Consider the following 57108-nt stretch of genomic DNA (forward strand, 5'->3'; position numbering starts at 1 on the left):
CTGGCGTTGTAGAAAAACTGCTTGAGGAGAAACAGTCGATCAAAATGCCTTAAGCGCACGCTGTCCGGCGGGAAGATCGCTTCCCGCCACACCCGCCCTACGCAGTCTGTTTCGGTAGTCACAAATATTATAACCAGCTGAATCCGCGCCCCGTCGTGAGGTTCTCGCCTGCAAGCCCTCTGGAGAAAATGTGATGAATGACGCCCTTTCGAATCAGGATGCAATCAATCAGCAGATTGAACGTAATCCCCTTTTTCATGAATTAGTCCATAAACGCCAGGCGTTCGCGACGCTGCTGTCGCTGATCATGCTGGTGCTCTATGTCGGCTTTATCCTGCTGATTGCCTTTGCACCCGGCTGGCTCGGCACGCCGCTGCATGCCGGTACTAACGTGACGCGCGGCATCCCGATTGGTGTCGGGCTGATTGTGATGTCGTTTGTGCTGACCGGCGTCTATGTCTGGCGCGCCAACGGTGAGTTTGACCGTTTAACGAAAGCGATCCTCCGCGAGGTGAAATCATGACCCGTCTCACCTTATGGCTGCTGGCCTTAATGTTGCCGTTTTCAGCGCTGGCCGCCGATGCCATCACCGGTGCGGTTCAGCGCCAGCCGACCAACTATCAGGCGATTATCATGTTTACGATTTTCGTCGGTGCCACACTGGGGATTACTTACTGGGCGTCAAAGCGGACCCGTTCGCGTAACGATTACTACACGGCGGGCGGTAATATCACCGGTTTCCAGAATGGCCTGGCGATGGCGGGTGACTTTATGTCAGCGGCCTCGTTCCTGGGCATTTCGGCGCTGGTTTACACCTCCGGCTATGACGGGCTGATCTACTCGCTCGGCTTCCTGGTCGGCTGGCCGATGATTCTGTTTTTAATCGCCGAGCGGCTGCGTAACCTGGGTCGTTACACCTTTGCCGACGTCGCCTCGTATCGTCTGAAGCAGATGCCGATCCGCACCCTGTCAGCCTGCGGCTCGCTGGTGGTGGTGGCGCTCTACCTGATCGCACAGATGGTCGGCGCCGGTAAGCTCATCCAGCTGCTGTTCGGCCTTAATTACCATGTGGCGGTGATTCTGGTCGGCATTCTGATGGTGATGTATGTGCTGTTTGGCGGCATGCTGGCCACCACCTGGGTGCAGATCATCAAAGCGGTGCTGCTGCTGTTTGGTGCCACTTTTATGGCGGTCATGGTCATGAAGGCGGCTAATTTCAGCTTTAATACCCTGTTCACCGAAGCAATGGCGGTCCATCCCAAAGGCATCGCAATTATGCAGCCAGGCGGGCTGGTCAAAGATCCTATCTCGGCGCTGTCGCTGGGGCTGGGCTTAATGTTCGGCACGGCCGGATTGCCACATATTCTGATGCGCTTCTTCACCGTCGCGGATGCCAAAGAGGCGCGTAAAAGCGTCTTCTGGGCCACCGGCTTTATGGGCTACTTCTACTTCCTCACCTTTATTATCGGCTTCGGCGCCATTCTGCTGGTGGGTGCGAACCCGGCCTTTAAAGATGCCAGCGGCGCGCTGATTGGCGGTACCAATATGGCGGCGGTGCATCTGGCGGATGCCGTGGGCGGTAGCACCTTCCTGGGCTTTATCTCTGCGGTGGCCTTCGCCACGATTCTGGCGGTGGTCGCGGGCTTAACCCTGGCGGGCGCGTCGGCGGTGTCGCACGACCTCTATGCCAGCGTTTATCGCAAAGGTCAGGCGAGCGAGAAAGATGAGCTGAGGGTTTCTAAAATCACTGTGCTGGCGCTGGGCGTGGTGGCAATCGGGCTGGGTATTCTGTTTGAGAAGCAGAACATCGCCTTTATGGTCGGGCTGGCCTTCTCGATTGCGGCCAGCTGTAACTTCCCGATCATCCTGCTGTCGATGTACTGGTCAAAACTCACCACGCGTGGTGCGATGGTGGGCGGCTGGCTGGGCCTGCTGACCGCGGTTATTCTGATGATCCTCGGCCCGACCGTGTGGGTTCAGGTGCTGGGCAACGCGAAGCCGATTTTCCCGTATGAGTATCCGGCGCTGTTCTCCATGGTGGTGGCTTTTGTCGGCATCTGGCTCTTCTCCATTACCGACCATTCGCAGCAGGGCGCAGAGGAACGTTCCCGCTTCCGCGCGCAGTTTATTCGCTCGCAGACTGGCACCGGCATTGAGCAGGGCAAAGCGCACTAATCGCCGCTTACCGTTCATAACGCTCAGGCAATAAAAAAGGGCGACTACCTGGGTAGTCGCCCTTTTCTTTCACGCAACAGAATCAGAAGCGCAGCGATGCACCCACGTACGGGCCATCGACCAGTACGTTATCTTTGCGTCCATCTTTGTTGTTCAGTTCGATGTACTGATAACCCACACGCAGGTTAAGCAGTGAAACCGGCGTGAAGCTCAGGCCGCCAGCGGCTTCCTGATAGCTGTCGAGGTGATCGGTGAACGACTCTGGCGCGTAATAATATTCGCCAAACAGGCCCCACATGCTGTTGATGCTGTAGTGTGCTGCACCACCCAGCGCCACCGCAAATCCATCTTTTCCATCTTCAGGATGGGTGAAGATCGCTTTTGCGGTCGGTGCCAGACGCAGCGGCCCGAAATCAACGTTGTAACCCAGACCGGCACCATAGGTGCTGCCGTCATGGTCGCTACGCAGCCAGTTACCTTTCAGAAACAGACCGGGGGATGTGGTGCCCAGGCCCAGGTTCAGGTTGGTGTTGTGTTCGCCGACATCAACACTGCCTTCAATCGCCTGAGCAGCACCGCTCAGTAAAACCAGCCCGAGGGCGCTCCCGGTAACAAGTTGCTTAAACATGATTCCACTCCATGACAATTAATTCGGCCGCAAGGTTAACAGCCTGAAATGGGGAGACAACAAAATCCGGAAAACTTTACGTAAAAATACGTGTCTCTCACAGGGAGGTCTGCCGTCCGCAACGCAGTGTAGACTATATTGTCCACATCAGGTGCCCAATCAGCGGAGCCAGTACCACGGTCACAACGCCCGAGAGCATCATCACCAGGCTGGCGACCACGCCCTCCTGCTGGCCAAGCTGATAAGCGCGGGCCGTTCCGGCACCGTGTGACGCCGCCCCAAACCCGGCCCCTTTCGCCACACCCTGCTTAATCGCGATGCGCAGAAACAACACATCACCTACCGCCATGCCAAACACGCCGGTGATCACCACAAACAGCGCCACCAGATCGGGCTGACCGCCAATCGGTCCGGCTGCGGCCAGCGCAAACGGCGTAGTAATGGAGCGCACGGCCAGACTGCGCTGGATTGACTCTGGCAGGGTTAACAGCCGCGCCAGCCAGACCGAACTGCAGACGGCGACCAGCGTGGCGGTCAGAACGCCCGCGCTCAGCGACAGCCAGTGGCGCTTGATAATCTCCACGTTCTCATAAACCGGCACTGCAAACGCCAGCGTCGCCGGTCCCAGCAGCCAGAGCAGCCAGTGGTTTTCGGCGATGTAATCCTGCCAGCTGATGTGCGTCAGCAGCAACAGCGTCACCAGCACCAGCGGCGTCATAACCAGCGGCATCAGCAGCAGCGTGCGCCAGCGACGATAGAGCCGTTTATTCAGCCCATAAACCAGCAGCGTAACCGCTACACAAAGCAGGCTCAGCAGAAAATCACGCATGGGGATCCTGCTTACGCGCGGCGCGCGCGACTTCATACTGATAGAGCCGGTCCACGACCCAGGCGGTAGAGGCCAGCACCAGCATCGTGCTGACGCCAATCACTACGCAGATGCGCCAGCCCTCGACCCGCAGCAGATCGCCATAGTTCACTACCGCCACGACGGCCGGAATGAAGAACAGCAGCATCTCAGCCAGCAGCCAGCGTGAACCGGCTTTTACCCAGTTCAGTGGCACAATCCGCGTCACGATTAATGCCAGCAGCAACAACATCCCGACAATATTGGCGGGCAGCGGCAGGTGCAGCCAGCTCACCAGCCGGTCGCAGGCGACAAACAGGCCGATATAAAAACCCAGCTGCAGCGGCAGGCTGAGCCATTGCACTGCACGGTTGCTGCGTAAAGTGAGCGCCAGCGCCATCACGTTGTCTCCCCGATTAAATGGATGTCATCAGTATAAAACGCCCGCATAAGGTGAAAAAAATGAATTAAAATTATCCAAATCATGCCTGAAAGGAATAGTTATGGACGTGCGCGCCCTGCGTTACTTTACTGAGGTGGTCCGGCAGCAGAGCTTTACCCGTGCGGCGCAAAAGCTGTTTGTGACGCAGCCGACCATCAGCAAAATGCTGCGTCAGCTGGAGGAGGAGCTGGGTTGCACGCTGATCCTGCGCGATGGCCGTCGTCTTCACCTTACCGACAGCGGCCAGGCGGTCTATCAGCGTGGCCTGACGATCCTGCAGGAGTTTCATCAGCTGGAAGCCGAGATTGGTGACATCAACCAGCTCAAAACCGGCGAGCTGCGGCTCGGTATTCCGCCGATGGTCGGTATGCAGATAGCCGGATCGATTTCCGCCTTTCGCCGCCGCTATCCCGGCGTGAAGCTGAAAATATCTGAGTTCGGCGGTCTGACCGTTCAGCAGGCGGTGCTGGCGGGCAGTCTGGATATCGCCCTGACCGCCCTGCCGGTTGATCCGGAGCTTCCACTGAACACCCTGCCGCTGATGAATCATCCGCTCTGTGTACTGCTGCCGCGTCGCCCGGAGTGGCTCAGCCGCCAGCAGATTGGGCTGGCTGAGCTGGCTGAACATCCGCTACTGATTTTCAATGAGGAGTTCTCGCTGAATCGTCAGCTGATGCAGGCGTTCCAGCGACTCAGCCTGACGCCAACGGTAGCGGTGCGGAGTGGCCAGTGGGATTTTCTGGCGGCGATGGTGCAGGCCGAGATGGGGCTGGCGATTCTGCCGGAGCCGATCTGTCAGCGGCTGGATAAGCAGTCGTTACTGTGGCTGCCGCTGGAATCGGAGTTGCAGTGGAGTCTGGGATTGATCTGGCGGGAAGGGAGTTATCTGTCGCGCAGTGCGCAGGCGTGGATAAACTGTTGTCGCGAGCACTGGCCGGATGAGCCGCCGCGCCTGTCGGTGTGAAAAGCTGGCACGCCCGCATGAATGCGCAGGCGTGCCAGTCAGGGCTTACTCTTCTTTTTCGATCAGCAGCGCTTCCAGCAGATCCAGATCGTGCAGTAACTTCTGCATCGTCTCATTGGATATCTGCTGAGTGGCGCGCAGATGATAGAGCTCGGCGCGTTCGGCACGCAGTCCGGTCAGACGGAAGCGACGCTCAAGGTTTTCAGCAAACAGCGCGTGTTCGAGATCGTTCTTCCCTTCGGCGCGACGACGTAAGTTGCCAATCACGCGCAGACTGACCTCTTTGAGCAGTTCCGGATCGATATTCTCTTCCGACTCGTTTTCCAGCCGCTCTTCCATCTTATGCAGGCTCTCAATTGCGGCACCCGCCATCACCGCACGGGCATTCTGCAGCTCGCGACGATGCGCACCTTTGTCGATGCTATCAATACCGCGCAGCAGAATCGGCAGCAGCACGACGCCCACCAGCAGCGAGAACAGAATGACCCCGGTGGCGATAAACACCAGCTCATAACGCGCCGGGAAAGGCTCGCCGTTGGTCAGGAACAGGGGAATCGACAGCACACCAGCCAGCGTAATCGCCCCGCGCACACCCGCAAAAGAGGCGATCAGCAGTTCACGCAGCGAGTAGTTTGAGAACTCCATTGGCTTCTTCTTCAGCAGACGTTTGCTGAAACGCTGCATAATCCACAGCCAGCCAAAGCGCACGATCATCAGCGCGGCATAGACCAGTCCGACATCGGCAAACAGCACCCACAGTTCGACGTTAGGATCGGCCTGTGCCTGGTCGATCGAGGTCTGCAGGATGTCCGGCAACTGCAGGCCCAGCATCAGGAAGACCATGCCGTTGAACACGAACTCCAGCATCTGCCAGACGCTGTTTGCACGCAGGCGCATCGCCAGCGGAGCCTGACGGATAATGCCGGAACGGGTGATAGTCATACCGGCCGCCACGGCCGCCAGGATGCCCGAAACACCCAGATGTTCAGCAATCAGGTAAGAGGCGAACGGCAGCAGCAGCAGCAGCACGGTCTGGGTCGCCGGGTCGTCGCCGCTCCAGCGGCTGAGCAGGCGCAGGGATTTACCGTACAGCCAGCAGATCGCCACACCGGCAATCAGGCCGCCCACCGCGACCTTCAGGAACTCCACGCTGGCCCCGCCCCAGGTAAACACCATGGTGCCCATGGCAACGGCCACGGCAAACTTCAGTGAGACCAGGCCCGACGCGTCATTCATCAGGGCTTCACCCTGCACGATCGACATAATCTTCTTGGGAATACGGCCTTCACCGACAATGCCGGAGAGCGCCACGGCATCCGTTGGCGACAGCACCGCTGCCAGTGCAAAGGCGGGGATTAGCGGGATACCCGGCACCAGCCAGTAGATCAGATAGCCGATACCGATCACGGTAATCAGGACCAGCGCCAGCGCTAAGCCAATTATCTCGCGACCATGGTGCAGGAACTCACTGATCGGTGTTTTCCAGCCATCCGCGAACAGCAGCGGCGGAATGAACAGCACCAGAAACAGCTCCGGATCAAAGTCGACATGCAGACCAAATGTTGGCCAGGCCAGCATCGCACCCACGGCGATCTGAACCAGCGGCAACGGGATCTGAAAAGGGAGAATGCGGGCCGCGACGCCAGAGAGCGACACGACCAGCGTCATGATGAGAATAGTAAAAAAGATTTCCATGCTTTCCTTAGGCGTCGTTTCTTTCAGTCATTGGTTAAGCGCTAAAGTGTAAAACAAACGGCGGGGAAGATTGTCAGCTACGCGTGCGCCGGGCGGGAAAAAAGTGAAAAATCCCGGACGCACAGTCGCACGCCCGGTTATACAGTCAGATCGCCCAGCCACCGGCGTAAAACGCCACCAGCGCAACGGCAATAATCACGGTGCCGACGTTGAGCTTCCGCCATTCACCGGCGAAGAGACGCCCCACCACCAGGCTGGCGAAACCGATCATGATACCGGTCACGATGTTGCAGGTGAGCACGATGATCACCGCCGTTAACAGGCCCGACATCGCATCGACAAAATCACCGAAGTCGACTTTCGCCACGTTACTGAGCATCAGCAGACCGACATACATCAAGGCAGGCGCAGTCGCGTAAGCGGGCACCAGATAAGCCAGTGGCGACATAAACAGAATGGCGAGGAACAGCAGGCCGACCACAATCGCGGTCAGACCGGTTTTGCCGCCCGCCGCCGTTCCTGCTGCCGACTCGATATAGACCGCCGCCGGTGACGCGCCCACCAGACCGGCAAAAAGGCTGCTGACCGAGTCGCTGGTCAGCGCACGGCCACCATTAATAATCTGGCCCTGTTTATCCAGCAGATTTGCCTGACCCGCGACCGCGCGAATGGTGCCGGTGGCATCAAAGACCGCCGTCATCACCAGCGCCAGCACGCTGGGCAGCACCGCAGGTTTCATTGCCCCCATGATGTCGAGGCTGAACAGCAGCGACTGACCGCTGGCGTCACGCAGGCTCGGCAGCGCAAACAGCCCCTGATAGCTTACCGCCGGGTCAAAGATCAGGCCCAGCAGCGAAATGGCGATAATCGTCAGCAGGATGCCGCCCGGCACCCGGCGCTTCTCCAGTCCGATAATCGCAGCCAGTCCCAGCAGCGTCATCATCACCGGGAACGTGGTGAAGTGACCCAGCGCCACCGGCAGGCCCGGCGCCGGGTTTTTCACCACCAGCCCCACCCCGTCAGCGGCAATCAGCAGCAGAAACAGGCCAATCCCGACGCCGGTGCCGTGCGCCACGCCCATCGGCAGGTTACGCAAAATCCAGGCACGGATGCCGGTCACGGAGATCAGGGTAAACAGCAGGCCCATCAGGAACACCGCGCCCAGCGCGACCGGCACGCTGATGTGCTGCCCCAGCACCAGGCTGAAAGCGGTAAAGGCGGTTAAGGAGATGGCGCAGCCAATGGCCATCGGCAGATTGGCCCACAGCCCCATAAGGATGGAACCGAAGCTGGCGACCAGACAGGTGGCGACAAACACGGCGGAGGGGGAGAAACCGGCTTTGCCCAGCATTCCCGGCACCACGATGACGGAGTAGACCATCGCCAGGAAGGTGGTGAGTCCGGCCAGAATTTCCTGACGCACGCTGCTGCCGCGCGCCGGGATCGAGAACCAGGCGTCCAGTTTTCCACTGGCCGGGCGTGATTCAGTTGACATAGTTGAGCCTCAAAATTTTTGTTGTGTGGATCGCTCTGCGACCATCGCTGTCCCTGGAATAAGCGGGTAGACGGCGTCACTGTCGGGATAAACCCGCCAGGCAAACGTTTACCTTGCCGCAGATAGTTGGCCGTCAAAATCGGCCAGATAAAAAGGCAGGGGATTATCCGGCGTTTAGCGGCACATTTTCAACTGCCAGAAGGAGATTCTTCAGCATAAAGATCAGGATTAAGCCACAGGCAGGCGCGCGTCATCCGTCAGACTGGAACGCTGAGACCCTGAAGTTAAAGCGATTTTAGTGAGATGGGCACCGGCGCAGCCGTGATGAGTCAGGCCACGCCGGTCGGGAGAGGATTAACCTGGGAGTGAAAGCTCGCCGCCCTGCGCAATCGCACGTTGCCAGGCGGCACGCTGCTGCACAGTCTGCAGCCATTTCTCCGTAGCAGGCATCTGATCGAGTCCGGCACGTCGCGCCAGCGCCAGCAGCGGAAAGCTCATCTGGATATCCGCAATCGAGAAACGCTGACCGGCAAACCAGGGGTTAGCCGCCAGATGCTGTTCGATCATCTGCATGTGGGGCTTAAGCTGTTTATCCAGGAACGCCTTCTGCACCCCTTTACCGAAGGCCGCGCCGACCGGACGCATCAGCCACGGCACCGGCGCTTTGCCCATCTGTCCGAAAATCAGCTTCATCACCAGCAGCGGCATCAGCGACCCTTCGGCATAATGCAGCCAGTAGCGGCACTGTAGCCGTGACGCCTCATCGCTGACTTTCAGCCGGAACTCGTGATCATATTTCTCTTCGAGGTATTCGAGAATGGCCCCTGATTCTGCCACCACCTGGTTCCCGTCGGTAATGACCGGCGATTTCCCCAGCGGATGCACTTTTTTCAGCGCCTCCGGAGCCAGCATGGTCGGTTCGCGTTGATAGCGTTTTATCTGGTACGGCACTTCCAGCTCTTCCAGCAGCCACAGCACCCGATGCGAGCGCGATTTCTCAAGATGGTGAACGGTGATCATCATGATTCCCTGTGTTTTAACCTTCCCCAAGTATAGACGTCACTCCACATCCGGATGTTTATCATCCTGTTCCGGGTCGAGCAGCACCGCACCCGAGCCCTGCTGTCCCAGCCGGTCGCCGGGATTGCGCAGCGGGCAGTCGCGCATCGACAGGCAGCCGCAACCGATGCAGCCATCCAGGTCATTACGCAGGCGGGTCAGGGTTTCAATGCGCTTATCCAGCTCTTCGCGCCAGTGCTGAGTCAGCGCATCCCACTCGAGTGTCGACATACGCTTGTTCGCCGGAATGTGATCCAGACTGTCGCTGACCGTCGCCAGCGGAATGCCGATGCGCTGTGCAATCTTGATAATCGCGACGCGTCGCAGCACATCACGGCTGTATCGCCGCTGATTGCCGCTGTTACGCGTGCTGGAGATGAGCCCTTTGGTCTCATAGAAATGCAGCGCCGAGACCGCCACACCGCTGCGGCGCGCCACTTCACCCGGTGTTAAAACCGGTTTGGGATAGTTGCGTTCTTTTTTCATCAGGCTCTTTACCTCAAGTTAACTTGAGGAATTATACTCGCTCTCCATCGAAACCCCTAAACTCCCATTACCGCTTATTAAGCACCAGAAGGATGAGGCCATGATGCAAGAAGAGATCATTCATTCCCTGACGCACTGGATTGACCAGAACCTGGATAAAAGCCTGTCTATTGATGAAGTTGCAGCGAAATCGGGCTATTCGAAGTGGCATCTGCAGCGTATGTTCCGTTCCGTAACGAAACAGACGCTGGGTGGCTATATTCGTGAGCGCCGCCTGACGCTGGCAGCAGAAGCCCTGTCGCAGACACAGCGGCCGGTGTTTGATATTGCGATGCAGTATGGCTATGACTCGCAGCAGACCTTCTCACGGGTGTTTCGTCGTCAGTTTGCCCAGACGCCGACCGCGTACCGCCACACTATGCGCCGCCAGGCGATTCAGCGCCCTCGCCTGCTGAGTTTTGGCTGTAACGATCCGATTAACAGCTTTACCCAGCGCACCACCGGCGAGTGCTGCCCGGTTCGTTAATTCTCTGTTGCGCCCTCACCGGGCGCATCTGACTGATTTCCCCGCCGTTCTTCTGCTGCTGTTAACGCTTCCTTAGTCCCCCTGCCAGACCCGTGTAAATTTTGTTCAAAATTTAAAATCGAGTGATATAATGTGACCCAAGTCACACTTTGAACCTGGTTTGACGGTGAAAAAGTCTCCCCTGACACACTTTTTCGCCGCCGGTGATGTCCGCAGATTGTCAGGAATACTTACTGATATTGAGGTCCGGCCGATGGCTACGTTAACCGCCAGTTTTCTTGTTATGCGTTGGGAATTGCTGAGCGCAATCATGATGTTTTTTGCCAGCACCCTGAAAACCAAACTTCGTCAGGATAGCCGTCACGTGATGGCCTTTATGTGTGGCGGAATTGGTTTAGGCATGACCTGCTGGTTTGTTACCGGCCTGATGGGCATTACCCTGAGCATGGAAAACGTGAATAACTTCGTGGAAATCTCAAAGCATGCCTTTATCGATGTGATGAGCCAGGCGCCTGCTGACTGGCCGATGCCCTGATCGATTCCCTGAATTTTGCGCATAAAAAACCCCGCTAAGCGGGGTTTTTTATATTGCTGTGTGTGCTTAAATTTTCTTCAACATGGCAGGGATATTAACATCCTGCACTGTAACGCCCGGGCTCTGCGTTCCGCGGCGATCCTGAATCCACATATCTCCCATCATCTGATTTAAACCACGATCTAAGCCGGTGACCAGTCCTGCACCTGGGGTGAAGGTCAGTTCGCCAAAGTAGATGCGTTCGTCATGGATATACCAGTCCACACGCACGTAGTCGAAATCGCTAGCCAGCTTCTTGCTCAGTTCGAGCGCATGTTCCAGTGACGGCATAATCGGTGACACATCCAGACCGGTATCGCGAATCTTGTGATAGGCCTCATTGAGGTTATTCACGTAGAAGTTCATCGACAGCAGCGGCTGGCAGCGGTTGTAGATGACCTGCAGCACATATTCGAACTTGCCATCACGCTTGTTGAACATATGGAACTTGTAATCAATCGGCGCGCTTTTGCCATCACCAATGTACTTCTCAACCAGGATACGTGGCTTGATGTAGCGATAGTGAATCTCACGCGCTTCGTTGGCGAAGTCGGTCTTCAGCCAGCGATAGCAGTCATGAATGATCTGCTGCTTGCGCAGTGCGTCCGGCTCTTCCAGCAGAATCTCGACCATGTTGGAGGCGTGGTTCGGCTTAATCACCGTCCCCTTCCAGCAGGGTAAGCTGTTCAGCGTCGTCGGGTCAGTCGTTTCGTGTACCAGCGGAATCAGGTATTCATTACCGATTTTCTCAGCAATGAATTCGCGCACCGAGTACTTATCTGACAGACGACCGTAATTCTGGTAATCGCCGAAGATAAACTTACGGTACAACACCTTCTCGTTGAACACTTTTGGCTGACGCAGATTGGGCAGCTTTCTGAACTTATGGAAGTAGTAAATGCGATCCTGATAAGCCCAGGGCATCTTCTTAATAAAGTACTGCACACTTTTTCTGAGTTCTTCTTTCAACTTGAGCATATCTGACCTCATTTGTATGTTTTGTAGTTGAGTGAGGAAACCTGAATCTTTTGAATGACGCCGTTTTTAAAGAAGTAATTCATTACGGTCAGGGACAAAAGTTCTGAAAGGAAAACGCTCCACGCGGCCCCCATGATGCCGTGACCCTGGATCAACCACCAGGAGAGCGGCAAACTGATGACCATCAGGCAGATGATTTTCCTCAGCAAGTAGTTAAATCCTCCCTCTTTGACCATGTAGCGATACGCTACGGTCCCCATTGCCGAAAAGCTGGTCGCTATCGACAGCAACGTAATGAGACTTCCTGACTGTGTGTATTCCGGTCCGTACAACGCAATGATGATCCGCTCGCCGTAAAACGAAATGACAAGCAGCATCAATAATGAAACACCCATAACGTAACCGTTAAGCCGCGCCGCCAGCTTAATGGCGACCTCGCCGCGCTCCCTGAAGATCTCAGTGAAGCAGGAGGTAATGAGCGCCACCGGGATAAAAATCCAGGAGGCGGAAATGGTATTTGCCGCCGCAAACAGGCCGAGGTCGCGGGCGGGCGCCGTGCCGGCCAGGAACATCTGCGCCGCTTTGACCTGCACCGAGATAAAGATGCTGGAGATGGCCAGCGGCAGTCCGGCATACATCAGATAGCGCAGATAGGCGGTGCGCTTTTCGCGCGGCGGCATCAGGTCCTGATGGTCCTGATAGAAGTTGTGACGCTTAATCAGGTACGGCACCAGGGTCACGGCGACAATCGACAGCGTCAGCCAGAGCGGATTAAGACGCAGCCAGGCGACGGTGAAGCTGATGCCGAAACTCAGCAGCATGCCCACGGCGTTAGCGATGGTGTTAAGACGCGAGGCAAGACGCGCGTTGTTATAAACGCTGAAGGTGTCCTGGGTGACAAAGACCGAGGCAATAAATGAGGCCAGTGCAAACGCCAGGAAGTTTTCCTGCATGTTGTACCAGACCCAGATTAAGACTGGCACCGACGTGACCAGCAATAACACCATGCGCATCGTACGGGCGATGGTCATCAGGCGCAGGCCTTTTGACGCATTTTTGCTGACGCGCTTAAACAGAATGGTTTCGGTGCCAAAGATTGCAACGGTCTGCACCATTGCAAATAGTGAGGTAGAAAACGCCATCTGACCAAACACCGTTGGGCCAAAAGACTTCGCCACGTAAGACGTCACAAAAATGACGCCAAAAACGGAGATGATCTTCTCAGACATCATCCAGGCGGCATTAGACATTACGCTCAATTTCATCGACTCTTCCTTAGTATTACTCAACTACAACCGCTTCGGTACAACATCCCTGTAACGAATTAATAAGCGCTCAGTGGGCCTGGCGAAAATGTAAGACTTCAGACCAAGCTGGTCCGAAAATTGAGATGCAAATCATAATCCGGAGAGTGAATTCAGGATAATTCTTATTATAAATGGCGCGAATCACTTCAAATGGAAACGATTTCAGGCTGAAAATAAAACAACCTCAAAGCGCCCTACCGGCATATTAATCACGTCGGTCAGGCTAAATATCCAGTGTACGGCGTATTTTTTCGTATTTTGGATGCGATGAATTTATAACAAAAATCCCCCTCCAGGAAGGCACGCCCCCCTGATAAGAATAAAATAAGATTTATCCCATGATGATATTTCTTCTAAATATCTTAATTTAGGCTTCGCAATTCAATTCGCGCACTTTAATACTGCCTTAATAAAATCTTACAGTGCCAGAAATTATTAAAGTCATTCTCATCCATTAATCGATAAGAAAGGTAAGAGCATTTATGAGAAAGTCACGATACAGCGAAGATCAAATCACAAATGCCATTAAAGCTTCTGAATCGGGCGTGAAAGTCAGAGAGATCTGTGAAGAGTTAGGCATCTCTGAAGCCACGTTCTATAGCTGGAAGAAGAAGTTTTCTGGGTTGTCTTCGGAAGAAGGCAGAAAAATCAAGGAGCTGGAAGAAAAACTGCAAAACATCACGCGTGAGTTGCAGACGCTCAACTCGGATAAAGAGATGCTGCAGAGCGTTCTGAAGCACTTCTTTACCACTAATGAAAAACGTCAGGCTGTAGATTTCCTGCAGACTACATTCGACATCGGTACCCGTCGCAGCTGCCGCTTATTAGATATCAGCCGCAGCGTATACCATTATCCGTCAGGCACGGAGAACCGCTAAACCCAATGCTACCGCGCTTTTTAGACTTAACGCTGAGATTTGTTCTTACCAGAAGAGATGAAGATCATTTAACAGGACAATTGCGGCACCCTTTTCCGCTCCATTTATAACTAATGAATGGCTTCACGGCTAAGCTTCTTTTTTTGCGGTAAAATTGATTCACAACAGCAAAAGTCTCGCATTCTACGGCTATTCTTCCCCTCCCAATCTCGTTTACGCGGGATTGGGCCCTCCATTTTATACGTAAGCCCAGCTAATCCTCGGAACTAATTCCCTTCAATTCTATTAAGCCAATTTAAACATCGCACAAAAAATAACCACACCTTTTTTAAGTTAATAGTGGCACTAACTCAAATTTTGCGGCTGCGTTTTAATTCCGGGTGATGGGTTTATTGCATTAACTTACTCCAGGATTAATCCGGGATAAATAGTTTATTACTCCTTATCACTAACGTTAAGTGTCTATCTTTTCACTCTCTTCATTGCGCATCATTGATGCCAGACATTAATCTTTAATTAATAACGCAGCGGCGGACTTTTCTTACTCATTTATCACTGAGTGAAGTTAATAGTGGTTTCTGGCCTCTCTTTCTCAGGGCCATATCGCAATAAATAGCCGCTGATAAAAGCGTAACGTCCATAATGCTGCGCTATTTTTCCTGATTAATGACCGATATCTGAGCAGTACTCCCTTTCCAGGACGGCAAATGGCTGTGCGCAACAGCCCCTGAGTGCCGTTTTTTAACTGAAGAACGGGGGATGAGAGAGGGAGTTGGGGGGAACGGGACAATCACGCAGCGGTATGAAATCGATTTCGCGCCATAAATCTGCCGGAGAGCGAGCAAATCGGGATAGGGTTTAATCTTAAAAAGCCGCGTGGCGGGGTTTCCACGCGGCAGAACAGTGTGGGGGATTTCGCGGTTTACGGGTTTAGTGAGACCACGAGAGGTTGGGGTTTGATACGCATTGCCCACAGGACACCGGCCATCAGACACACAATACCCGTCACGGTGAGCAGCGGAGGCCAGCTTTGATACCAGAGAAAAGTCCACAACAGGCCAAACAGAATCTCGAAAACGATGAGCGGCCCCATCAGTACAGTAGGCAGGCGCTGACTGGCAGCGTTCCAGCATAAGGTGCCCAGCCAGGAACAGAGCAGGCCAATCGTCAGCATCAGGGAGATAAATACCGTGGGACGCGGCCCAAACGGCAGCGAAAAATCGGGCTGCTGCCAGGCGAGCTGCACACTGACCAGCGCATACATGATCAGCGCCATCGGCAGCGTCACCAGGCCCTGCGCGGTGGCCCAGGTCGAAGGACGCAGGTCGGGATGGGTCCGCAGCCAGCGGGCATTGCGCAGCGGATACCAGGTCCAGCAGACCACGGCTAACAGTGCCAGCACGATACCCGTCAGATAACGGCTGAGATCCAGCGTGCCGCCCTGACTCTGAAGTTCCTCCGCATTCACGCAGAGTAGTCCGGCCGCCATCATGACCAGGGCCGGAAACAGCCGCCGCCATGGCAGCCGTCCTTCAAGATGGCCGTAACAGAGATTAGCGGTCACGGCGATCACCACCGGCAGCGTACCGATGATCATAGTGGAGACCGGCCCACCGGTGCGCTGAATGGCGTTCGCCAGAAATGCATAATAGAGGAGGTTCCCCACCAGCGAGAGCTTCACCGCCTCACGCCAGTCAGCCCGCCCCAGCTTGCGCAGGTGACGACGGCCGTGCCAGGCCAGCGGCAGCGCAATCAGTCCAAACGCCACATAGCGTCCCGCCGATTGCAGCGCACCGGGATAGTCAGGCACCAGCAGTGGCCCGACAAAGATCAGCCCCCACATCAGCCCGGCTGTGATGGCAAACATAACACCCGCAAACATGATTTCTTCCTTATATAGCGTTTTGGCAGAGCAGAGTGTGGCGGGTTCGGGCGGGAATTGCTTGTAGCAGATTGCGGTGGTCTCAGGGCTGGTGAACCTGCTTTTGATAGCGGCCCGGCGTGATGCCATAACGGTTTGCAAAAGCGCGGGTGAGATGGGCCTGATCGGTTAATCCCACTGCCGCCGCAACGCTGGCGGCCGCTTCCCCCTGCGCCAGCCTTTGCTTGGCGTCATAGAGCCGGAAAGCCATCAGCATCTGATGCGGCGTAACGTGATAGTGCTGGCGAAAGGCGCGTAAGAAATGCCACGGCGATAACGATGCCAGGGCCGCCAGCTCTTCCAGCCGCACCGGTTCTGCGAGGTTGGCACGCAGATAATCTCTCACCTGATCAAAACGATGACGGGCATCGGGTCTGCCCTGTGAAGACATACGAGCCAGCGGCCGGATCTGCAGCAGCAGTTCAGCGATCAGGCTCTGGCGTGCCAGTTCAGACTCCGCCTGCCAGAGTGCACCCAGCAGGCGGGAGAGCGGCTGGGCCACGCGCGGATCGGTCAGCAGCGCCTCATTAAACCACCAGCCGCAATCGCCGGTGAGTTCATCCATCAGCTGCGGCTGAATGTAGATCATCTGGTAGCGCCAGCCCTCCTCGCACGCTGACTCACCGGTATGCAGCTCATCCGGATTCATCATGACCAGCGAGTTCTCCGGCGCAGTATATTCGGTGCCGCGATAGCGAAAGCGCTGCGCGCCGGCTTCGATTGTGCCGATTCCAAAGGCTTCATGAGTATGGGGTTCAAAGGCATAGCGGGAGATGTGGGCCTGATAGAGTTCCACACCGGGCAGCTCAGCGAGTTGCTGAAACCGGGCGCGGTCTTTCTCACAGGGGAAACTAGCCGGAACACCTTCCACTTCTCTCTCCTTATTTAACCAGTCTGTTTAGCATGCCTGCGACCGGGGTGAAAATGCAAAAGATTGCTATCCGTATCGCCGCAGGTAACACTGTTTTTTTCAGACCGGAAGGGATTAAGCATGGCACAGCGGGTAGTCGTGGTTATTGATATGCAGAACGGGGTTTTCAGCACGCCGCGTTTCGACAGAGCAGGACGGAGTGCACAGATTAACCGGCTGACCGAACGCGCCGATATCACACTCTTTATTCAGCACCGCGAAGGCGCGATGTGCGAGGGCAGTGAGGCTTTTGATCTGCTGCCGGAAATCACTCAGCCTGAGGGCGCCCACTACGTCACTAAAACCGCCTGCGACAGCTTCTGGCAAACTGAGCTGGCCGCGCTGTTAAAGCGGCTGGAGATTCAAGAATTTGTAGTGTGCGGCTGTGCCACCGACTACTGCCTGGATACCACCATAAAAGTCGGGGCCAGTGCGGGCTATGCCATTACCGTTGCCGCCGATGCGCATACCACGGCAGATCGCCGCTGGGTCAGCGCCGAAGCGCTGATTAACCAGCACAATGAGGTCTGGTCCTCCTTGTCGATTCCCGGCAACGTGCCGCGCGTACTGAGCACAGACGAGATTGTGGCGGAATGGTCGTAACAGGCCGTAAAAGCCGCGCATAAAAAAGCCCGCATAAGCGGGCTTTTTTGCACTCTCTGACCAGCGGAATCAGAATGGAATATCGTCGTCGAAATCCATTGGTGGTTCGTTGTTGTTGCTGGCCGGCGCGCTCTGTGGCTGCTGCTGCGGACGAGACTGCGCGCCGCCACTGAACTGGTTGTTGTTGCCCTGCGGCTGCTGCGGCTGACCCCAGCCATTGTTGTTGCCGCCGCCCTGCGCGCCGCCACCTGCTGGCGCGTTACCGCCCTGCTGACGGCCACCCAGCATCTGCATGGTGCCGCCAACGTTAACCACGACTTCGGTGGTGTAACGTTCCTGACCGCCCTGATCCTGCCATTTACGGGTACGCAGCTGGCCTTCGATGTAGACCTGCGAGCCTTTTTTCAGGTATTCGCCTGCGACTTCAGCCAGTTTGCCAAACAGCACCACACGGTGCCACTCAGTGATCTCTTTGTTTTCACCGGTCTGCTTGTCGCGCCAGCTTTCAGAAGTAGCCAGCGTAATGTTGGCAACAGCGCCACCATTTGGCATGTAACGTACTTCCGGATCCTGACCCAGATTCCCGACAAGAATCACTTTGTTAACGCCACGACTGGCCATGTTGCTGTCTCCCGATGAGTTAATGCATACAGTCTAATCCATCAATTCTAACACGTCCTGCGGTCTGTTTCCCACTTTCGAGCGGGGTTCCGGTTTTAATCCTCTGCGCGTCCGAGCCAGAGAGTACTGGATATTTATTCAGTCTATTTTTTGTGCCATAATGACACGTTTATTCTGGCCGTGTCGGCAAGGCGCGGTGAGTGCTGCTAATCCGGGAAAGGTGAATGGATAAGATCGAAGTTCGTGGTGCCCGCACCCATAATTTGAAAAACATCAACCTGACCATCCCACGCGACAAACTCATTGTGGTGACCGGCCTGTCAGGTTCAGGTAAATCCTCACTGGCGTTTGATACGCTGTATGCGGAAGGTCAGCGCCGCTATGTAGAGTCGCTCTCTGCGTATGCGCGCCAGTTTCTTTCGTTAATGGAGAAGCCGGACGTCGATCATATCGAAGGTTTGTCGCCCGCCATTTCCATCGAACAGAAATCCACCTCGCACAACCCACGTTCGACCGTGGGAACCATCACTGAGATCCACGATTATCTGCGTCTGCTGTTTGCCCGCGTCGGCGAACCGCGCTGCCCGGATCATGATGTGCCGCTGGCGGCGCAGACCGTGAGCCAGATGGTGGATCAGGTGCTTTCCCAGCCGGAAGGCCGTCGCCTGATGCTGCTGGCTCCGGTGGTGAAAGATCGTAAGGGTGAGCACACTAAGACGCTGGAGAATCTGGCGACGCAGGGCTATATCCGTGCGCGTATCGATGGCGAAGTGTGTGACCTCTCCGATCCGCCGAAGCTTGAGCTGCAGAAGAAGCACACCATAGAAGTGGTTATTGACCGCTTTAAAGTGCGTGACGATCTGGCGACCCGTCTGGCGGAGTCGTTTGAAACCACGCTGGAGCTTTCCGGCGGTACAGCGATCGTGGCGGACATGGATGACAGCGCGGCAGAAGAGCTGCTCTTCTCGGCTAACTTCGCCTGCCCGGTCTGTGGTTACAGCATGAGCGAGCTGGAGCCGCGCCTGTTCTCGTTTAACAACCCGGCGGGTGCCTGTCCAACCTGCGACGGCCTGGGCGTACAGCAATATTTCGATCCTGACCGCGTGGTGCAGAATCCCGAGCTCTCGCTGGCGGGCGGGGCAATCCGTGGCTGGGATCGCCGCAATTTCTACTACTTCCAGATGCTGCGTTCGCTGGCGGAACACCTCGATTTTGATATCGAAGCGTCGTTCGGCAGCCTGCCAGAAAACGTGCAGAAAGTGATTCTGTACGGTTCAGGCAAAGAGAGCATCGAATTCAAGTACATCAACGATCGCGGCGATACGTCGGTTCGCCGTCATCCGTTTGAAGGCGTGCTCAACAACATGGAGCGCCGCTACAAAGAGACGGAATCCTCAGCGGTACGCGAAGAGCTGGCGAAATTTATCAGCAACCGCGCCTGTGCCAGCTGTGAAGGCACCCGTCTGCGTCGTGAAGCGCGCCACGTCTTCGTGGAGAACACCACGCTGCCGGCCATCTCCGAGATGAGCATCGGCCATGCGATGTCCTTCTTTGAAAACATGAAACTCAGCGGCCAGCGTGCGCAGATCGCCGAGAAGATTTTGAAAGAGATCGGCGAACGCCTGAGCTTCCTGGTCAACGTCGGCCTGAACTACCTGTCGATGTCACGTTCAGCCGAGACCCTGTCCGGCGGTGAAGCACAGCGTATCCGTCTGGCCAGCCAGATCGGTGCCGGTCTGGTCGGCGTGATGTATGTGCTGGATGAGCCTTCAATCGGCCTGCACCAGCGCGACAATGAACGTCTGCTTGGCACCCTGATTCATCTGCGTGACCTGGGTAATACCGTAATCGTGGTTGAGCATGATGAAGATGCGATTCGTGCCGCTGACCATGTGATCGACATCGGTCCGGGTGCCGGTGTGCATGGCGGACAGGTGGTTGCTGAAGGGACTGTTGATCAGATTATGGCGGAAGACGCGTCACTGACCGGCCAGTTCCTGAGCGGCAAGCGCGGCATTGTGGTGCCAGAGGAACGCGTTAAAGGCGATCCGGCCAAAGTGCTGAAGATTACCGGCGCACGCGGCAACAACCTCAAGGATGTTACGCTGACGCTGCCGGTCGGGCTGTTCACCTGTATTACCGGTGTTTCCGGCTCGGGCAAATCGACGCTGATCAACGATACGCTGTTCCCGATTGCCCAGCGGGCACTGAACGGTGCGACCATCGCCGAACCGGCACCTTACCGTGACGTGGCGGGACTGGAGCACTTCGACAAAGTGATCGACATCGACCAGAGTCCGATTGGTCGTACACCACGCTCCAACCCGGCCACCTACACCGGCATCTTCACCCCGGTGCGTGAGCTGTTTGCGGGCGTGCCGGAAGCGCGTTCGCGCGGCTACAATCCGGGTCGCTTCAGCTTTAACGTGCGTGGCGGACGCTGTGAAGCCTGTCAGGGCGATGGCGTCCTGAAAGTCGAGATGCACTTCCTGCCGGACATTTATGTCCCGTGTGACCAGTGCAAAGGCAAACGCTATAACCGTGAAACGCTGGAAGTGAAGTACAAAGGCAAGAGCATTCACGAAGTGCTGGAGATGACTATCGAAGAGGCGCGTGAGTTCTTCGATGCGGTGCCAGCGCTGGCGCGTAAGCTGCAGACGCTGATTGATGTGGGTCTCACCTACATCCGCCTCGGTCAGTCCGCCACCACCCTTTCCGGCGGTGAAGCCCAGCGAGTGAAGCTGGCGCGTGAACTGTCGAAGCGTGGTACCGGCCAGACGCTCTATATTCTGGATGAGCCGACCACCGGCCTGCACTTTGCCGATATCCAGCAGCTGCTGGAAGTCCTGCATAAGCTGCGCGATCAGGGCAACACCATCGTGGTGATTGAGCACAACCTGGATGTGGTGAAAACCGCAGACTGGATTGTCGATCTCGGTCCGGAAGGCGGCAGCGGCGGCGGTGAAATCCTGGTGGCGGGTACGCCAGAAACCGTGGCGGACTGTGAGAAATCACATACCGCGCGCTTCCTGAAGCCTCTGTTACAGAAGTAATTCTTTCAGGCCCGCTGCGTGCGGGCCTTTTACTTTCCCCTGCCGATTCAGCCAGAAAAATGCAGAATCAGGCAAGATTCAGACATGTATAGGCATATACGCTTTTCCCCTTGCTGACTATCCTTAAGCGGTTCCTCTTTGGCACGCCCCTGGCGTCGCCCTGTTTTCGCAGCACATCAACGCTGCTGCACATCATCGAATAACACTCACGACACATCGAAACTGGAGACACCATGAATATTACGCATGCGTATGCTGCTCAGGATGCAAAATCCAAACTGGCACCGTTCGATTTTAAGCCGCGTGAGCTGCGCGCCCATGACGTTCAGCTTGAAGTGCTGTTCTGTGGCGTTTGCCACTCAGACCTGCACCAGGCCCGTAATGAGTGGAAAAACACCATTTTCCCTGTGGTGCCGGGTCATGAAATCGTCGGTCGCGTGACCGCCGTTGGCCCGCAGACGCAGAAATATAAAGTCGGCGATCTGGTCGGCGTGGGCTGCATGGTCGATTCGTGCCGCAGCTGTCCGAGCTGTCAGCAGGGTCTGGAGCAGTACTGCGAAAACGGTTTTGTCGGCACCTATAACGGTGAAGATCGCGAAACCGGCGCCATTACCTACGGCGGTTACTCAACGTCGATGGTGGTTGATGAGGGCTTTGTGCTGCGCATTCCGGAGAACCTGGAACTGGCAGGCGTTGCCCCACTGCTGTGTGCCGGTATCACCACCTACTCACCACTGCGTCACTGGAATGTCGGTCCTGGCAAGAAAGTGGGTATCGTAGGCTTAGGCGGCCTGGGCCATATGGGCGTGAAGATTGCGCATGCCATGGGCGCGCATGTGGTGCTGTTCACCACCTCGCCGTCCAAAATTGAAGATGGCAAACGTCTGGGTGCCGATGAAGTCGTGATCTCCAAAGATCCGGAGCAGATGGCGCAGCACGCGAACAGCTTTGACTTCATCCTGAACACCGTCGCGGCTCAGCACGATCTCAACCCGTTCATTACCCTGCTGAAGCTGGATGGCAACATGACGCTGGTTGGTGCTCCGGAGCACGATCACCCGGCACCGCAGGTGTTTAACCTGATCTTCAAGCGTCGCAGCATCGCCGGTTCACTGATTGGCGGCATCGCAGAAACCCAGGAGATGCTCGATTTCTGTGGTGAGCACGGCATCACGTCAGACATCGAACTGATCGCGATGGATCAGATTAACGAAGCCTATGAGCGCATGCTGAAAAGCGATGTGAAATACCGCTTTGTTATCGACATCAATACCCTGCGCGAGCAGCCTGCCGCGTAAGCCGTCCGATCTGAAACCCTCTTGCCCGGGTAAGAGGGTTTTATTGCCGCCTATCGGGCAGCGGCAACCTGCTGGAATGAGGCATCGATCAGATAGTAAATCTGCGAATCTTTCAGCGAACCGTCCAGAAACAGCGTATTCCAGTGGGATTTGTTCAGATGCTCACTGGGAATGATGTCGCTATGCTCTTCGCGCAGTAATTCGGCCAGCGCGGGCGTCGATTTCAGCGAGACCGCTGGCCGCCCTTTTGCCTCATGCACCATCGCGAACAGCACGCCGTTGCTTTTAATCTGCGTGGCCTTCCAGTCACTGTGGACGCTCTGCTCCGCGCCCGGTTTGCTCATGCAATAGGTCAGTAAGTCTGAGTTATTCATTACGCTTCCCCTTGTAAAGTGGCGACAATCCGCCTGGCACCGCCCTCAATGCGATGCTCGCCCAGCCAGATACCCTGCCAGGTGCCCAGCACCAGACGTCCCCGCTGAACCGGTAATAATAACGAAACCCCTAAGGTCGATGATTTGATGTGCGCGGGCATATCATCACGTCCTTCGTAGTCGTGCTGATAAGGCGCATTCTCCGGCACGTGCCGCATGAAATGCTGCTCCATGTCGCTGCGCACCGTCGGGTCGCAATTCTCATTTAAGGTTAACGACGCCGAAGTGTGCTGCAACAGCAGATGCAGCAGACCGGTTTTGATATCACGCAGTCCGGAGAGCGAATTGACGATCTCATCGGTGACCAGATGAAACCCGCGCGACTTCGCGCTCAGCGTAATAGTTTGTTGATGCCACATAGCTTATTCCTGAAACGGTTACCCCGTTTAAGTGTGCAGCATGTCGCCGAAAGGTAAACCCTGACCCATAAAAAAACCGCCAGAGAGAACCCTGACGGCTTTATTTACAGCCTGCCGACCGTTACATCACGGCGGCAAAGGCTTCAGCGACCTGATGCACGTTTTTGCTGTTCAGACCGGCTACACACATACGGCCGCTGCCCACCAGATAGATGCCAAATTCGTTACGCAGGCGATCGACCTGCTGCGCACTCAGGCCGGTGTAGCTGAACATGCCACGCTGCTTCAGCAGGTAGTCGAAGTTTTTGCCTGGCAGCGCCGTACTCAGCACGTCCACCAGCGACTGACGCATCGCGAGAATACGCAGACGCATCGCTTCCACTTCAGCCAGCCAGCTGGCTTTCAGTGCCTCATCGTTGAGGACGCGTGCCACAACCTGCGCACCGAAATTCGGCGGGCTGGAGTAGTTGCGGCGAACGGTGGCTTTTAACTGGCCCAGTACGCGCGCAGACTCTTCGGCGCTGTCGCAGACGATGGACAGACCGCCCACGCGCTCGCCATAGAGCGAAAAGATTTTGGAGAAGGAGTTGCTGACCAGCGCAGGCAGGCCCGCCGCCGCAACCGCGCGCAGTGCATAGGCATCCTGCTGCATACCGGCACCAAAGCCCTGATAGGCGATATCCAGGAAAGGAATCAGCTGCTGTGCTTTCAGCACCTCAACGGTCTGATCCCACTGCGCATCAGTCAGGTCAGCGCCGGTCGGGTTATGACAGCACGGGTGCAGCAGCACGATGCTCTGCGCGGGCAGCGTTTTCAGGGTACTGATGAAGGCATCAAACCGCACACCGTGGGTCTCTGCGTCATACCAGGGATAGGTATTCACCTCAAAACCCGCACCATTAAAAATCGCGACGTGGTTTTCCCAGGTCGGATCGCTGACCCAGACCGCAGACTGCGGGAAGTAGCGCTTCAGGAAATCCGCACCCACTTTCAGCGCGCCAGAACCACCCAGCGTCTGAATCGACGCAATCCGGCCCGCCTTCAACACCGGATGTTCGGCACCAAACAGCAGCGGTGCAATCGCACTGCGGTAGCTGTTCAGCCCTTCCATTGGCAGATAGAGCGATGCCTGATGCGGCTCAGCATAGAGCTGCTCTTCGGCAGCCGCTACGGCCTTAAGCTGCGGGATGATGTTCTGTTCGTCGTAATAGAGCCCGATACTCAGGTTAACTTTGTGTTCGCGTGGGTCTTGTTTGAAGGCTTCCATCAACGACAGAATCGGATCGCCAGCATAGGCATCAACGTTTTGAAACACGGTGTAGGTCTCCATGATTGGTCCAGAGGTAAAAGGCCGTTAAACCCGATATCGTCCCGGACGGTGGTTCATTGCAATAATCAGATTCAGGATCACCGCACCCGCAATCGACGCGAGCAGGATGGGGCCACTCACCACAAACAGTGACGCCAGCACGACGCAGGTATCAACCGCCATTTGCAGTTTACCCGCGCGGATCCCAAATCGATCCTGTAGCCACAGGGCCAGAATATTGATGCCGCCCAGGCTCGCCTTATGACGAAATAACACTATAAACCCGATTCCCATGATGACGTTACCGAACAGTGTCGCATAGAAGGGGTTAAGGTCAGAAAAGTGGACGAATAGCGGGTGAAGCTGAGTGAAGAGCGACACCAGGCCGACGGCGCAGAAGGTTTTCAGGGTAAATTCCCAGCCCATGCGTTTTACCGCCAGCCAGTAAAAAGGGATGTTGATCAGGAAGAACGCGCTGCCGAACGAGAGCGGCGAGAGATAGCTGATCAGAAAGGCGATGCCAGCGGTGCTGCCGGTCAGGGCGCCCGCCTGTTTCAGCATAATGACGCCAAACGAGACCATCAGGGTGCCGAGCACCATCGCCAGCGCATCTTCAATGCGCGAATGCGGGACGCGGGAGGGTTCTGCGATGTTATCCATGGGGGTTTTCTCAGTGCAAATGATGCGGTTCCGATGCAAAAAACGCACCATCGTCACAGCACTGCACGGCTGTAAAACGGGTGCCAGCAATATCTCATTGATATCTAAAGCGCTTGATAACAGAACGTTGTGCATAAATTCCGGGAGAGACCGTCAATCTATGCGTTAAGCCCTGTTTTGATGCGCGTTATCTGCATTAATTGCCGCAAGTGTGCACCAAAAACGCACAACGCGCACCTTTTTAGCGCGTCTTCTGCTCAGGCAGCATCATCAGCCCGTTCTCTTTCATTCGTCCCAGCACCACTGAGGTTTTCACATGGGAAACGCTCTGGTGGCCCGCGACTAACTGGCTGATTAATGCACTGAGGGAATTGAGATCGGCTACCGCCACTTTGAGCAGATAGTCCGCGTCGCCGGTGGTTTTGTAGGCGTCCACGATCGCCTGCTCCTGCTCCACCATGCGGTGAAAGCTCTCGACATATTCGGCGGTGTGGTTGATTAAGCGCACCTCAATCAATCCCACCATGCCAAGCCCGATCGCATCGGGCGACAGCCGGGCGTGATAACCCAGGATGAGATTAGCCTGTTCCAGATTGATACGGCGGCGGGAACATTGTGAGGCGGAAAGGCCGACCAGATCGCTGAGTTCCTGATTGGTCAGACGGCCGTTAGATTGTAATAAAGTCAGGATTTTAAGGTCGTAATCGTCTACGTGAGTCATTCCGTTTCCACAGCGTGATAGGCGTCGCTTTGTTACAGATAACCCGATAACCCGAGAGGTTGTCCAACACTATTTTCTGATGATGGGGGCTGTCATGCACAGATCGTGCATGACAGCACAAACCGGGGATTATTCGTCGTCGTATTGCGGGCCCGCGTAGTTATCAAAGCGCGACCACTGACCGTTAAAGGTCAGACGTACTGTACCGATGGGGCCGTTACGCTGTTTACCCAGGATGATCTCGGCGATCCCTTTGAGATCGCTGTTCTCGTGGTAAACCTCATCGCGATAGATAAACATGATCAAATCCGCATCCTGCTCGATCGAGCCGGATTCACGCAGATCCGAGTTGACCGGACGTTTATCGGCGCGCTGCTCCAGTGAGCGGTTAAGCTGCGACAGCGCCACTACCGGTACATTCAGCTCTTTGGCCAGCGCTTTCAGCGAGCGGGAGATCTCCGCAATTTCCAGCGTACGGTTGTCCGACAGCGCCGGCACGCGCATCAGCTGCAAATAGTCGATCATGATCATGCTTAAGCCGCCGTTTTCACGGTAGATACGCCGGGCGCGTGAACGCACTTCGGTAGGCGTCAGGCCAGAAGAGTCATCAATGTACATGTTCTTCTTCTCCAGCAGGATGCCCATGGTGCCGGAGATACGCGCCCAGTCCTCATCATCCAGCTGTCCGGTTCGGATGCGGGTCTGATCGACGCGGGAAAGCGACGCCAGCATACGCATCATAATCTGCTCGCTGGGCATCTCCAGACTGAAGATCAGCACCGGCTTCTCCTGCAGCATGGCAGCGTTTTCGCACAGGTTCATCGCAAAGGTGGTTTTACCCATCGACGGACGTGCGGCGACAATAATCAGGTCAGATCCCTGCAGGCCCGCGGTCTTTTTATTCAGATCCTGATAACCGGTATCGACGCCGGTGACACCATCGTGCGGGGTCTGATAGAGCGATTCGATACGGGAGACGGTCGATTCCAGAATCTGCTCAATGTTTTTCGGGCCAGCCTCTTTATCCGCGCGCGCTTCCGCGATTTTAAAGACGTTCGACTCCGCGAAGTCGAGCAGCTCTTCGCTGTTACGTCCCTGCGGATCGTAACCGGCATCGGCAATCTGGTTGGCGACGGAGATCATCTCACGCACCACCGCACGTTCACGCACGATGTCGGCATACGCGCCGATATTGGCTGCGCTCGGGGTGTTTTTTGCCAGTTCAGCCAGATAGGCGAAGCCGCCCGCCATCTCCAGTTCGCCACGGGTTTCCAGCGATTCGGAGAGCGTAATCAGGTCAATGGGCTTGCTGTTTTCCAGCAGCCGCTGCATCTCGGAAAAAATCAGCCGATGCGAGCGGTTGTAAAAATCATTCGCGACGACGCGCTCAGAGACGTTATCCCAGCGCTCGTTATCCAGCATTAACCCACCGAGCACCGACTGCTCCGCCTCCAGAGAATGCGGGGGCATTTTCACGCCTGCGAGCTGGCGATCCTGCGTTTCGTTCGATTTGTTGGTGGGTTTATTTCCTGCCATAGTGAATGCATTACCGATCTTCTGTGGGGACGCGCAAGTATACCTTAGTTGGGGTGCGTGCCTCACCCTCATGATGAAACAATCACAGGAGTCAGAATGGCAAAGCGTATTCAGTTCAGCGCACATGGCGGCCCGGACGTTTTAGAGTGGACGGATTTTGAACCTGCTGACCCCGCTGAACATGAAGTGCAGGTTGAGAATCGCGCCATCGGGATTAACTACATCGATACCTATGTTCGCAGCGGGCTCTATCCGGTTGCCGCTTTTCCCTCTGGCCTGGGGACAGAAGCCGCGGGCGTCGTGTCGCGCGTTGGCCGTGGTGTAACCCTGTTTAAGCCCGGCGACCGAGTGGTCTATTGCATGGCGGCGATGGGGGCTTATAGCGAAGTGCACAACGTAGCGGAAGATCGCCTGATGCATCTGCCGGAGGCGATCAGCTTTGAGCAGGGCGCAGCGAGCTTTCTGAAAGGACTGACCACGCAATATCTGCTGCGCCAGACCTACAAAATCAGCGCCGGTGAGACCTTCCTGTTTCATGCTGCGGCGGGCGGCGTCGGGTTAATCGCCTGTCAGTGGGCAAAAGCGCTGGGCGCGCATTTAATCGGTACCGTCGGTTCTGCAGAAAAAGCCACGATGGCGAAAAATGCCGGTGCCTGGGAGACCATTAACTACCGCGAAGAGAATATTGCACAACGCGTCAGTGAACTGACCGACGGGAAGAAAGTGGCCGTCGTGTATGACTCCGTGGGCAAAGATACCTGGGAAGCGTCGCTGGACTCGTTGCGCCGTCATGGCCTGATGGTGAGTTTTGGTAATGCTTCGGGTCCGGTGACCGGCGTTGATCTCAGCATTCTGAATAAGAAAGGCTCGCTGTTTGTGACCCGCCCTTCCCTGTTTGGCTATGTCACCAGCCGTCAGGAGCTGGAAATCGCCAGCGCCGAACTGTTCTCACTGCTGGCGAGTGGGGCAATTAAAGTGGATGTGCCGGAGCAGCAGAAGTTTGCGCTGAAAGAGGCCAGTAAGGCGCACCAGATGCTGGAGAGCCGCGCCACGCAGGGATCCTGTCTGTTAATCCCGTAATAGCAGCCAACAAAAAGGGCTTCCCGTGGGAAGCCCTCTTCTTTTTTTTATTTTTTGTTCGCGCTGGTGTAGGGACAGCGGCGATGAATTCATGTCGAGTCGATGGCACATCGATTTGACGACAGGCATCCTGCCAGAAAACATAAGTAAAAAGTATGTTTAATTGCAGATCGGCACCAGGCAATCTCTCACATTGTGATCGCTACCGCATTTAGCGCCAGCCTTTGCGATCTAACCTGTTGATCTTACGTCTTAGCTTACGACGCGCTCGCTCATCGCTGTCGCCAAAAAAGGCACGATGCAGCCACACAGCGATCACCGCCAGCACCAGCCACGGCAACACCTTGATAACAATTGCGAACAGTCCACCGACAAACATCACGATGGTTGCGACTACCAGCGCCGCCAGCACACCCAGCAGCGAAACGCCGGTCAGCAACAGCATCAGGAAAAACCCTAATACGAATAATATTTCCACGTCAGCGCTCCTTTTTAAAATTGATTGTTAGAGCTATTACAAGAAGCATGCCAACCGTTAACACATTGATTTTTAGTTAATTAACGTTAAAGGCCGCATGGAAACCTGGCGAGAAAAACCATATCGTGGCGTAAAAAAAACCAGCCTTCAGAGCTGGTTTTTTGGGTTCAGATTGCGAATCAGGCTTCCTGCGGGATCTTGTCCGCGACCAGCGCCAGCGCCGCTTCCAGTACACGGACATCGGCACCCGGCTTGTGAGCATTTTCGCTCAGATGGCGTCGCCACTGACGTGCGCCTGGAATACCCTGGAACAGTCCCAGCATATGACGTGTGACGTGTCCCAGATAGGTGCCCTTCGCCAGTTCCGCTTCAATATAGGGATACATGGCGCGCACCACTTCTACCGGGTTAGCCGCCGGATGCTGACGACCAAACAACGTCTGATCGACCTGCGCCAGAATGCCGGGGTTTTGATAGGCTTCGCGCCCCATCATCACGCCGTCAAGGTGCTGCAGGTGAGTCTGAGCCTCTTCAAGCGTCTTCACACCGCCATTGAGCGCGATGGTCAGATGCGGAAAATCGCGTTTCAGCTGATAGACGCGTGGATAGTCCAGCGGTGGAATTTCGCGGTTCTCTTTGGGGCTGAGACCCGAGAGCCAGGCTTTGCGTGCATGGATGATAAATGTCTCGCACTCACCGCGTCCCGCCACCGTGCCGATAAAATCGGTCAGGAATTCATAGCTGTCCAGCTCATCAATACCAATGCGGGTTTTCACCGTGACCGGAATGGAGACTACGTCGCGCATCGCTTTAATAGCATCCGCGACCAGATTCGCCTCGGCCATCAGGCAGGCACCGAAACGACCGTTCTGCACCCGATCGGAGGGACAGCCGACATTCAGGTTCACTTCATCATAGCCGCGCTGCTCTGCCAGCTTCGCGCACTGCGCCAGTGCCGCCGGATCGCTTCCGCCCAGCTGCAATGCGACCGGATGTTCCGCCTCACTGTAAGCCAGGTAATCCCCTTTGCCATGAATGATCGCGCCCGTGGTCACCATTTCGGTGTAGAGCAGCGTGTCACCGGTCAGCTGACGATGAAAATAGCGACAGTGACGATCGGTCCAGTCGAGCATGGGGGCGATAGAGAAACGTTGCGAAGAGAAATTAGGCATGAAGCGCAGACAATCCGGTAATTAAAGGTGATGGAATTCTGTGCAAGGATAACACAAGGGCGGGCGATAGTGCATCGCCCGCCCCCGAACAGCCTGAATAACCCGCTTAGAAGTTAAAGCCGAGCTGCATCATCGCGCCCCAGGTGTTGTTAGCACCCACTGAGCCAGCCAGATCCAGATGGACGGCTTTGTTAAACGGTGACACACCGAAACCTGCTGTGACGACATTCTCATCGTGAGAACGCATGTCCGCACGATAACCGCCACGCAGCTGCAGCCAGTCAAGCACGCGGTATTCCGCGCCCACAGCCGCATACTGGCTGTTATCCTGGCTTTTGAAGCGTTTGGTTTCCGTCAGATCCACATCGCCCGTCACGGTAAACGGACCTTTATCCCAGGACAGACCGGTGGTGACCAGCGGGCGAATCTGGTAGGTGTCGCGGTAACCATTAACCTCTTTGGTCTGCAGATCGCGCGAAACCAGGTTCTGTCCGGTCACACCCAGCGTCCAGTTTTCAGCAAAGGTGGTTGCCAGACCGGCATCAACGTTAAAGCCGGTGTCGGTACTGCGATACTGGCTATTGTTGATGTCGTTCTTGTCGTAGTTGTAGATGCTGGCGGTGTAGTTATAGAGCCAGGTTTTCTGCACTTTTGGCGTCACGCCAACCGATACCGGCTGACCGGCGATAGTGAACTCATGCGCTACCGCCACACCGTAATCGGTGGTCAGTGCCGCTAAGCCATTCGCACTGGAGCGAAGGTTATTTTGATCGCCAAATTGCGGGAACCGCGTACCGTCAGCAACACCACGCAGATAGTCGATATCACCCTGAACGACGTTAGCGCGGACGTGCGCCGTCCCGTAGGCTTTGGTGATAAAGGCGAAAGGCAGAGTGTCGTTGGGGATCGTAACCGCTATAGCCGCACCCGCACTGCCGTCGGCTTTATTACCGCGCAAATCGCTGAGTTTGTTGGCGACATCGCCGGAGGCGGCGCGCAGTTCAGGATAGCCGCGCAAGAAATCCGCCAGCGTGAAGTTATTCAGCACCGTGCGGTAACGATCCACGGTGTCCGTAATATCATCGACTTTATCAAGCAGGTGATCTTTGTCAGTCACCTGAATTCCCGCTGAAGGAACAATAATGCTGACATTATCGTCGGGTTTAGCACGCGTCATTAATGCCGGGTTCGCCAGCACTGCGGAGCCATAGAGAGAAGATGCAACGCCGGTGCCGCCCATGGCGTCATTACGTGCATCATACCAGGTCCCTGCCGCCATGGCGGAAGAAGAAAGGAAAAGCGCGGTCACTACAGCGGAGTATTTCAGCGCTGAACGTTGAGCGGATTTTTTCACCATTTGCCTGCCATCACCTGAGAAATTGTCATTGAAACATTCAACGACTGAATAGTTTGTTAGCCCTATTGTGAACCCTGGCTAACGCGTTATTGCTGTGAATTCAAAGGAAACAGTGTCTTAATTCAAAGGATTGGACGTTTTCCAATCAAAAAACCGTTGTAATTGTTCAAACTGCGTCGGGGTATTTCAAATAATGCCAGACTTTTCTTAAGTCTTTCTGAACATTACTTCTTAACTCAGTGAGATGCAAAGCAAAATGCCAACAAATTCCGCTTCAGGTGGATTAAGAATGGATCTGATTTATCGTCAGATTTGAGATAGAAGACGGCTTAAATTCTAAATATGCTGCTTTATCAGGCAAATAATGCTGTTTTTTCAGGCAAAAACCAACCTCAGCATCGCGAAACTATGTGTGATAAAATAACATCACTTATCCAGCGGAGAATTTTCATGACCAACATGACGTCGCAGCAAATTTTGATTCAGGCCGAAAAAATGTGCCTGCAGCGCGGTGTGCGTCTGACTTCGCAGCGTGCTGAAGTGTTGCGCCTGATGGCCGAACAGCCCGGCTCAATCAGCGCCTACGATCTGCTGGATCAGCTCCGCGTCAGCGAACCGCAGGCTAAACCCCCTACCGTCTATCGTGCGCTGGATTTCCTGCTGGAGCAGGGTTTCATTCATCGGGTGGAGTCCAACAACAGCTACGTCATGTGTCACCACTTTGAGGCGCCAGCCCATACGTCGGTGATGCTGGTCTGTGACCGCTGTGCCGCCGTTACAGAGAAACAGGCGCAGGGCGTGGAGAAGATTATCGCGACGCTGGCGGGTGAAGCGGAGTTTGCATTACGCCATAGCGTGATTGAAGCGCATGGTTTGTGTGAAAGTTGTGCTGCAGTAGAAGCCTGTACGCATCATGAAAACTGCGAACACGATCATCAGGATGAGGGAAAAAAGCGGGGGAAACGCGGGTAATCTGCACATCCTTGTGCTGCTCCATCCCTGTACCGTTCCGATGCGGGCGCACCGGAAGGCATTCAGCTGATTATCAGGGTACCTGATTACCAGCGGTGATCTTTGTTCTTGCCTTCCCAGTCCGTCACTTCGCGCTCTGCTTCATCTTTCGCATAGCCGTAACGTTCCTGGATTTTGCCGACCAGCTGATCGCGTTTACCTTCGATAACCTGCATATCATCGTCGGTCAGCTTGCCCCATTTCTCTTTCATTTTACCTTTGAACTGCTTCCAGTTGCCGCTCGCTTCGTCTTTATTCATGGCAGACCTTCAATCCTCGGGGTTTAATGATTATCTTGCTACTTAACAAAATAACGATATAAAGCGCTGGTTAACTGCGCTGCTTAAAGTTAATTGTAGTAGCCAATTTAATAACCGTGGAATAATACGGAATAATCTGTATCACTCTGAGTCAGCCCCGCAGAATCAGGCGTCAAACCAGCTGTTCTGACGCCAGTGCTTACGCCAGATGAACCACAGAGACAGGCCGCGCAGCGCCAGGAAAACCGTCACCGCCAGCCACAGGCCGTGGTTACCCAGCACCGGTACGCTGAGCAGCGTCAGAAAGTAGCCGGCCGCCGCCACAACCATGCTGTTACGCATTTCGCGTCCGCGCGTCGCGCCGATGAACATCCCATCCAGCAGATAACACCAGACGCCGATCAGCGGCATGATGACCTGCCAGACCAGGTAGCGGTCAGCTGTCTGCTGGAGTGACTCAAGAGAGGTCAGCAAAGTAACGATCTGCGGGCCAAAAATGGCATAGACCAGTGAGAAGAACAGCGCCACCACCACCGCCTGCCGACAGGCAGAGTGCCAGACCAGCATTAGTTTGCTGCCATTTTTTGCGCCGTGCGCTTCGCCGGCAAACGCTTCAACCGCGTAGGCAAAGCCATCCAGCGCGTAGGCCGTGAAGGTAATGAACATCAGCAACACCGCGTTAACCGCCACCACGTCCGGACCCAGTCGCGCGCCCAGCACGGTCAGGGAGGCGAAACAGAGCTGCAGCATCAGAGAGCGCAGCATGATGTCACGGTTCAGTCGCAGCAGCCGTCCGCTGTCACCGCGCCAGCTCTGCTTCAGCAGGCTTAGCGAAATACCGCGTAGCTTTAACACCCGCCAGACCATGATGCCGCCGACGATCAGCGTGATGTACTCCGCCAGCGCCGTGGCGGTTGCCGCCCCCGCGACACCCCAGTGCAGCCCCATCACCAGCCAGAGATCGAGCACGATGTTCACCAGATTGCCCACCACCAGCAGGATCACCGGCGCGCGTGCATACTGCACGCCCAGCAGCCAGCCCAGTATGACCAGGTTTGCCAGGGTGGCAGGCGCACTGAGCCAGCGAATCTGAATAAACAGCGCCGCCTGTTCCAGTACATCAGGATTGCCGCCAACCAGATGGGTCGCCAGCTGAATAATCGGATAACGCAAAGCGATGAACAGTACACCTGCCAGCAGCGCAATAATCAGCGGCTGCGTCAGCGCGCGTGCCAGAGCGGCTTTATCGCCCGCACCAAATGCCTGCGCCGTAAGGCCAGTGGTACTCATTCGAAGGAAAAGCAGCAGCATAAAGAGGAAGCTGGTCACTGTGGTCCCGACCGCAACCCCGCCAAGATAGACAGGGCTGTCGAGATGACCAATAACTGCAGTATCGACCACTCCCAGTAAAGGAACGGTGATATTTGAAAGGATCATCGGCAGCGCAAGCCGCCAGAGATTTTTATCCGTTGCCGTGATAAAGCGCATTCGCCGTTCCGTGCTCAGTGTCGCTGCCGTTAAGCAGGCGACAAAATTAGGGCAGACAGAATAGCATCAGAAAAGGCGAATGCACGCAGCCCTCAGAATCAGAGCCACTCGCCGTTGCGCACCACGCCCACTGCCAGACCTTCAATGGTCAGCGACTGTGCACGGGTATCGACAACAATCGGGTCGAAATCGCTGTTTTCCGGCAGAAGATGCACGATAGCACCCTGCTTTTTCCAGCGTTTAACGGTCACTTCATCATCAATGCGGGCAACCACAACCTGGCCGTTGCGCACATCCTGGGTTTTATGTACCGCGAGCAGGTCGCCATCCATAATCCCGATATCTTTCATCGACATTCCGCTGACGCGCAGCAGGAAATCGGCAGACGGCTTGAACAGGCCCGGATCCACTTTGTAGTGGGTTTCGATATGTTCCTGCGCCATGATCGGCTCACCGGCAGCAACCCGGCCAATCAGCGGTAGCCCTTCTGAAACCTCTTCTTCCATTAACAGACGAATGCCGCGCGATGCACCGGAAACGATCTCGATGACGCCTTTACGCGCCAGCGCTTTCAGATGCTCTTCTGCCGCATTTGGCGAACGGAAGCCCAGCTGCGCGGCAATCTCTGCACGCGTAGGCGGCATGCCTGTTGAAGAAATATGGTCGCGAATCAGGTCATAGACCTGCTGCTGCCTGCTGGTTAATGCTTTCATCCCGCCCCCTGGTTGTTTATACAGTCGCTGTGAGTATATACAGGTATTGGCGAAATGGAAACCGATTGTCAGGGAAAACGCGCCCTCAGGCGCGTTATGGAAGGCTTATCGCAAATGTGTCCAGAGCAGCGCGACCCAGACAAACAGGGCCAGTATGATGCTGATCAGTACCGCCGCCGAGCCCATGTCTTTTGCCCGGCCCGCCAGGGGATGGTGCTCCTGACCGATGCGGTCAACCACCGCTTCAATGGCACTATTGAGGATTTCGACAATGACCACCAGCACCACCGCCCCAATCATCAGGATGCGGGAGATCACATCGACATCCAGCCAGCACGCGATAATAATAGCGGCCAGCGCAGCCAGTGCTTCCTGGCGAAACGCCGCTTCATGTTGCCAGGCGGCGCGCAGTCCCTGCCATGAGTAACCTGCGGCTTTTACTATTCTGATAAGTCCGGTGGCATTATTTGCCATGATGTGGGAACCCTTTCATCGGATTGACGTCAATGTCTGGGCTGCGTGCAATTGGCACCACCACAGATCTTCGCTGCACTTTCTGCTATGCTTGCGGCGCTTTGCTAACAAGAGGCTTCATGTTGTCTATGTCAGGTTGGCGTAAACTCTATTACAAATTGCTTAATTTACCACTGTCGTTTTTGGTAAAAAGTAAGGCCATTCCGGCCGATCCCGTGTCTGAACATGGTCTGGATCCGACCCGACCTATTATGTATGTTTTGCCTTACGATTCGAAGGCCGACTTACTGACTTTACGCGCACAGTGTCTGCGGCATCATCTGCCCGACCCGCTTTCTCCGCTGGAGATTGATGGTTCACTGCTGCCGCGCCACGTATTTATCCATGATGGCCCGCGCGTCTTCCCCTATTTTGTGCCCAGCGTGGAATCGGTAAAAATCTTTCACGATTACCTGGACCTGCATCGCAATAACCCTAAGCTCGATATTCAAATGCTGCCGGTCACCGTGATGTTTGGCCGCGCACCAGGACGTGAAGTTCAGGGCGAACCCACGCCACATCTGCGGTTGCTGAACGGCGTGCAGAAGTTCTTTGCCGTGATCTGGCATGGACGCGACAGTTTCGTCCGCTTCTCGCCGACCGTCTCATTGCGCCGCATGGCCACGGAACACGGTACGGATAAGTCGATTGCTCAGAAGCTGGCTCGTGTGGCACGCATCCATTTTGCCCGTCAGCGACTGGCGGCAATTGGCCCGCGTTTACCGGCGCGTCAGGATCTGTTTAATCGTCTGCTGCAATCCAAAGCGATTGAAAAAGCCGTTGAAGATGAAGCACGCAGCAAAAAAATCTCCCATGAGAAAGCGCAGCAGAACGCCGTCGAGATGATGGAGGAGATCGCTGCAAACTTTTCCTACGAAGCCATTCGCGTCACCGACCGTGTGATGGGCTGGCTCTGGAGTCGTCTCTATCAGGGCATCAACGTCAATGGCGGCGAAAAGGTTCGTCAGCTGGCGCAGGATGGCCACGAGATTGTCTATGTGCCCTGCCATCGCAGCCACATGGATTATCTGCTGCTCTCCTATGTGCTCTATCATCAGGGTCTGGTGCCGCCGCACATTGCAGCCGGTATCAATCTCAACTTCTGGCCAGCCGGCCCGATTTTCCGTCGTCTGGGCGCCTTCTTTATTCGTCGTACCTTTAAAGGCAATAAGCTCTACGCCACGGTGTTCCGCGAATATCTCGGCGAGCTGTTCACCCGCGGCTATTCAGTTGAGTACTTTGTCGAAGGAGGCCGTTCACGTACCGGTCGCCTGCTGGACCCTAAAACCGGCACCTTAGCCATGACGCTGCAGGCGATGCTGCGCGGCGGTAATCGTCCGATCACGCTGGTACCCATCTACATTGGCTATGAGCATGTGATGGAAGTGGGTACGTACGCCAAAGAACTGCGCGGTGCGGCAAAAGAGAAAGAGGGCTTCATGCAGATGGTGCGTGGCTTACGCAAGCTGCGCAATCTCGGTCAGGGTTACGTTAACTTTGGCGAGCCGCTGCCGCTGGTCAACTATCTCAACAAACGGGTACCGGAATGGCGCGATGCGATCGATCCGATTGAGCCGCAGCGTCCGAGCTGGTTAACGCCGACCGTCAATGATATCGCGGCCAGTCTGATGGTGCGTATTAATGAAGCGGGCGCGGCCAACGCCATGAACCTCTGTGTCACGGCGCTGCTGGCGTCACGTCAGCGCTCACTAACCCGTGAACAGCTGATTGAACAGCTGGAGTGCTATACCCAGCTGCTGCGCAATGTGCCTTACTCGCCAAACGCGACCGTACCCGATCTCTCCGCGGAAGCGCTGCTGGATCATGCCCTGGGTATGAATAAGTTTGAGAGTGAAAAGGACAGCATTGGCGACATCATCATTCTGCCGCGTGAGCAGGCAGTGCTGATGACCTACTATCGCAACAACATTCATCACATGCTGGTGATGCCGTCGCTGATTGCCGCCATTGTTCAGCAGCATCAGACGCTGACCGAAGCAGAACTGCTGCGTCAGGTAAGCCTGATCTATCCAATGCTGAAGAGTGAACTGTTCCTGCGCTGGCAGACCGATGAGCTGCCACAACTGCTGACTGACGTGAGTCAGGAGCTGGCGCGTCAGGGCCTGATTACCTTCGAAGCCGGGGAGTTGCGCTTTACCGCCGCGCGCTATCGCACGCTGCAGCTGCTGGCTGCCGGTGTACGCGAAACGCTGCAGCGTTATGCCATTACCTTCTCTATTCTCAGCGCCAAGCCGACGATTAACCGTGGCACGCTGGAGAAAGAGAGCCGGACGCTGGCACAGCGTCTGTCGGTACTGCACGGGATCAACGCGCCGGAGTTCTTCGACAAAGCGGTCTTTACCTCGCTGGTACTGACGCTGCGCGATGAAGGGTATATCAGCGACAGCGGTGATGCCGATGTCGCGCAGACTCTGGCGACATGGCATATCCTGGCTGACCTGGTCACCAGTGATGTCCGCATGACGATTGAAACCGCGGTGGCGCACGACTGACACACGCGCACAGTAAAAAGGCGACCTCATGAGGTCGCCTTTTTTATGCCCAAAACGCGCTGTCAGAACAGCTGACTGAACGGCGGCGTGCTCATCAGTATGCCAAGGAACAGCACCATCCCGACGTAGTTGTTGTTCAGGAAAGCCTGGAAACAGGGCTGGCGTTCGCGCCCGGCGATCAGCTTCTGCTGATAAACAAACAGCGCAGCCGCCAGCAGCAGCGACCAGTAGAAGCCGCTGTTCAGATGCAGCAGCATCCCCACCAGCGCCATCAGCAGCAGCGTCGCCAGCTGCAGCAGACCAATGATCAGCTTGTCGAAACGGCCAAACAAAATCGCCGTCGATTTCACGCCAATCTTCAGATCATCGTCCCTGTCGACCATCGCATACTGAGTGTCATAAGCGACCGTCCAGCAGATGTTCGCGATAAATACCAGCCAGCAGACCAGAGGTAAGGACTCACTAACTGCGGACCAGGCCATAGGAATCGCCCAGCCAAACGCGGCCCCCAGCACTACCTGCGGCAGATGGGTATAGCGCTTCATAAAGGGGTAGACCCAGGCCAGCGCCAGCCCTACGACGGAGAGCATGATCGTCATCAGGTTCATGGTCAGCACCAGCGCAAACGCCACCAGCGCCAGAATCACGAACAGCAGCTTAGCCTCTTTTGCACTGACTGCGCCGCTGGCCAGTGGCCGGTGCTTCGTGCGCTCCACGTGACCATCGACTTTGCGATCGGCGTAGTCGTTGATCACACACCCCGCAGCACGCATCACAATCACCCCGGCCACAAACACCGCCAGCACCGGCAGCGGCGGGATCGCCCTCTCCGCCAGCCACAATGCCCAGAATGTTGGCCACATCAGCAACAGCGTACCGATGGGTTTGTCGATACGCATCAGGCGAGCGTAAGCCCGCCACTTACTCATACTTAAGCTATTTTGCACCACAAAATCCTCAGGCCAGATCGCGATAGAGTGGCGATGCCGGTAAAAACAGTTCAGTCAGCAGCAGCGGTTTGCCGGAGAGACGCAGGCGCGAACGCCGTCCCCACAAGCCCTCTACCTGGCCCGGATCAATGAAATCGCGGGTCAGCGTCGATGAGGAGAAGAGGTAGCGACCCAGCGGACGGGTGCCAAGCTGTTGCAGCATCGCCTCTGGTCCGTTGAGGGTGCTTTCCGGCACCAGCGTGCGGCCCGCCAGCCAGGGCTGATCGTCGCCGAACAGCAGTACTTCACGCAGCCAGAAGCGTTCATCGTCTGGCAACAACGCCCTTTCCTCACCTAACTCGCTGGCGTCGATAAAGCCTTCCCGCAGCGGCTGAACCGTGACCCGCTGACAGTGCTGTTCAAAACGGCGCGTCATTGAATCTTCCTCCATCAGCCAGTCGAGCAAGGGCGGCGCAAGGGTGGCCTGCGACGGAGAAAGCCAGTTGAGCGAACGTAATAAGCTGAGTGCGTCTTGCGACATAGCACCACTCCCGATAATTTTCAGGCCGCTAGTTTAGCGCAGAGAAGCGATGCGAACACCTGCCGTCGTATCAGACGGCAGGCAGATTACTCGCGTTTCAGGCGGTTGCTGTTTGCCAGCCACAGCGTGACCACCAGAATCAGAATCGCCGCAGAGTAGCAGAGCGTATCGAAGGGATTTTTATGGTCGACGATAATCAGGCGGATAATGGCCGTGATACCGATATAGACAAAATAGCGCAACGGAAAGTGATAGCCCGACTGAAAGTACTTCACTATCAGGGCGATAAATTCGAAGTAGAGGAAATAAATGACGATTCCCTCAATCAGCAGATAGGAAGAGGCCTGCTCGCCGGTGCTGAACAGTACATTTGCCAGATGGATAGTTTCTTTGCCTAAAAAGACGATCAGGATGATCGCCAGACTCAGCAGACCCAGATTCAGCACCCATTGCAGTACCGTTGCAAGGTGGCGGGCCAAAGGATTTTTGTCACTCATGTTGCGCCTTTAAAAAGGAGTTATTAGCGCGCGATATCATGCGTCAGTGTGACGCAAATCACAATAACTCCTCAGGCCTCTACATCAACACAGAGCGCATCGTAGCGCCAGTATTCACAGTCGCAGTCAATCACCTCTTTTTGCTGGTTGCGGTTGATGCGGGTAATCAGCAGGCCGGGGCTGCCCGGTGCCACATTCAGCGTGGGTGCGGCCACCTCCGGCAACGGGCCAGGCAGAATCGTGAAGCGCGCGCCGCCATATCGAATACCGTAACGCTGGTCATAGAGATCGGTCAGGGAACGGGTCAGATCTTCATTGAGCAGACCGGGGAAAAAACGTGGATTAAGGTAGTGTTCAACATAGAGCACCGCGCGCCCATCGATGCGACGCAGGCGGCGAATGCAGTAAACCGCCGAGCCGGGTGCCAGGCGCAGCGCCGTCGCTACGCTGTCATGCGCCGCAACCTGCTCAGCGGCGATGACTTCGGTGGTCGCCTGCCGTCCCTGCTCCCTCGCCATGGCATGAAAGTGGCTGTGATGCAGTGGGTTGTAGATTAAGCGTGGCGGCGCAATAAACCAGCCGCGACGCAGTTCGCGGTAGATGATGCCCTGCGCTTCCAGCTTGCCCAGCGCTTCCCGCAGAGTAATCCGCGTGGTGCTGAACGCCTCGCTTAAGGCACGCTCCGCTGGCAGTCGCCCGCCGCTGAACTCACCCGCCTGAATACGCATCAGCAGTGCGCTGGCAATCGCATCTGCCGTTTTGAGTGCTATCGACTCCACAACAGTAGCCTCATTTTGGTGCGACTCCGCACTCTTACTGTTCAGGTAAACGCGCCAGTGACGGGCGAACGGGTCACGTCTCTTGCCGCCCATCCCGCGCACCGCACCGCCTTGTCATAAATCGTTCATATACAGGGGCTACATTGGCTCGGTTCTTGCTGGACTAGACCAGCCAGGCCCATCAACTTACACCCGGAGCAACTGAGATGAAAGCGTTTATCGCCTCTGTAGTAGCCAGTGCTGTAGTCCTCACCCTGCCCGTTGCGCAGGCCGCCGATAACGATCTCGCCGCGCTGGAAAAAGCCGCGCGCAGTGAAGGTCAGGTCAACAGCGTCGGGATGCCGGATAGCTGGGCCAACTGGAAAGATACCTGGAACGACATCAGCACCAGATATGGCCTCAAACACAGCGACACCGATATGTCATCGGCGCAGGAGCTGGCGAAATTCGATGCAGAGAAAGAGAACGCCAGCGCTGACATCGGTGACGTGGGTGCCGCCTTTGGCCCCATCGCGATGGCTAAGGGCGTGACCCAGCCCTACAAACCCACGCACTGGGATCAGATTCCGGCCTGGGCCAAAGATAAAGACGGAAACTGGGCGCTGGCCTATACCGGCACCATCGCCTTTCTGATCGACAAGCAGCAGGTTAAAGATATTCCTCACAGCTGGGCCGATCTGAAGAAAGGTAAGTATGTGGTCACTATCGGTGACGTCGGCGTGGCTGCTCAGGCGGCTAATGGCGTGCTGGCTGCAAACTACGCTTTAGGCGGTGATGAAAAGAATCTGAAACCGGCGCTGGCGTTCTTTGCCGATCTGGCCAAACAGGGTCGTCTTGGCGTGACCGATCCGGTGATCGCCAACATCGAAAAAGGCGAAGTGCAGATGGCGGTGGTGTGGGACTTTAACGCCCTGAACTACCGTGACCAGATCGATAAAAACCGCTACGAAGTGGTGATCCCATCGGATGGCTCAGTGACCTCCGGCTACACCACCATCATCAACAAATATGCGAAACACCCTAACGCCGCAAAACTGACGCGCGAATATATCTTCTCAGACCAGGGACAGATCAATCTGGCTAAAGGCTATGCGCGCCCGATTCGTGCCGAGCATCTGACGATGCCAGCGGACATTCAGGCTCGCCTGCTGCCGCAGTCAGAATATAAAAATGCCCGTCCGGTTAAGGATCAGGCTGCCTGGGATAAATCGTCGAAAATGCTGCCGCGCCTGTGGCAGGAAAACGTCATCATCAACATGCAGCAGTAATTCGCGGCAGGGAGAACGGAATGAAGACCATCCTGGTAGTGCTGGACGGCCTGAGCAATCAGGTCGCACAACATGCAATGGGTTACCTGCATGCCGAATGCTCACAGGGCAACGGGTTCTATTATCGTATGACCTGTGAATTACCGTCGCTGTCGCGCCCGCTTTATGAGTGCATTCTGACCGGTGTTCCACCGGTCAGAAGCGGCATTATTCATAATGGCGTCAGCCGGTTAAGCCGCGAACGTAGCGTATTTCACTTTGCGCGAGCGGCGGGACTGACGACAGCGGCGGCGGCCTACCACTGGGTGAGTGAGCTTTATAACCGCACCCCGTTCGTTCCGGCGCGCGATCGTCACACCGACGCGCCGGACCTGCCCATTCAGTTTGGCCATTTTTATTCTGACGATAGCTATCCCGACTCGCATCTGTTTGAAGATGCAGAGAGCCTGCGGCTGCGTCACGATCCCGATTTTCTGCTGATCCACCCGATGAATATCGACGATGCCGGTCATAAATCCGGGCTCTCCTCGTCGCAGTACCGCAACCGGGCGCGCATCGCCGACGGCCTGCTGTCGCAATGGATGCCGCTGTGGCTGGCTGAGGGCTATCAGGTGATGGTCACGGCCGATCACGGAATGAATGACGATCGCTCCCACGGCGGGATTCTGCCCGAGGAGACCACGGTGCCGCTGTTTGTCTTTGGCCGCGCGTTCTCGCTGCAGCCCGACCTTGCGCCACAGCAGACTGACCTGTGCGGCACGCTGTGTGAACTGCTTGAGGTGGCGCATGACAAGCCGGTCTGTCGCGGCCTGCTGGCGGAGCCGCCGCGATGAAGGGAAAAGGATTCGCACTGCTGCTGCTGTTACCTTTCACCCTGTTCTGGGTCGCCTTTCAGCTGGCACCGCTGCTGTGGATTGCCATCAACAGCTTCTGGAGTGATATGAACAGCCAGTGGGGCTGGGATAACTATCACGACATCCTCACCTCACCGTTCTACCAGCAGGCATTTCGCTTTTCGCTGGATATCTCCCTCTGGTCCAGCGTCTGGGGATTACTGATTGCGCTGGTCACCGGTTATTCGCTGCATCAGCTCGGCGGCGGACGACTGCAGCGCTTTCTTATCTCGTTTACCAACATGACCAGCAACTTTGCCGGTGTCCCGCTGGCGTTTGCCTTTGTGATTCTGCTGGGGCTGAACGGCTGCCTGACGCTGCTGCTGCGCCATTATGGTGTGATTGAGGGCTTCAGACTCTTTTCCCGCAACGGCATGGTGCTGGTCTACACCTGGTTCCAGATCCCGCTGGGTGTGTTACTGCTCTACCCGGCGTTCGACGGACTGAAAAAAGAGTGGCAGGAGTCCGCTGCACTGCTGGGCGCCAGCCGCTGGCGCTACTGGTGGCATATTGGCCTGCCGATTCTGTTCCCGGCGCTGCTCGGCACCTTTGTCATCCTGCTGGCGAATGCGCTGGGCGCTTACGCCACGATTTACGCCCTGACCACCGGTAATTTCAACGTGGTTCCGGTGCGCATCGCCGCGCTGGTGTCGGGTGATATCTCGCTCGATCCCAACACCGGCAGCGCGCTGGCGATGCTGCTGGTGGCCATCATGGCGCTGATCACCCTGGTGCAGCAGTATCTGGTGCGCCGTAGCTATCTCAATGCGAAACAGCCATGAAAGGAGCCGTCATGTCACGTGCTGAGCACCTCTATCACCGGATCATGGTCGGGTTACTCTTTACCCTGCTGGCGCTGCCGTTGCTGGCTACGCTGCTCTATGCGATCTCGTCCGACTGGAGCAACACCATTCTGCCGCAGGGTTACAGCCTGAAGTGGTTCATCCAGCTCTGGAGCGACCCGCGTTTTCTGACGGCGCTGGGCCATTCGCTGCTGATTTGCTTTGGTGCGCTGCTCTTCTCGCTGGTGCTGGTGCTGCCCGCCATGTTTGTAATCGCTTACTATTTCCCACGACTGGATTCAGTGATGAATATCCTGATCCTGATGCCCTTCGCCGTGCCGCCGGTGGTGTCATCGGTGGGATTACTCCAGCTCTACTCTTCGTCACCGCTGATGCTGACCGGCACGCCGTGGATCTTAATCGGCTGTTATTTCACCATCGCGCTGCCCTTTATCTACCGGGCGCTGGCAAATAATATGCAGGCGATCAACCTCAAAGAGCTGATCGATGCTGCACAGCTGCTGGGTGCCAGCACCTCGCAGGCGGCGCTGTGGGTGGTGCTGCCCAACCTGCGCAAAGGGATGCTGATTGCCGTGCTGCTCTCATTCTCCTTCCTGATTGGTGAGTTTGTCTTCGCTAACCTGCTGGTCGGCAATCGCTATGAAACCCTGCAGGTTTACCTCTTCAACATGCGTAACGGCAGCGGTCACTTCACCAGCGCGCTGGTGATCTCCTACTTCTTTGTGGTGCTGCTGGTCACCTGGCTGGCCAACGCCCTGAATCCCGAACGAGGCTGAATATGAGTTACCTTGAGGTCAGAGAGCTGAACAAGTCCTATGGACCGACGCCCATTTTCGAGCAGATTGATTTCAGCGCCGCTGAAGGAGAGTTCGTCACCCTGCTCGGCCCCAGCGGTTGCGGCAAATCGACGCTGCTGCGCTGTCTGGCGGGATTAACCGGCGTCGACAGCGGCGAAATCAGGCTGGAGGGCAAAGATATCGTGCCGCTGGCCCCGCAGAAGCGCGCCATCGGCATGGTGTTCCAGAGCTATGCGCTGTTTCCCAACATGACAGTGGAGAAGAACGTCGCGTTTGGCCTGAAAATGCAGAAACTGCCCGAAGCGCAGATTCGCCAGCGAGTGCTGGAGGTGCTGGAGCTGGTTGAACTCAGTGACTACGCGCGCCGTTATCCGCATCAGCTGTCAGGCGGGCAGTGTCAGCGCGTGGCGCTGGCGCGTTCGCTGGTGACGCGTCCGCGTCTGCTGCTGCTGGATGAGCCACTCTCGGCGCTGGATGCGCGTATCCGTCGCCATCTGCGCGATCAAATCCGCCGCATTCAGCGCGAGCTGAATCTCACTACCCTGTTCGTTACCCACGATCAGGAGGAGGCGCTGACGCTCTCCGACCGCATCGTGCTGATGAACCGGGGCAAAATTGTGCAGAATGGCGATGCCGAAGCGCTGTATACCCAGCCGGTCGATCTCTTTGCCGCCGGATTTATCGGCAACTACAACCTGCTCAGCGCTGAACAGGCGACGCGCCTGACCGGCCAGCCTTTCAACAGCCAGGTCGCCATTCGTCCGGAATCGATGCTGTTCACCGCACCGGGCCAGGGCATTCCTGCGGAAATCCTTAGTCACAGCCTGCTGGGCAACGTGATCCGCTATCGTATCCGGGCCCATGATGTGGAACTTTCGGTGGATGTACTTAACCGTTCGGCCGCGGATTTGCACCCCGCTGGCAGGAAGATTGGTCTACAATTAGAAATGTCGACTTTGCGCCAGGTTGCTTAAAACACAGGAAAAAATCACGCATCGCACGGCAATCCCCTTCACAGATTGCTCTCTCTGTCAGGCTGGCAGTCTGTGCTGCTTAAGGCCTGACAAACGAGGAGCGACACCACGTGTTAACCCTGCTTAATCTACTCTCTGCGGTGGCCCTGCTGGTCTGGGGCACGCATATCGTACGAACCGGCATCATGCGGGTCTATGGTGCCGATCTGCGCCGTGTCCTGAGCCGAAGCATTGAAAAAAAACCGATGGCGTTTCTGGCGGGCATAGGCGTAACCACGCTGGTCCAGAGCAGCAATGCCACGACGTTGCTGGTCACCTCTTTTGTGGCGCAGAATCTGGTCAGCCTGACGCCCGCGCTGGTGGTGATTCTGGGCGCGGATGTCGGTACCGCCATCATGGCGCGAATCCTGACCTTTGATCTCTCCTGGCTCTCCCCGCTGTTTATCTTCTTTGGCGTCGTCTTCTTCCTCAGCCGCAAGCAGACGCGTGCCGGTCAGTTAGGCCGCGCCAGCATCGGTCTGGGGCTGATCCTGCTGGCGCTGCAGCTGATTGTCGAAGCGGCCCGGCCCATTACCCAGGCCGCCGGTGTGCAGGTGCTCTTCTCCAGCCTGACCGGCGACGTGATGCTCGATGCGCTGCTGGGCGCGGTGTTCGCCATTATCAGTTACTCCAGCCTGGCTGCAGTGCTGATCACCGCGACACTCACCGCCACCGGGGTGATTTCGTTCAAGGTCGCGCTCTGTCTGGTGATTGGTGCCAACCTCGGAAGCGGCCTGCTGGCGATGATCAACGCCAGCGGCTCGAATGCCGCGGGCAAACGCGTGGCGCTCGGCAGCCTGCTGTTCAAGTTCATCGGCTGTGTACTGATCCTGCCGTTTGTGGATATTGTGGCGACCTGGCTCGATAAGCTGCCGGTCAACGATGAAGAGTTAGTGATTTTCTTCCATGTGTTTTACAACCTGATTCGCTGCGTGGCGATGGTGCCGTTTGCTGACCTGATGGCGCGCCTCTGCCGTCGGCTCATTGCCGACGATGTGGATAACGCGCTGCACCTTAAGCCGAAGCACCTCGATCGCAGCGCGCTGGACACTCCGGCGCTGGCGCTGGTGAATGCCGCCCGTGAAGCGCTGCGTATAGGTGACGTGCTGGAGCAGATGCTGGAAGCGTTTAACAAAGTGGTCCATGGCGAATCCCGCGAGGAGCGCACGGTGCGGCGGCTGGATGATGATGTCGATGTGCTCTATACCGCCATCAAACTCTATCTGGCGCGGATGCCAAAAGAGGATCTGCCCGAAGAGGATTCGCGTCGCTGGGGCGAGATCATTGAGATGTCGCTGAACCTGGAACAGGCCGGTGACATCATTGAGCGCATGAGCGGCGATGTGGCGGACAAATCGCTGGCAGCGGGCCGCGCGTTTTCTGCAGAGGGATTAAAGGAGCTGCAGGAGTTGCAGGAGCTGTTGATCGCCAACCTCAGAATGAGCCTGTCGGTGTTTCTGTCGCACGATGTCACCAGCGCCAAACGCCTGCGCCGCGCAAAACATCGCTTCCGCCTGATGATTCGTCGCTACTCTCATGCCCACGTTGATCGCCTGCATCAGCAGAACGTGCAGAGCATTGAAACCAGCTCGCTGCACCTCGGTTTACTTGGTGATATGAAGCGCCTGAATTCCCTGTTCTGCAGCGTGGCCTATACCGTGCTGGAACAGCCCGATGATGAGCGTGACTATGAATAAGGCGTGTGAATAGCCTGTTGCGCCGGCACGAAAAGCATCCGGCGCAGCAGCAGTAAGAAGCGGCGCATCGCAATAATGCGCCGCCACGGTTACTTCTTCTTAATCGGCTTGCCGGACCAGTATCCCGCCAGCAGTGAACCTGACAGGTTGTGCCACACCGAGAACAGCGCGCCTGGCAATGCCGCCAGCGGTGAGAAGTAGAGTTTGCCCAGCGTCGCCGCCAGACCGGAGTTCTGCATACCAACCTCCAGCGCCAGGGTGCGGCAGGTTGACTCATCGAAACCAAACAGCTTGCCGCCCCAGTAGCCGCCAAGCAGGCCAATCGCGTTATGCAGGATCACTGCCGCGATCACCATCAGACCCACGGATCCGATAAAGCCCTGACTACCCGCCACCACCGCGCTGATGATCAGCAGAATGCAGACCATCGAAAACGCAGGCAGCCACGGTTCCACCCGGCGAACCACACTGTTCATGCTGTGATGAATGATCAAGCCGAGGCTAATCGGGATCACGACGATCTTCACGATGCTCAGCAGCATGCCCACCACATCAACCTGAATGTGGGTATCAACATAGAAGCGGGTTAACAGCGGCGTGGCGAATACGCCCACCAGCGCGGAGACGGACGAGATCGTTACCGACAGCGCCACATCCCCTTTCGCCAGATAGATCATCACGTTGCTGGCGGTGCCACTGGCCACGCTGCCAACCAGAATCATACCGGCGGCCAGATCGGGCGGCATATGAAACAGTTTTGCCAGCCCCCAGGCAGCCAGCGGCATCACCAGATAGTGCAGAAAGGTGCCGGCAATCACCGGCGCGGGCCGGGTCAGCACCCGTTTAAAATCGTCGATATTCAGGGTCACACCCATGCCGAACATAATCAGCATCAGCAGATACGTGACCCAGGGTCCGATGCCAAGAAAGGTCCCCGGAGAGTAATACGCGGCGACAGATAACAGCACGGCCCAGAGCGGAAACAGGCGGGTTAACGTGGCGAGCATAGCCAGACTTCCTTATACGAATGTTATGTTTTATGCAGATTTGCCATAGAGCGTCGTCAGGCAGGAACGACTGCCGTGACGAGGGCAGAATCATAACATTTCATTATCATGACGTATGGCGAAGATGGACCGGGGAGGGAAAATGCGGATCGACTGCTACCGATCTGCGGGATATCGAAGAAATTACGCTGCTTTTTCCTCTAAACCGCGGTAGATCACACCACCCATCACGGCACCGATAACCGGCATCAACCAGAACATCGACCGCGGAGAGATCGCCTGGTCTTTTCATGATATTGGCTGCATCGGGGTGAAGGGATTAAGCAGCGGGATGATAGATCTGAGGAAAGAAGGTGCTAAGCAGGTACATGAAAGGTGTAGATCAGGGAGAGGTAACCCCTTTTTGCCACGCTTCAGGCCGCGCTGACGCGGCCTGAGTGGATGAGCAGCTTACTCAAACAGATTGCGATGCAGCGTACGGACCACGCTTTCCGCATCGTTGCCCGGCACCAGGAAGCAGAGATTGTAGCTACTGGCACCATAGCAAATCATCCGCAGGTTGAACGGGTCGAGGACACCAAACACCTCTTTGCCGACGCCGCACGCTTTTGACAGCTGGTTGCCGATAATCGCCACCAGCGCCAGATCTTCTTCCACTTCTACCCGGCACAGCGACGAGAGTTCAGTCAGCAACGCCTGGGTCAGCAGACTGGCGCTGGTTGAGGTTGAGCCGGTCGTGTCCAGAGTCAGCGCCACGCTCACTTCAGAGGTGGTGATCAGGTCAACCGAGACGTTGTGACGCGCCAGAATATTGAAAAGTTCGGCAAGGAAACCAAACGTATGCAGCATATTAAGGCTGTGCAGCGTTAACAGCGTCTGCTTACGGCGTAAAGCCAGCGCCCGGAACAGCGGCGGGTTGCGGGTTTCGTTGCAGACGCGGGTTCCGCCTGCTGCCGGATCCTTGCTGGAACCGACGAAGACCGGAATACCCCGGCGCACGGCGGGCAGCAGCGTCGCCGGATGCAGCACTTTGGCACCAAACGTCGCCATTTCGGCAGCTTCTTCAAAGGTGATTTCATCAATGCGCTTCGCCGTCGGCACCACGCGCGGATCGGTGGTATAGATGCCTGGCACATCTGTCCAGATATCCACACGCGCCGCATGCAGCGCTTCGCCCAGCAGCGCAGCGGTGTAATCACTGCCGCCACGGCCTAAGGTCGTGGTGCGCCCTTCGCTTTCACTGCCAATGAAACCCTGAGTAATGACCAGCGCCTGCTCAATGCGCGGCTGTAACTGCGCCGTCGCCTGCTCCGCCAGCACCTGGACATCCGGAACGGCCCGGCCAAAATGATCGTCGGTACGCATGACCTTGCGGACATCGAACCACTCCGCGTTAACCTGACGTTCACGCAGAATTTCCACAAACAGCAGTGATGACATCAGCTCGCCGTGGCTGACCAGTTCATCGGTCAGGGCATTCGAGGTGGCCAGTGAGGCGGCTTCGGAGAGCATGCTGATATTGTCGATCATGCGATCGATTTCATCGCGGATCACTTCCGGACGCTGCAGGCGATCAACAATGGCGTACTGGATACGGCGGATATCATCAAGCAGCACAGCGCGCTGAGGAGCCTGCTGGCCTTCAGCCAGCGCAACCAGCAGATTAGTAATGCCCGCCGAGGCGGAGAGCACCACCAGACGCGTGCTGGCATCCTGCAACACCACATCGGCGCTGCGGTTCATCGCTTCAAAATCGGCTACGCTGGTGCCGCCGAATTTTGCCACTATCAGTGTTTGAGACATGTAGAACCTCGTGTCAGGTTATCTTGTTCTCGCCGATGAAAGGGTCGAGAAACATTCTTTCAGCCAGGCACAAGGAAAGAGCAGAAACGGGCGGACAAGATCGGATAGACGAGTCACCCAGAAGCGCCCCACCTTGCGAAACGTCGACTGCAGACGTTTCTGGTGACAACCCAGAGGATTCAGCCCCTGTAGCCGACAGGCAGCACACCGCGTGCTGACCCACCTCGGCGTCGCTCCCCATGATGTGTTTTCACCGGATACGGTTCCTCCAACACACTGCCTGGGCGACGCGCCTCTTCTGGCTTACGCACAGGTGCGCAAGTAGGCGCATAGATCTAGCCTTTTCTGGACCTGCTGTCAATGTCAGCGATGGCCGGAGAGCCGCATCAGAAAACAAATTAACCCGCGCCGCAACGGCTACAGTGCTTAATGGGTTCAGCCCCGGCAATAATCCCTGACACGGCACAACGTTTTGCGCAGACTTTCGCGTCACACTTTGCCGCGCGTGGCCTCTTCGCCGCGTGAGCTGTCCGCGCCAGTGAATGCTGACGATAAACCGCAGCGAGGTGATCGCCTGCCCGCCGGGCACTGACAAAATTTTTCCTTTCAGTTACAACTGTGGTCATACTGAAACGCTAAACGGGCATGATGTGCCTCCGATGGAATGACGGTTCTTAATATCAACAAGAGTGTTGCCATGAAAAATATCAATCCGACACAAACCGCAGCCTGGAAAGCGCTGCAACAGCATTTTGAGCAGATGAAATCAGTAGAAATTGCCGATCTGTTCGCCCAGGATGCCGATCGTTTTGCCAAATTCTCTGCCACCTTTGATGATCAGATGCTGGTGGATTTCTCCAAAAACCGCATCACCCAGGAAACCCTCGATAAGTTACAGGCGCTGGCCAAAGAGACCGACCTCAGCGGTGCTATTAAGTCTATGTTCTCGGGTGAGAAGATTAACCGCACTGAAGATCGTGCGGTGCTGCACGTCGCGCTGCGTAACCGGAGTAACACACCGATTCTGGTGGATGGCAAAGATGTGATGCCTGAAGTCAACGCGGTGCTGGACAAGATGAAAGGCTTCTCCGAACGCATCATAAGCGGCGAATGGAAAGGCTATACCGGTAAAGCGATCACCGACGTGGTGAACATCGGTATCGGCGGCTCCGACCTCGGCCCGTTTATGGTGACTGAAGCGCTGCGCCCGTACAAAAACCATCTGAACATGCATTTCGTCTCCAACGTTGACGGCACCCACATTGCCGAAACGCTGAAAGATCTCAGCCCGGAAACCACCCTGTTCCTGGTCGCATCGAAAACCTTTACCACGCAGGAAACCATGACCAACGCCCATAGCGCGCGCGACTGGTTCCTGAAAACTGCAGGCGATCAGCAGCACGTAGCGAAACACTTTGCTGCGCTGTCGACCAACGCCAAAGCGGTGGGCGAATTCGGTATCGACACCAATAATATGTTCGAATTCTGGGACTGGGTTGGCGGCCGTTATTCACTGTGGTCAGCTATCGGCCTGTCGATCATTCTCTCGATTGGCTTCGAAAACTTTGAGCAGTTGCTGAGTGGCGCACATGCCATGGACCAGCACTTTGCAACCACCCCAGCTGAACAGAACCTGCCGGTGCTGCTGGCGCTGATTGGTATCTGGTACAACAATTTCTTTGGGGCTGAAACCGAAGCGATTCTGCCTTACGACCAGTACATGCACCGCTTTGCCGCCTATTTCCAGCAGGGAAACATGGAATCAAACGGCAAGTATGTGGATCGCACCGGTCATCCGGTGGACTACCAGACTGGCCCAATCATCTGGGGCGAACCTGGCACCAACGGTCAGCACGCGTTTTATCAGCTGATCCATCAGGGTACCAAGCTGGTTCCGTGTGACTTCATTGCCCCGGCGATTACCCATAACGCGCTCACCGATCACCATCCGAAGCTGCTTTCTAACTTCTTTGCCCAGACCGAAGCGCTGGCGTTTGGTAAGTCACGCGACGTTGTCGAGAAAGAGTTTACCGATGCCGGTAAATCTGCAGAGTCAGTGGCCCACATCGTGCCGTTCAAGGTGTTCGAAGGTAACCGCCCGACTAACTCCATCCTGCTGCGTGAGATTACCCCCTATAGCCTCGGGGCGCTGATTGCCCTGTACGAGCACAAAATCTTCACGCAGGGCGCTATCCTGAATATCTTCACCTTCGATCAGTGGGGTGTGGAATTAGGTAAGCAACTGGCGAATCGTATTCTGCCGGAACTGGAAAATGAGGACGAAATTACCACTCATGACAGTTCCACTAATGCCTTAATTAACCGCTATAAAGCCTGGCGTTAATCGGCATTCATTTTATCGGGCGGCAACGTTGCCGCCCTTTTTTTGTCTGTTTTAACGCCTCATTGGGTAATTTATCGATTAAGCGATAACCTCCGGCGCGGGAAAATTCTTAAAACACCCTAAGATAATTCTGAACATCGGCTCAGGAAACAGCGCGAAATACAGTTTAAAATGGATCTGAAAAACGGGCGTTTATAGTGTTAGCCGTTGATTTGTAATCCTATTTAATTTCAGCCTTCCTGAGTAAATTCTGATTATTCTTATTCCGTACCAGATATTAATAAAAAAGAACATTACGCTTTGCATTACCCTTAGCTGCAGCGAAATATAGGGTATCAGCCGGAAATACTCCGATATAAAAAGTAGTTATCCCCAATATCACTGATTAAATCACGTCATTGACCCGCCTTTTGCCCTGGTTTTTATGGCACTGAACTCTGATATTTTGTTGCCCTATAATGAACGCGCCCGCAATGGGACTGTCCGTCGCACTGGTCGCAGCCTGTCTGCATAGCCATTGTCGCCGGTCAGAGATCCTTCATTCACTCAATGCAGGAAACGTTGTTATGAAAAAAACTATGGTTGCCGGTGCAGCCTTGATCCTCGTTGCCGTCTCCTCAAGCGCATTTGCTGCGCCGCAGGAAGCAGGTGACGCAGGTACTGCAGCAGGCGCGCAGGCGGGAGCAATCTCTGCTGGCGCATCTACCGCTGTCGGTATCGGCGCACTTGGCGCGTTGGTCGGGCTCGGCATTGCCGCTTCTGGCGGTGGTGACGGTGCAAATACCGGTACAACAACCACAACCACAACGAGCACCACACGTTGATGGTTGCCCGATACGCGTCTGACTGCTGACTGGCAGCAAACGGGCAGAGGCTGAACCACTGACTTCAGTAAGTGATGACGCTGAGCTTCGTAAACTGTTTCTCTGCGGCCAGACGGGACGGGCAAAGCACCTTTAAACATAACCACACGCCTGTGTGGTTATTTTTACTTTGGCATGACTTATCAGGGACACACAGTGCGCCGACTTCCTCTGCTGCTCGCTTGCCTGCTGCTGCAGGCCTGTACACAAACGCAAAAAGGTCTTGAACAGACTTTGCTGCTCGCGGTTAACGGTCCGGATGACGTCACCGTCACCGATCAACAGGTCAACAATCTTCCTTATGCCAGTCTCTATGCTCGTCTGAATGAAGGTCCGCGCATTTTTGTGGTGCTGGGCTACAGCGAGAAGGGGCAGCAGAAATGGGTAACGCAGGATCAGGCGATGCTGGTGACACAGCATGGCCGTCTGGTGAAAACCCTGGGCTTACCCGATAACCTGCTGAGCGTCAGCAATCTGCAACAGGATCCGCTCGCTGACAGCCTGCATATCAGCAACGGTGCGAGCTGGACCCGCATCGTGCAGTGGACCGAGCAGGACAAGGTTCGCGGCGCGACCGTGCGTTCTACCTTCCAGCGTGGCACCGACGAAGTGCTGACCGTGGCGGGCAACCGCATTCCGTGCCGTGTCTGGCATGAGCAGGTGAGCATCGACAGCAGTAACCGCGAGTGGGAAAACACCTTCTGGATCGATAACAGCAGCGGCGATGTGGTGCAGGCCCATCAGATGCTGGCGGCCGATGCCTTCCCTGTCGATATCACTATTCTGAAGCCGGCGAAATCATGAAAAAAATCACTATTTTGCTGGCCGGGCTGAGCCTGTTCAGCGCCGCAGGGGCGCAGGCAGCTGCGCAGGTTACTGTCCATGCACCCCACAACGGCGGTCAGGCTGAGCTGAGTCAGGTCGCGGATCTCTCACAGCTGGTGACGCTGCCTCCGCTGCAGATCAACACGGACTGGCGCAGTACCTTTATTGCCGAGCGCGGTGCCACCGCAGTGGCACAGCAGCAATATCAGCAGACGCTGGGTGCGTTACGTGCCTGGCGTGCTGACAGCAGCGGCGATCGGGCGGCAGCGATTGATGAGGTGATCCGCCAGCTGAGCGCCATCAACGTTGCAGGTCGCCAGTTCACGTCGCTCGACCCGGACTGGATCCGCCTGCATCCGGCTGACAATCGTCGGCTGGAAGGCAGCTATGACCTCTATTTGCAGGCGCCATCCGATTCTGTGCTGCTGCTCGGCGCACTGAGTGGCGCAGGCAAAATGAGCTGGCAGCCGGGTAAATCAGTACGCGACTATCTGGACGGTCACGCGTCACTCTCCGGGGCAGAACGCAATTTTGTTACGGTGATTGCCCCTTCAGGCGCCACACAGCAGGTGCCGGTTGCCTACTGGAATCGCCGCCATGCGGAAGTGGAGCCAGGCAGCGTTATCTGGCTCGGCTTTTCGTCATGGAGCCTGCCAGGCAGCTATGAAGATCTGAACGATCGCATCCTTTCCGTACTGACTCACCGGATACCAGACTGATGAAAAAACGTTATCTCTTCAGCCTGTTGGCTGTTTCCGTGGCGGCCGCCTGTCAGGCGCAGGCTGACACGTTCCCCGCGCCGGTGGGTCCTTCACAATCCGATTTCGGTGGCGTGGGCCTGATGCAGGTGCCGACGGCGCGCATGTCCAGAGAGGGTGAATTCAGCCTCAACGCGCGCGACAACGATCAGTACCGCTATTACTCCGCGTCACTGCAGCTCTTCCCCTGGCTGGAGACCACCGTGCGTTATACCGACGTGCGGACCCGTCAGTACAGTGCGGTCTCAGAATTCAGCGGCACGCAGAGCTATAAAGATAAAGCCTTCGACCTGAAACTGCGTCTGTGGCAGGAAGGTTTCTGGCTGCCGGAAGTGTCGGTAGGAACCCGCGATCTCGGCGGTACCGGCCTGTTCGACAGCGAATATCTGGTCGGGACCAAAGCCTGGGGACCGTTCGACTTCACCCTGGGCATCGGCTGGGGCTATCTCGGCAACAGCGGCACGCTGAAGAACCCTTTCTGCTCCTATAGCGACAGCTATTGCCAGCGTCCGAAGGTGGGCGAAGCGGGTTCAATCAATGGTTCGCAGATGTTCCACGGTCCGACGGCGCTATTCGGCGGCGTGGAGTATCAGACGCCCTGGCAGCCGCTGCGCCTCAAGATGGAATATGAGGGCAACGACTACCAGAATGACTTTGCTGGCCGCCTTGATCAGCGCAGCAAACTCAACGTCGGCGCGATTTATCGTGTGACCGACTGGGCTGACATCAACGCCAGCTACGAACGCGGCAACACCTTTATGTTTGGTGTCACCATTCGTACTAACTTTAACGATCTGCGTCAGGCGCACATCGACAGCGAGAAGCCGGCCTATAATCCGCAGCCGCAGCCTCAGTTGCTGGAGCCGACGGTGGTGGGCTCTCAGCTGACCGATCTGAAATACAACGCCGGTCTCGACGGTCCGCATATTCAGACTCAGGGCCATACGCTGTATGTGTCAGGCGAGCAGACGAAGTATCGCGATACCCGTGAAGGCGTCGATCGCGCTAACCGCATCATCATGAACCACCTGCCTGACGGCATCGACACGATCAATGTGACCGAGTCGCGCTTTAACATGCCGCAGGTGACCACCGAGACGAAAGTCGCCAGCCTGCGTAACGATCTGGAAGGCTATCCGCTGGGCCATGAGCAGCCGCTGCAACAGACCCGCAAAGAACCGGTCGATCCGGGTACCACTGAGCAGGGGATGTTTATCCGCAAAGATCGCCTGAACTACAGCCTGTCACCGGTGCTGAATCAGTCCGTGGGCGGCCCGGAAAGCTTCTATATGTATCAGGTCGGCGTAATGGCCAGCGCTGATTACTGGCTGACGGATCACCTGCTGGTGGGCGGCAGTCTGTTTGGTAACCTCGCCAATAACTACGACAAGTTCAACTACAACGGCGCACCAGCGGACTCTTCGCTGCCACGCGTCCGTACCCATATCCGCGACTACGTTGAGAACAACGTCTACGTCAACGATCTGCAGGCGAACTATATGGGCCACCTCGGTAACGGCTTCTATGGTCAGGTCTACGGTGGTTATCTGGAGACGATGTATGGCGGCGTGGGCGGCGAGTTGCTCTATCGTCCGGTCGATGCGAACTGGGCGGTGGGCGTTGATGCCAACTATGTCCGTCAGCGTGACTGGGACAACATGATGCAGTTTAACCGCTATAAAGCGACCACCGGCAACCTGACGGGTTACTGGCGTCCGTGGTTCATGCAGGATGTGCTGGTGAAAACCAGCGTCGGTCAGTATCTGGCGAAAGATAAAGGCGTAACGGTCGATGTGTCGAAGCGCTTCGACAGCGGCGTGATGGTCGGTGTTTATGCCACCAAAACCAACGTGTCGTCTGAAGAGTATGGCGAAGGCGACTTCACCAAAGGCTTCTATATCTCTATCCCGATGGATCTGTTCACCGTGACGCCAACGCGCGGTCGCGCGCAGGTGAACTGGGTGCCGCTGACGCGTGATGGCGGTCAGATGCTGGGTCGTAAGTACCAGCTGTACGACCTGACGTCGGATCGCGACGCGCGCTTCAACTAAGCAGAGGCGGCCTCCGGGCCGCTTTTTTATTTAATCCGCATCGTAGCCGAGATTCGGTGCCAGCCAGCGCTCCACCTCAGTCACCGACATCCCTTTGCGTGCCGCATAATCTTCCACCTGATCACGCTGAATCTGCGCCACGGCGAAATAACGGCTGTCAGGATGGCTGAAGTACC

General features: G+C 56.1%; 56 protein-coding genes and 1 riboswitch (2 of these 57 running past the window's edge). Of the genes, 24 read left to right on the forward strand and 32 right to left on the reverse strand.

Going from position 1 to position 57108, the window contains the following annotated elements; translation table 11 throughout:
• The 3 genes from acs to actP form a co-directional block, all read left to right on the forward strand.
• Window positions 1-53, forward strand: the 3' end of a protein-coding gene (acs, locus tag PU624_RS21045; RefSeq protein WP_283546500.1) for an acetate--CoA ligase. The gene continues 1903 nt to the left of window position 1, outside the view; only the last 53 of its 1956 coding nucleotides appear in the window; its start codon lies off the left edge, out of view; its stop codon occupies window positions 51-53.
• Between the two features lie 140 nt (window positions 54-193).
• Window positions 194-523, forward strand: coding sequence for a DUF485 domain-containing protein (locus tag PU624_RS21050; protein WP_003855715.1), 330 nt, complete (start codon window positions 194-196; stop codon window positions 521-523).
• Entirely contained in the window at window positions 520-2175 is a 1656-nt protein-coding gene (gene actP, locus PU624_RS21055) for a cation/acetate symporter ActP (RefSeq protein ID WP_283546501.1), read from the forward strand. Before PU624_RS21050 ends, actP begins: the two co-directional genes overlap by 4 nt.
• Before the next feature lie 82 nt (window positions 2176-2257).
• On the opposite strand, the gene PU624_RS21060 is transcribed toward actP, so the two are convergent.
• The 3 genes from PU624_RS21060 to PU624_RS21070 all read right to left on the reverse strand — a co-directional run bounded on the left by PU624_RS21060 (window position 2258) and on the right by PU624_RS21070 (window position 4050).
• Window positions 2258-2803 carry a YfaZ family outer membrane protein gene (locus PU624_RS21060; RefSeq protein ID WP_283546502.1) on the reverse strand — a complete coding sequence of 182 codons (546 nt, stop codon included), beginning with the start codon at window positions 2801-2803 and terminating at the stop codon, window positions 2258-2260.
• Between the two features lie 133 nt (window positions 2804-2936).
• Window positions 2937-3632, reverse strand: coding sequence for an LrgB family protein (locus PU624_RS21065; RefSeq protein ID WP_283546503.1), 696 nt, complete (start codon window positions 3630-3632; stop codon window positions 2937-2939).
• Window positions 3625-4050, reverse strand: a complete 426-nt coding sequence (locus PU624_RS21070; protein ID WP_283546504.1) for a CidA/LrgA family protein — start codon at window positions 4048-4050, stop codon at window positions 3625-3627. Before PU624_RS21070 ends, PU624_RS21065 begins: the two co-directional genes overlap by 8 nt.
• Before the next feature lie 103 nt (window positions 4051-4153).
• Between PU624_RS21070 and PU624_RS21075 the strand changes: the two genes are divergently transcribed.
• Window positions 4154-5056, forward strand: coding sequence for a LysR family transcriptional regulator (locus PU624_RS21075; protein ID WP_283546505.1), 903 nt, complete (start codon window positions 4154-4156; stop codon window positions 5054-5056).
• 45 nt (window positions 5057-5101) lie between these two features.
• On the opposite strand, the gene PU624_RS21080 is transcribed toward PU624_RS21075, so the two are convergent.
• The 4 genes from PU624_RS21080 to soxR all read right to left on the reverse strand — a co-directional run bounded on the left by PU624_RS21080 (window position 5102) and on the right by soxR (window position 9791).
• Window positions 5102-6751 carry a Na+/H+ antiporter gene (locus tag PU624_RS21080; RefSeq protein ID WP_283546506.1) on the reverse strand — a complete coding sequence of 550 codons (1650 nt, stop codon included), beginning with the start codon at window positions 6749-6751 and terminating at the stop codon, window positions 5102-5104.
• A gap of 145 nt (window positions 6752-6896) precedes the next feature.
• Complete coding sequence (locus PU624_RS21085) at window positions 6897-8246, reverse strand: NCS2 family permease (RefSeq protein ID WP_283546507.1); 1350 nt, start codon at window positions 8244-8246, stop codon at window positions 6897-6899.
• 354 nt (window positions 8247-8600) lie between these two features.
• Entirely contained in the window at window positions 8601-9266 is a 666-nt protein-coding gene (locus PU624_RS21090; RefSeq protein WP_283548051.1) for a glutathione S-transferase family protein, read from the reverse strand.
• A gap of 39 nt (window positions 9267-9305) precedes the next feature.
• On the reverse strand, window positions 9306-9791 hold the full coding sequence (soxR, locus tag PU624_RS21095; protein ID WP_283546508.1) for a redox-sensitive transcriptional activator SoxR: 486 nt from the start codon (window positions 9789-9791) through the stop codon (window positions 9306-9308).
• 100 nt (window positions 9792-9891) lie between these two features.
• Here soxR and soxS point away from each other — a divergent pair, with 100 nt between their 5' ends.
• Window positions 9892-10317: a superoxide response transcriptional regulator SoxS gene (soxS, locus tag PU624_RS21100; RefSeq protein WP_283546509.1), complete on the forward strand. Its 426-nt coding sequence runs from the start codon at window positions 9892-9894 to the stop codon at window positions 10315-10317.
• A 253-nt stretch (window positions 10318-10570) separates the two neighbouring features.
• Entirely contained in the window at window positions 10571-10852 is a 282-nt protein-coding gene (locus PU624_RS21105) for a YjcB family protein (protein ID WP_283546510.1), read from the forward strand.
• A 66-nt stretch (window positions 10853-10918) separates the two neighbouring features.
• On the opposite strand, the gene PU624_RS21110 is transcribed toward PU624_RS21105, so the two are convergent.
• Both PU624_RS21110 and PU624_RS21115 read right to left on the reverse strand, forming a co-directional pair.
• Window positions 10919-11869 (reverse strand): ATP-grasp fold amidoligase family protein, encoded by a 951-nt coding sequence (locus PU624_RS21110; RefSeq protein WP_136197507.1) that lies wholly within the window; start codon window positions 11867-11869, stop codon window positions 10919-10921.
• An 8-nt stretch (window positions 11870-11877) separates the two neighbouring features.
• Entirely contained in the window at window positions 11878-13134 is a 1257-nt protein-coding gene (locus PU624_RS21115) for an oligosaccharide flippase family protein (protein WP_283546511.1), read from the reverse strand.
• A 524-nt stretch (window positions 13135-13658) separates the two neighbouring features.
• Here PU624_RS21115 and PU624_RS21120 point away from each other — a divergent pair.
• On the forward strand, window positions 13659-14054 hold the full coding sequence (locus tag PU624_RS21120) for a transposase (RefSeq protein ID WP_090963707.1): 396 nt from the start codon (window positions 13659-13661) through the stop codon (window positions 14052-14054).
• A gap of 922 nt (window positions 14055-14976) precedes the next feature.
• Here PU624_RS21120 and PU624_RS21125 read toward each other — a convergent pair.
• Window positions 14977-15936 (reverse strand): DMT family transporter, encoded by a 960-nt coding sequence (locus tag PU624_RS21125; RefSeq protein ID WP_283546512.1) that lies wholly within the window; start codon window positions 15934-15936, stop codon window positions 14977-14979.
• An 82-nt stretch (window positions 15937-16018) separates the two neighbouring features.
• On the reverse strand, window positions 16019-16846 hold the full coding sequence (locus PU624_RS21130) for an AraC family transcriptional regulator (protein WP_283546513.1): 828 nt from the start codon (window positions 16844-16846) through the stop codon (window positions 16019-16021).
• A gap of 120 nt (window positions 16847-16966) precedes the next feature.
• On the opposite strand from PU624_RS21130, the gene PU624_RS21135 reads away from it, so the two are divergent.
• Entirely contained in the window at window positions 16967-17488 is a 522-nt protein-coding gene (locus PU624_RS21135; protein ID WP_283546514.1) for an isochorismatase family protein, read from the forward strand.
• A 69-nt stretch (window positions 17489-17557) separates the two neighbouring features.
• On the opposite strand, the gene ssb1 is transcribed toward PU624_RS21135, so the two are convergent.
• Window positions 17558-18109, reverse strand: coding sequence for a single-stranded DNA-binding protein SSB1 (ssb1, locus tag PU624_RS21140; RefSeq protein WP_283546515.1), 552 nt, complete (start codon window positions 18107-18109; stop codon window positions 17558-17560).
• Between the two features lie 224 nt (window positions 18110-18333).
• Here ssb1 and uvrA point away from each other — a divergent pair, with 224 nt between their 5' ends.
• Window positions 18334-21162, forward strand: coding sequence for an excinuclease ABC subunit UvrA (gene uvrA, locus PU624_RS21145; RefSeq protein WP_283546516.1), 2829 nt, complete (start codon window positions 18334-18336; stop codon window positions 21160-21162).
• A 233-nt stretch (window positions 21163-21395) separates the two neighbouring features.
• Window positions 21396-22460 (forward strand): NAD(P)-dependent alcohol dehydrogenase, encoded by a 1065-nt coding sequence (locus tag PU624_RS21150; RefSeq protein WP_136197603.1) that lies wholly within the window; start codon window positions 21396-21398, stop codon window positions 22458-22460.
• Window positions 22461-22510: 50 nt separating this feature from the next.
• On the opposite strand, the gene PU624_RS21155 is transcribed toward PU624_RS21150, so the two are convergent.
• The 6 genes from PU624_RS21155 to dnaB all read right to left on the reverse strand — a co-directional run bounded on the left by PU624_RS21155 (window position 22511) and on the right by dnaB (window position 27479).
• Window positions 22511-22834, reverse strand: coding sequence for an MmcQ/YjbR family DNA-binding protein (locus tag PU624_RS21155; protein ID WP_283546517.1), 324 nt, complete (start codon window positions 22832-22834; stop codon window positions 22511-22513).
• Entirely contained in the window at window positions 22834-23253 is a 420-nt protein-coding gene (locus PU624_RS21160; protein WP_283546518.1) for a secondary thiamine-phosphate synthase enzyme YjbQ, read from the reverse strand. The genes PU624_RS21155 and PU624_RS21160 overlap by 1 nt, the downstream gene beginning before the upstream one ends.
• Window positions 23254-23374: 121 nt before the next feature.
• Complete coding sequence (locus PU624_RS21165) at window positions 23375-24568, reverse strand: amino acid aminotransferase (protein WP_283548052.1); 1194 nt, start codon at window positions 24566-24568, stop codon at window positions 23375-23377.
• 39 nt (window positions 24569-24607) lie between these two features.
• A complete protein-coding gene (locus PU624_RS21170; RefSeq protein WP_003855751.1) occupies window positions 24608-25222 on the reverse strand; it encodes a YitT family protein in 615 nt (204 codons plus the stop codon).
• Window positions 25223-25463: 241 nt separating this feature from the next.
• Window positions 25464-25943 (reverse strand): Lrp/AsnC family transcriptional regulator, encoded by a 480-nt coding sequence (locus PU624_RS21175; protein WP_010252196.1) that lies wholly within the window; start codon window positions 25941-25943, stop codon window positions 25464-25466.
• Window positions 25944-26072: 129 nt separating this feature from the next.
• The gene (gene dnaB / locus PU624_RS21180; RefSeq protein WP_283546519.1) at window positions 26073-27479 is read right to left on the reverse strand and encodes a replicative DNA helicase; all 1407 of its coding nucleotides are present in this window, start codon (window positions 27477-27479) and stop codon (window positions 26073-26075) included.
• 96 nt (window positions 27480-27575) lie between these two features.
• Between dnaB and PU624_RS21185 the strand changes: the two genes are divergently transcribed.
• Complete coding sequence (locus tag PU624_RS21185) at window positions 27576-28559, forward strand: quinone oxidoreductase (RefSeq protein WP_283546520.1); 984 nt, start codon at window positions 27576-27578, stop codon at window positions 28557-28559.
• Window positions 28560-28770: 211 nt separating this feature from the next.
• Here the strand turns inward: PU624_RS21185 and pspG are convergent, their stop codons facing one another.
• The 3 genes from pspG to PU624_RS21200 form a co-directional block, all read right to left on the reverse strand.
• Window positions 28771-29037, reverse strand: a complete 267-nt coding sequence (gene pspG, locus PU624_RS21190; RefSeq protein ID WP_010252199.1) for an envelope stress response protein PspG — start codon at window positions 29035-29037, stop codon at window positions 28771-28773.
• A 179-nt stretch (window positions 29038-29216) separates the two neighbouring features.
• Window positions 29217-30209, reverse strand: a complete 993-nt coding sequence (dusA, locus tag PU624_RS21195; protein WP_283546521.1) for a tRNA dihydrouridine(20/20a) synthase DusA — start codon at window positions 30207-30209, stop codon at window positions 29217-29219.
• Window positions 30210-30315: 106 nt separating this feature from the next.
• A complete protein-coding gene (locus PU624_RS21200; protein ID WP_283546522.1) occupies window positions 30316-31566 on the reverse strand; it encodes a conjugal transfer protein TraF in 1251 nt (416 codons plus the stop codon).
• Between the two features lie 450 nt (window positions 31567-32016).
• On the opposite strand from PU624_RS21200, the gene zur reads away from it, so the two are divergent.
• Window positions 32017-32538 (forward strand): zinc uptake transcriptional repressor Zur, encoded by a 522-nt coding sequence (gene zur / locus PU624_RS21205; RefSeq protein WP_283546523.1) that lies wholly within the window; start codon window positions 32017-32019, stop codon window positions 32536-32538.
• Window positions 32539-32624: 86 nt separating this feature from the next.
• Here the strand turns inward: zur and PU624_RS21210 are convergent, their stop codons facing one another.
• From PU624_RS21210 to PU624_RS21225, 4 genes are all read right to left on the reverse strand, one after another.
• The gene (locus tag PU624_RS21210) at window positions 32625-32837 is read right to left on the reverse strand and encodes a CsbD family protein (protein WP_090963679.1); all 213 of its coding nucleotides are present in this window, start codon (window positions 32835-32837) and stop codon (window positions 32625-32627) included.
• Window positions 32838-33002: 165 nt separating this feature from the next.
• The gene (gene dinF / locus PU624_RS21215; RefSeq protein WP_283546524.1) at window positions 33003-34325 is read right to left on the reverse strand and encodes an MATE family efflux transporter DinF; all 1323 of its coding nucleotides are present in this window, start codon (window positions 34323-34325) and stop codon (window positions 33003-33005) included.
• Between the two features lie 98 nt (window positions 34326-34423).
• On the reverse strand, window positions 34424-35038 hold the full coding sequence (gene lexA / locus PU624_RS21220) for a transcriptional repressor LexA (protein WP_003855777.1): 615 nt from the start codon (window positions 35036-35038) through the stop codon (window positions 34424-34426).
• Window positions 35039-35143: 105 nt separating this feature from the next.
• Window positions 35144-35512 carry a diacylglycerol kinase gene (locus PU624_RS21225; protein ID WP_283546525.1) on the reverse strand — a complete coding sequence of 123 codons (369 nt, stop codon included), beginning with the start codon at window positions 35510-35512 and terminating at the stop codon, window positions 35144-35146.
• Between the two features lie 128 nt (window positions 35513-35640).
• Between PU624_RS21225 and plsB the strand changes: the two genes are divergently transcribed.
• Window positions 35641-38064 carry a glycerol-3-phosphate 1-O-acyltransferase PlsB gene (plsB, locus tag PU624_RS21230; protein ID WP_283548053.1) on the forward strand — a complete coding sequence of 808 codons (2424 nt, stop codon included), beginning with the start codon at window positions 35641-35643 and terminating at the stop codon, window positions 38062-38064.
• Between the two features lie 62 nt (window positions 38065-38126).
• Here plsB and ubiA read toward each other — a convergent pair whose 3' ends face one another.
• The 4 genes from ubiA to PU624_RS21250 all read right to left on the reverse strand — a co-directional run bounded on the left by ubiA (window position 38127) and on the right by PU624_RS21250 (window position 40810).
• On the reverse strand, window positions 38127-39011 hold the full coding sequence (gene ubiA / locus PU624_RS21235) for a 4-hydroxybenzoate octaprenyltransferase (protein WP_283546526.1): 885 nt from the start codon (window positions 39009-39011) through the stop codon (window positions 38127-38129).
• Window positions 39012-39021: 10 nt separating this feature from the next.
• A complete protein-coding gene (gene ubiC / locus PU624_RS21240; RefSeq protein ID WP_283546527.1) occupies window positions 39022-39534 on the reverse strand; it encodes a chorismate lyase in 513 nt (170 codons plus the stop codon).
• A gap of 86 nt (window positions 39535-39620) precedes the next feature.
• The gene (gene psiE, locus PU624_RS21245; protein ID WP_031375527.1) at window positions 39621-40031 is read right to left on the reverse strand and encodes a phosphate-starvation-inducible protein PsiE; all 411 of its coding nucleotides are present in this window, start codon (window positions 40029-40031) and stop codon (window positions 39621-39623) included.
• Between the two features lie 71 nt (window positions 40032-40102).
• Window positions 40103-40810 (reverse strand): UTRA domain-containing protein, encoded by a 708-nt coding sequence (locus PU624_RS21250; protein WP_283548054.1) that lies wholly within the window; start codon window positions 40808-40810, stop codon window positions 40103-40105.
• A 206-nt stretch (window positions 40811-41016) separates the two neighbouring features.
• On the opposite strand from PU624_RS21250, the gene PU624_RS21255 reads away from it, so the two are divergent.
• The 6 genes from PU624_RS21255 (at window position 41017) to PU624_RS21280 (ending at window position 47281) form a co-directional block, all read left to right on the forward strand.
• Complete coding sequence (locus PU624_RS21255) at window positions 41017-42078, forward strand: ABC transporter substrate-binding protein (protein WP_283546528.1); 1062 nt, start codon at window positions 41017-41019, stop codon at window positions 42076-42078.
• 20 nt (window positions 42079-42098) lie between these two features.
• The gene (locus PU624_RS21260; RefSeq protein WP_283546529.1) at window positions 42099-42911 is read left to right on the forward strand and encodes an alkaline phosphatase family protein; all 813 of its coding nucleotides are present in this window, start codon (window positions 42099-42101) and stop codon (window positions 42909-42911) included.
• On the forward strand, window positions 42908-43753 hold the full coding sequence (locus PU624_RS21265; protein WP_283546530.1) for an ABC transporter permease: 846 nt from the start codon (window positions 42908-42910) through the stop codon (window positions 43751-43753). Before PU624_RS21260 ends, PU624_RS21265 begins: the two co-directional genes overlap by 4 nt.
• Before the next feature lie 11 nt (window positions 43754-43764).
• Complete coding sequence (locus PU624_RS21270) at window positions 43765-44550, forward strand: ABC transporter permease (protein WP_283546531.1); 786 nt, start codon at window positions 43765-43767, stop codon at window positions 44548-44550.
• A gap of 2 nt (window positions 44551-44552) precedes the next feature.
• Window positions 44553-45545, forward strand: coding sequence for an ABC transporter ATP-binding protein (locus tag PU624_RS21275; protein ID WP_283546532.1), 993 nt, complete (start codon window positions 44553-44555; stop codon window positions 45543-45545).
• A 110-nt stretch (window positions 45546-45655) separates the two neighbouring features.
• A complete protein-coding gene (locus PU624_RS21280) occupies window positions 45656-47281 on the forward strand; it encodes a Na/Pi cotransporter family protein (RefSeq protein ID WP_283546533.1) in 1626 nt (541 codons plus the stop codon).
• A gap of 89 nt (window positions 47282-47370) precedes the next feature.
• On the opposite strand, the gene panS is transcribed toward PU624_RS21280, so the two are convergent.
• Together panS and lysC are read right to left on the reverse strand one after the other, a co-directional pair.
• Window positions 47371-48288, reverse strand: coding sequence for a ketopantoate/pantoate/pantothenate transporter PanS (gene panS / locus PU624_RS21285; RefSeq protein WP_003855809.1), 918 nt, complete (start codon window positions 48286-48288; stop codon window positions 47371-47373).
• Between the two features lie 450 nt (window positions 48289-48738).
• Window positions 48739-50091, reverse strand: a complete 1353-nt coding sequence (gene lysC, locus PU624_RS21290; protein WP_283546534.1) for a lysine-sensitive aspartokinase 3 — start codon at window positions 50089-50091, stop codon at window positions 48739-48741.
• Between the two features lie 113 nt (window positions 50092-50204).
• A riboswitch (Lysine riboswitch) is annotated at window positions 50205-50397 on the reverse strand.
• Between the two features lie 391 nt (window positions 50398-50788).
• Between lysC and pgi the strand changes: the two genes are divergently transcribed.
• The 5 genes from pgi to PU624_RS21315 all read left to right on the forward strand — a co-directional run bounded on the left by pgi (window position 50789) and on the right by PU624_RS21315 (window position 56932).
• Window positions 50789-52435, forward strand: coding sequence for a glucose-6-phosphate isomerase (gene pgi / locus PU624_RS21295; RefSeq protein WP_283546535.1), 1647 nt, complete (start codon window positions 50789-50791; stop codon window positions 52433-52435).
• A gap of 566 nt (window positions 52436-53001) precedes the next feature.
• On the forward strand, window positions 53002-53259 hold the full coding sequence (gene yjbE / locus PU624_RS21300; protein ID WP_283546536.1) for an exopolysaccharide production protein YjbE: 258 nt from the start codon (window positions 53002-53004) through the stop codon (window positions 53257-53259).
• Between the two features lie 195 nt (window positions 53260-53454).
• Complete coding sequence (locus PU624_RS21305) at window positions 53455-54102, forward strand: YjbF family lipoprotein (protein WP_283546537.1); 648 nt, start codon at window positions 53455-53457, stop codon at window positions 54100-54102.
• Window positions 54099-54842: a capsule biosynthesis GfcC family protein gene (locus tag PU624_RS21310; protein ID WP_283546538.1), complete on the forward strand. Its 744-nt coding sequence runs from the start codon at window positions 54099-54101 to the stop codon at window positions 54840-54842. The genes PU624_RS21305 and PU624_RS21310 overlap by 4 nt, the downstream gene beginning before the upstream one ends.
• Entirely contained in the window at window positions 54842-56932 is a 2091-nt protein-coding gene (locus tag PU624_RS21315) for a YjbH domain-containing protein (protein WP_283546539.1), read from the forward strand. Before PU624_RS21310 ends, PU624_RS21315 begins: the two co-directional genes overlap by 1 nt.
• Before the next feature lie 30 nt (window positions 56933-56962).
• Here PU624_RS21315 and metH read toward each other — a convergent pair whose 3' ends face one another.
• Window positions 56963-57108: the 3' portion of a methionine synthase gene (metH, locus tag PU624_RS21320; protein WP_502921585.1), read on the reverse strand. The gene runs 3490 nt beyond the window's last position; only the last 146 of its 3636 coding nucleotides appear in the window; the start codon falls outside the window, past its right edge; it ends in the stop codon at window positions 56963-56965.

This window comes from Pantoea sp. Lij88, assembly GCF_030062155.1.
Taxonomy (GTDB): Bacteria; Pseudomonadota; Gammaproteobacteria; order Enterobacterales; family Enterobacteriaceae; genus Pantoea.

Excerpts from the sequence above, each read along its gene's own strand:
- PU624_RS21050 (WP_003855715.1), top strand. The coding sequence starts at position 194 with ATGAATGACGCCCTTTCGAATCAGGATGCAATCAATCAGCAGATTGAA.
- actP (WP_283546501.1), top strand. The coding sequence starts at position 520 with ATGACCCGTCTCACCTTATGGCTGCTGGCCTTAATGTTGCCGTTTTCA.
- PU624_RS21060 (WP_283546502.1), bottom strand. The coding sequence starts at position 2,803 with ATGTTTAAGCAACTTGTTACCGGGAGCGCCCTCGGGCTGGTTTTACTG.
- PU624_RS21065 (WP_283546503.1), bottom strand. The coding sequence starts at position 3,632 with ATGCGTGATTTTCTGCTGAGCCTGCTTTGTGTAGCGGTTACGCTGCTG.
- PU624_RS21070 (WP_283546504.1), bottom strand. The coding sequence starts at position 4,050 with ATGGCGCTGGCGCTCACTTTACGCAGCAACCGTGCAGTGCAATGGCTC.
- PU624_RS21075 (WP_283546505.1), top strand. The coding sequence starts at position 4,154 with ATGGACGTGCGCGCCCTGCGTTACTTTACTGAGGTGGTCCGGCAGCAG.
- PU624_RS21080 (WP_283546506.1), bottom strand. The coding sequence starts at position 6,751 with ATGGAAATCTTTTTTACTATTCTCATCATGACGCTGGTCGTGTCGCTC.
- PU624_RS21085 (WP_283546507.1), bottom strand. The coding sequence starts at position 8,246 with ATGTCAACTGAATCACGCCCGGCCAGTGGAAAACTGGACGCCTGGTTC.
- PU624_RS21090 (WP_283548051.1), bottom strand. The coding sequence starts at position 9,266 with ATGATCACCGTTCACCATCTTGAGAAATCGCGCTCGCATCGGGTGCTG.
- soxR (WP_283546508.1), bottom strand. The coding sequence starts at position 9,791 with ATGAAAAAAGAACGCAACTATCCCAAACCGGTTTTAACACCGGGTGAA.
- soxS (WP_283546509.1), top strand. The coding sequence starts at position 9,892 with ATGATGCAAGAAGAGATCATTCATTCCCTGACGCACTGGATTGACCAG.
- PU624_RS21105 (WP_283546510.1), top strand. The coding sequence starts at position 10,571 with ATGGCTACGTTAACCGCCAGTTTTCTTGTTATGCGTTGGGAATTGCTG.
- PU624_RS21110 (WP_136197507.1), bottom strand. The coding sequence starts at position 11,869 with ATGCTCAAGTTGAAAGAAGAACTCAGAAAAAGTGTGCAGTACTTTATT.
- PU624_RS21115 (WP_283546511.1), bottom strand. The coding sequence starts at position 13,134 with ATGAAATTGAGCGTAATGTCTAATGCCGCCTGGATGATGTCTGAGAAG.
- PU624_RS21120 (WP_090963707.1), top strand. The coding sequence starts at position 13,659 with ATGAGAAAGTCACGATACAGCGAAGATCAAATCACAAATGCCATTAAA.
- PU624_RS21125 (WP_283546512.1), bottom strand. The coding sequence starts at position 15,936 with ATGTTTGCGGGTGTTATGTTTGCCATCACAGCCGGGCTGATGTGGGGG.
- PU624_RS21135 (WP_283546514.1), top strand. The coding sequence starts at position 16,967 with ATGGCACAGCGGGTAGTCGTGGTTATTGATATGCAGAACGGGGTTTTC.
- ssb1 (WP_283546515.1), bottom strand. The coding sequence starts at position 18,109 with ATGGCCAGTCGTGGCGTTAACAAAGTGATTCTTGTCGGGAATCTGGGT.
- uvrA (WP_283546516.1), top strand. The coding sequence starts at position 18,334 with ATGGATAAGATCGAAGTTCGTGGTGCCCGCACCCATAATTTGAAAAAC.
- PU624_RS21150 (WP_136197603.1), top strand. The coding sequence starts at position 21,396 with ATGAATATTACGCATGCGTATGCTGCTCAGGATGCAAAATCCAAACTG.
- PU624_RS21155 (WP_283546517.1), bottom strand. The coding sequence starts at position 22,834 with ATGAATAACTCAGACTTACTGACCTATTGCATGAGCAAACCGGGCGCG.
- PU624_RS21160 (WP_283546518.1), bottom strand. The coding sequence starts at position 23,253 with ATGTGGCATCAACAAACTATTACGCTGAGCGCGAAGTCGCGCGGGTTT.
- PU624_RS21170 (WP_003855751.1), bottom strand. The coding sequence starts at position 25,222 with ATGGATAACATCGCAGAACCCTCCCGCGTCCCGCATTCGCGCATTGAA.
- PU624_RS21175 (WP_010252196.1), bottom strand. The coding sequence starts at position 25,943 with ATGACTCACGTAGACGATTACGACCTTAAAATCCTGACTTTATTACAA.
- dnaB (WP_283546519.1), bottom strand. The coding sequence starts at position 27,479 with ATGGCAGGAAATAAACCCACCAACAAATCGAACGAAACGCAGGATCGC.
- PU624_RS21185 (WP_283546520.1), top strand. The coding sequence starts at position 27,576 with ATGGCAAAGCGTATTCAGTTCAGCGCACATGGCGGCCCGGACGTTTTA.
- dusA (WP_283546521.1), bottom strand. The coding sequence starts at position 30,209 with ATGCCTAATTTCTCTTCGCAACGTTTCTCTATCGCCCCCATGCTCGAC.
- PU624_RS21200 (WP_283546522.1), bottom strand. The coding sequence starts at position 31,566 with ATGGTGAAAAAATCCGCTCAACGTTCAGCGCTGAAATACTCCGCTGTA.
- zur (WP_283546523.1), top strand. The coding sequence starts at position 32,017 with ATGACCAACATGACGTCGCAGCAAATTTTGATTCAGGCCGAAAAAATG.
- PU624_RS21210 (WP_090963679.1), bottom strand. The coding sequence starts at position 32,837 with ATGAATAAAGACGAAGCGAGCGGCAACTGGAAGCAGTTCAAAGGTAAA.
- dinF (WP_283546524.1), bottom strand. The coding sequence starts at position 34,325 with ATGCGCTTTATCACGGCAACGGATAAAAATCTCTGGCGGCTTGCGCTG.
- lexA (WP_003855777.1), bottom strand. The coding sequence starts at position 35,038 with ATGAAAGCATTAACCAGCAGGCAGCAGCAGGTCTATGACCTGATTCGC.
- PU624_RS21225 (WP_283546525.1), bottom strand. The coding sequence starts at position 35,512 with ATGGCAAATAATGCCACCGGACTTATCAGAATAGTAAAAGCCGCAGGT.
- plsB (WP_283548053.1), top strand. The coding sequence starts at position 35,641 with ATGTCAGGTTGGCGTAAACTCTATTACAAATTGCTTAATTTACCACTG.
- ubiC (WP_283546527.1), bottom strand. The coding sequence starts at position 39,534 with ATGTCGCAAGACGCACTCAGCTTATTACGTTCGCTCAACTGGCTTTCT.
- psiE (WP_031375527.1), bottom strand. The coding sequence starts at position 40,031 with ATGAGTGACAAAAATCCTTTGGCCCGCCACCTTGCAACGGTACTGCAA.
- PU624_RS21255 (WP_283546528.1), top strand. The coding sequence starts at position 41,017 with ATGAAAGCGTTTATCGCCTCTGTAGTAGCCAGTGCTGTAGTCCTCACC.
- PU624_RS21260 (WP_283546529.1), top strand. The coding sequence starts at position 42,099 with ATGAAGACCATCCTGGTAGTGCTGGACGGCCTGAGCAATCAGGTCGCA.
- PU624_RS21265 (WP_283546530.1), top strand. The coding sequence starts at position 42,908 with ATGAAGGGAAAAGGATTCGCACTGCTGCTGCTGTTACCTTTCACCCTG.
- PU624_RS21270 (WP_283546531.1), top strand. The coding sequence starts at position 43,765 with ATGTCACGTGCTGAGCACCTCTATCACCGGATCATGGTCGGGTTACTC.
- PU624_RS21275 (WP_283546532.1), top strand. The coding sequence starts at position 44,553 with ATGAGTTACCTTGAGGTCAGAGAGCTGAACAAGTCCTATGGACCGACG.
- panS (WP_003855809.1), bottom strand. The coding sequence starts at position 48,288 with ATGCTCGCCACGTTAACCCGCCTGTTTCCGCTCTGGGCCGTGCTGTTA.
- lysC (WP_283546534.1), bottom strand. The coding sequence starts at position 50,091 with ATGTCTCAAACACTGATAGTGGCAAAATTCGGCGGCACCAGCGTAGCC.
- pgi (WP_283546535.1), top strand. The coding sequence starts at position 50,789 with ATGAAAAATATCAATCCGACACAAACCGCAGCCTGGAAAGCGCTGCAA.
- yjbE (WP_283546536.1), top strand. The coding sequence starts at position 53,002 with ATGAAAAAAACTATGGTTGCCGGTGCAGCCTTGATCCTCGTTGCCGTC.
- PU624_RS21310 (WP_283546538.1), top strand. The coding sequence starts at position 54,099 with ATGAAAAAAATCACTATTTTGCTGGCCGGGCTGAGCCTGTTCAGCGCC.
- PU624_RS21315 (WP_283546539.1), top strand. The coding sequence starts at position 54,842 with ATGAAAAAACGTTATCTCTTCAGCCTGTTGGCTGTTTCCGTGGCGGCC.